This is a genomic window from Aneurinibacillus danicus, from assembly GCF_007991215.1.
GTDB lineage: Bacteria > Bacillota > Bacilli > Aneurinibacillales > Aneurinibacillaceae > Aneurinibacillus > Aneurinibacillus danicus.
Genome location: NZ_BJXX01000120.1, coordinates 1 through 45,428, shown reverse-complemented (window position 1 = coordinate 45,428; position 45,428 = coordinate 1). Strand labels below are relative to the sequence as shown.

Genomic DNA, 45,428 nt, shown 5'->3' with positions numbered 1-45,428 from the left:
CGGATAGTCGCGGCCCAGCTCCGCGGACACCTTCTCAAGCGCCTCGTTAATCGCTTTCATATTTTGTTCCTCGGCAAAGTTGGTAAACGGTTCTGGACGATATGGAATCACATTACATTCCTCCTTAAAGTTCATATCGTTGGTGTATCATTCTATAATAAAATGATGGATGTTCCGCACTGCTATTTTTACATTGCAAAGTGTGTGCCAATTTTGCATCCGCTTTCTTTTTGATTTTCTGAATAAGAAATCGTCAAATAACTGTAAATATATATACAAATTTGTAAAAACACCTTTTTAAATCTATACAAATATGTAAACACACCGATAGATTGATATGCAGGCTCTTCGTAAATTTCCCTATAGAGGTAACAACTTTCTTTCTTAATGGCAACCTGCTATACTAAAGTGTACATGTTTTAGTTCGGTTTGAAAGAAGGTCGCTTTCATGGCAAGAATACTGATCTCAGGGTACTACGGATTCGACAACGCCGGGGACGACACGGTGCTGTACGGAATCATCTCTTCACTTACCAAACATATACCGGACGCAGAGCTCGCCGTTTTATCGAATACGCCCGCCGAAACACAGGCCCTATTCGGCATTCCGGCATTTAACCGCTGGCGGATGAGTTCCATCGTCAATCAACTGCAAAAATCCGACCTTCTTGTCATGGGAGGCGGCAGCCTGCTTCAGGATGCGACAAGCCCGCGCAGCGTAATCTACTATCTTGGCATCGTCATGATGGCCAAAATGCTTGGTAAACCCGTAATTTTCTATGCTCAAGGCATTGGACCTATTAGCAAATCGATCAGCAAACAGCTTATCCGCATGATCGTTAACCGTGTCGACGTTATTACTGTACGTGACGAGCAATCAGGCGAGGATTTGAAATCATTAGGCGTTCATCAAGCGCCCATTTACGTAACGGCCGACCCGGCAGTGACGATTAATCCGAATCAGGTTGATATTTCATTCGGTCAGAGCATCATTCGCAAGTATAAACCGGGTTCAACCAAACCTGTCATGGCTATCTCGGTGCGTGCGTGGAAAAATGAACAAGATTACAAGGCTGTCATTGCCCAATTTGCGGATGAAGCGCTGCGTCAAGGATGGGAAATATTTTTCCTGCCTATGCAGAATCCGGCCGACCTCGCCCCTTCGCTCGATATCATCAAGCAAATGAAGGAACCGGGGGCCGTCGTCATCGAAGAGAAAATGAATTTTAAGCAAATATTCAGCTTTATCGGCGCGTCCCAATTTGTGCTGGGCATGCGGCTCCATTCCGTTATTCTGGCGGCAGTGATGAGCATTCCATTCGCCGGCATCTCCTATGATCCGAAGATGGATCGTTTTGTGCAGCGCCTCGGCATGAGATCCGCCGGACATATTAAAGATTTACGCTATGAATCGCTTCTGGCTAATGTGGAACCGGTGCTAAACGATTTGCCTGGCACCCGTGAAAAGATTCGGCGTAATATCGGCGCACTCGTACATGAAGCGGAGAAAAGCAGCCACCTGGCTGTCGAGTTGCTTGAACGCAGCAAGCGAAAAAAACGTTAAGTAAAACTTTGTCGAATAAAGACTCGAAATTGCACTTCTTTTGCCTATTTGCCACTAGTTTTGTAAGGCAGGAAGGAAGTTGTCCCGGAAATAAAGAATTCCCCCTTCACATGGATTTTTCTACCTGTGAAGGGGGAATTCTTTTGAAAAAGTATGACCAGGCTAATGTGCAGATCCTATTTGATTTGTTTTCGTGGAAAAAACGGGCCGGCGAAATTGTTCGTTTTGAAATTACGGAACGCGATCGTTACTGGGTTATTTCTTTCATCTCGTACAGTATGACGTCTTCATATGAACATACGTTTGCCAGCTTTACCGGCGATAGCCATGATGAACTGTATACCTGGGCCCTTACTCTTCTGACCGATTTCACTTTGAGACTTGATAAAAACGAAGCGTCTTTGTTAGCCCCTCTTGCAGCGAGTACCGAGGCTTCCACCCAAGCTTTTCTGTAGCGCTTGTATTATCAAGGTAGCTGTGCATGATATCGCCTTCGCGCGGCGCCTCATACTTGACAGCCAGTTTGCTGCCCAGCGCTTCTTCCATCAGCGCAATGAGCTGGTTTACGCTTGTTTTTTGGTTCGTACTGATATTAAGAATTTCATTGTCTCCCCCGGCCAGGGCCATAATATTGGCTCTGGCTACATCCTGTACATACACGAAGTCCCGCGTTTGCTCCCCGTCGCCGAAGACGGTTAATTCCTGTCCGGCCAGGGCCCGGTCAACAAAGATGGACACTACACCGCCTTCTCCCTTCGGATCCTGTCTCTCTCCATACACGTTTGCATAGCGGAATGCCGTATAGTTCAACCCGTATAAATGATGGTATGCATTCAGATAAAACTCAGGCACATATTTCGAGATGCCGTATGGTGATAACGGCTGCTTCGGATGCACTTCATCAATGCCCATATACTGCGGTTCTCCGTATACCGCCGCTGATGATGCGTACACCACTTTGCGCACGCCATGCCTGCGGGCTGCTTCCAGCAGATTCACCGTACCGATGATATTCGTCGTTGCATCTCCTATCGGATCTTTTAGTGATATCGGAACAGAACTCTGCGCTGCCTGGTGGATAATAAAATCAGGCATCTCCTGTCGAATTACACGTTCCACATCCGGCGATGCGATATTCATTTCGTAAAACGAAGCATACGGATTTACCTGCCCCTTCTTTCCCGTTGATAAATCGTCAATAACACTTACCTCATATCCGGCTTCGAGCGCCTGATCCACAATATGAGACCCAACAAAGCCGGCTCCGCCTGTTACTAAAACTTTCATTTCCTGCTATCCCCTTTTTCTTTTAACTATCTTCCCGGCAAAACGTTCGATAATACGCAGCGCGAGCGGTTCACGAAACAGTACCAACACAGCAAAGAAAAGGCCCGCGCCTGCTGCAATCAAGAAAAGAATATACATTTTTTGCATCCAAACTCCATGAAACGATACGAATGCTGTAGCCATATACAAAACCGCACCCATCACGGCTGCTCCTATTACAGTCTTCAGAGCGGTCACCCAGAACGTCCGCTGAATAAACGGTCCGATATGCTTGCGCAGGAAATAGCTCAACACCAGCATATTAACCAATGATCCGGTCGTCGTACCAAGCGCCACGCCTCCATGACTAAGATATGTCATAAACATAAGGCTGGATAAAATATTAGCCAGAATACCGACTACGGCGGCAATTACAGTCAACTTCGTATTCTCCATCGCATAAAATGCGCGGGTTAACAAATCGCGGGCCGCAAAGAAGAATAGTCCCAATCCCATATATAGAAGCGCAGTCGCCGTCAGATCAATGGACGTTAAATCAAACTCCCCGTCAGGGCCCGTATAGAAAAGAAGCGAAACAATTTCATCCGGGACGACAATCATTGCCACGATAACCGGTACCATCAGGATAAATAAATATTGCATCCCTTCGGTAATGGATTGCTTCATTCGGCCCATCTCACCTTTGGTAAAATATTCAACAAGATAAGGATAAATCGGAAGCGTAAACGCTGCAACAAAAATCGCCGTCGGAAGCTGATATACGATATTGGCATATCCAAGTGCCGCTACCCTTCCTTCCCCTAAACCGGAAGCGAGCACCGGATAAATAAACGTATATACCTGCGTAATCAAAGAGCCGAGCATAATCGGGATGAAACGCTCTCCGATTTTTTTCATCTCCGTGTCATTCCATCTGAAATCCGGTGCAAGCGAATACCGCTCTTTTTTCAACGCATATATCATAGACAATGCCGCAAACAAAAAGCCGAGCGTCGTGCCCATAGCCACACCATAAATTCCGTAAAATGGAACGAGCAGCGGATATGCCGTGCATACGATCAGCGAATTCACAACCGTGCTCAGCTGCGGGATAAAAAATTGCTGATGTGCATTAAGCGTAGCCTGAAACACACCGATGAGCGCGATGAAAACGGCGGACGGCCACATCCACTGCAGAAGCTTCGCTCCCATCTCCAGCTGTGCCGCCCGCTGTTCGGGAGTAATCGCTTCTGAACCGTTCTGCATAAAGGTCATCAACTGGATAATCTCACGTGAAAACAGCATACCGATGGCCATTATCACAAAATAAATCGATACCGTTACGGTCATCATTTTCCGGAACAGCACCTGTGCTTCTTCCCTGTTCCCGTTCACTAGCATGCTTTTAATAGAAGGAACGAAGATTGCGTTCAGCGCCCCCGGAACAAATAAAAATATCATGCTCGGAATCGCAAAGGCATACCGGTAGGCATCCACTTCGAAGCTTGTTCCGAAACTATCGGCCAAAAGCGTCTCGCGCAGCAGGCCGACCACCCGCCCCACAAGCGTTACAATCATAATCACAACGGCCGATCGAAGTACGGTTTGTGCCATATGTATATAATCTCCTTACTACCCAACGATAATCTATCTGAATAGTCCCTGTGTAAAAACACGGCTTCTTTCATACTATACCTGAAATAAGAAAAATCAACCCTCTTACATTGAACATACCGGTAAAGATGCGATATAATTGTTACGATTTCATCGTTTAGCATCATACGTTTTTTAGTTGCTCTAGGGTCAGGAAGTGAACAGAGGATGTCTAAAATGAAAATATTGCATGCAATCGGCGGAGGCGAGTTTGGCGGCGCAGAGCAACATATTCTCGAATTGCTTGAAATTCTGTCCAGACACGCGGTCGACCCTGTCGTTGTGTGTTTCTATAACTCCACTTTTGCCGAAGAATTACGAAAACGAAACATTCGCGTCATCGTGCTGGATACATACGGTCGTTTTGATTTCCGGCTTGTGAAGGGACTTACCCGCGTATTCCAGGAGGAGAAGCCTGAGCTTATTCATTCCCATGGCGTAAAAGCAAACTTTTTCTGTCGTCTCGCCGCACGCTCCCTTCCTCGTGTACCTATCGTGACGACGATACACAGCGTGCTGCGCTACGATTACCCGAATCCGCTGGCCTACTTCCTCGCCTCTCGTATGGAACTGTGGACACGCAAGTGGAACGATCACTATATCGCCATCTCGAATTCCATTAAACAATCTCTTGAATCAGACGGGGTGAAATCACAAGACATTACGCTTATTCACCACGGCATTCCTATCGAGGAATTTAAGACGGAGGATGCGCCTGAAGAGATTCGCCGTTCGCTCGGACTTCCCGCCGATGCGTTCGTCATCGGCACGGTCTCCCGCCTTGTCGCGGTCAAAGGGTTGACGGATTTGATGCAAGCGTTTATCCTGCTTGCAGAGGAACATCCCCGTGTTCACTGGTTGGTTATCGGAGACGGTCCGGAGAAAGGGCCGCTTGAGAATATGGCCAAGGAGGCCGGCATAAGCGATCGCGTACATTTTGCGGGATTCCGTCAGGATGTGCCGCGCTGCCTGCATGCGATGGATTTGTTCATCAGCCCTTCCTACTCGGAGGGTCTTGGCCTCTCCCTGCTCGAAGCAATGGCTGCCAAGAAGCCGGTTATCTCTACAATGGTCGGAGGCATTGCCGATTTTTTGGTCGATTATCTGAACGGACTGGTGATTCCAACGAAGAATCCCGAAGAGATTAAGCAGAATATCGTGATTCTAATGGAAGACGAAGACTTGCGCATGAAGCTTGCCGAGGCCGGGTACCGTACCGTGAAGGAAGAATACACGCTCACGCATATGGCGATGAAAACGAAAGAGCTCTATCGACAGCTCATTCGTGCAAATACGAAGTAAACCCGCTTGCGAAGCGGGTTTTTTCATTTGCCCGGGGTCTGTTGTACGAAAAATGCTTGTATGGTATTCTAGGAAAGGTTATGCTAGAAGGAATTTTTTTGCGAGATGAATATAGGAGGAACAGGATTCCATGAAAATGATTGATCAAAAAGGAAGAATTTTTGGCGTCATTAACATTCTCGATTTATTTCTGATTCTGCTCTTAATCGGTGCCCTGATTTTTGCCGGGATTAAGTTTACGCAGGGCGATGAAGTAGTTTCAGGACCAAGAACGCAGAAAGAAGTAACGTACGTGCTGTATAACAGCGCTGAGCATCCCTTTGTTGTCGATCAAATTAAAAAGGGCGATGTTTTGAGAAACAAAGATAATAATGCCAAAATCGGCGAGGTCGTGTCCATTAAGAAACAGCCGGGCAAGGTTGCTGTAACGACCGCGGACGGACGCATGGTTATGTCCGACGTACCTGAGAAGTATTCCGTCTACATTACCGTAAAAACAAAAGCCAGCGTCTCAGGCGAAACCGCGGTCGGTGAAGACGGCAGTGCGCTGCTTACAGGAAGCAAGGTATCCGTTAAAGGACCGAAATACCTGATTGAAACGCTCATATCCGAAGTTAATTTAGGTGATAAGTGATGAATCAGCGCTCTTTTTCTTTCACGTTAAAAGATGCGCTCATTACCCTGTTGCTTATCGGAGCGGCATTCATTATCGCGTTAAAAGCGTCCATGGCAGGCAAATTGGTAATGCCGCACAAAGAAATGACCGTAACGGTTGCCATCGAAGGCCAATTGCCTTCTTTCCACAAATCAATCCGACCGGGAGATAAAATCTTCCAAAAAGGAGCGCTTCAGCCATTCGGTGAAGTCACAGCGGTCAAAGCGGTACCTGCAAAAAAATATCTTCCGGATACAACGACAGGAAAATACAGGCTTGCATCGTTCAAAGGTGAAGAAGACGTGTATCTAACGATAAAATCTTCCGGGTTTATTTCATTACACGGAAGCCCGATTATCGATAATACGTTCTTCCATCCGAATCTGTACCTGCCCGCTAAAACGGATCGCGCGGTATTCGCATCCAGGGTAATCAGCGTGGAATAAGAAGGTGAAAATGAATGAAGAAACCGTCGTTTTACGATTGGCTTGCCTATAAAACAGTGGACGGGCTTGTGGCGCTGATGAAGCTATTCTCGGAGCGGGCCGGACAGCATTCCTTGTTGTCCCGCCTAAAAGACCGGTGGCAGAATGTTCAGTGGCAATATGTATTCTGGACATTCTTCATCATGGTTTTTCTGCATGTCTATATTTTATTGTTCATGCAAAAGCTCGTGCTCATTATTGCCCTTGATCTCGTCGCAGCGGGACTCGTGCTGTTCGTAGGCCCGGAACGTCTCTGGCTTGCGATTCGCACAAGCATTCCCGGCAGGCTGCTCGCACAACTGTTCGACGTAAATAAGTAGGGAATCGGGAGTTCGATACCATGACGAAAACACGTCCGTTGATGCTGCTGGTAGCCGCTGCGCTGCTGACCATCGGCATCATCCAATATAAAATAGGAATGGCCGGCGAGTTCGTGCTGATGGGAGCGTTTCTTGCGATTACGCTATACAGGATGGAGTACGGGCTGTATTTGCTCGCTCTGTCTCTTCCCATTCTCACGTACCGCCCGCTGCTGGCTTTAATTCTTCTGTTTGTGCTCGTGCTGTTTGTTACGGCACAGGACTACGATAAACTAAAAGCCAATTTAAAAAACCATCTAAATCTGGCCGTATTCTTATTCCTGGCCATTCTGTTCATAACAGCCCTGACCTCGGCTAATGTGACGGAAAGCTTGATTCAATTTACGCTCTATTACTTTATCAGCTTTCTGCTCTACCTGCTGCTGGTCATGAAGCTGGATTCACGCGAGACGCTGTACCGCTTCATCGTCTGCCTTATTTTATCGGCCAGCCTGGTGTCGATATATGGCGTGTACCAGTATTTCACGCTTCAATTTACGACGGCGGCATGGGTGGACATAAGTCAGAATCCTGAACTCAACAAGCGGATTTACGCCACATTCGAAAATCCGAATCTATTTGTTCAATATCTTATTATGGTTTTGCCGCTAAGTTTCGCTTTGATTTTCTATTCAAAATCGCTTGGTAATCGCGTTCTATTCGCCCTTCAGTTTGGCCTCATCTCACTTGCGGTAGTACTAACGTTCTCCCGCAGCGGATGGGTAGCTCTGTTCGTTGGGATGGCGCTACTAGCAACGATGATTAGCCGTCGTATTCTGATTATGGGGCTTATCATAGCAGCCGTTGGAGTCAACTTCCTGCCGGATACAATTATGGTACGTATTCAATCCATCGCCAATCCGCAATCCGACTCCTCAAGCTTATATCGTCTGCAGATGTGGCCATCGGCATTTGCGATGATTCGGGATTATTGGTTAACGGGGATCGGAGCAGATTTGACAACGTTTAAGAAGGTGTACACTGATTATATGATGCCCGGCATACGCATTAACCATTTCCATAATATTTACCTAATGAATTTTGTAACAGGTGGCATTTTGGCAATTCTGCTACTATTGTATATGTTTTACCAGAGCCTCCGTACAGCTATCGTGAGCTTGTTCATGAACGAAGGCAGGGACAAGTTGCTTTCTTACATTGCCAAGGGAGGCATCGCATCTCTAATTGCAATCGCAATTGCAGGGTTGTTTGAAGATGTGTGGCATCAGTACCGGGTAGATTTCATGTTCTGGATTCTGCTTGCCATTCTATCTGTCGTCTACAACCTCGCCCGCGCAAGGAAGGAGCACGTGCAAGAATGAGAAAAACAAAATCCGTAGCCGAAATCGGCGTATATCCCCCCCCCGCCGGGGGGATTTCTGTTCATGTGGAGCGCCTGTGCGACCGCCTGGAGCAGAAAGAGATTCCGTTCATCATTTATGACGGGAACGGGGAGAACGGCGAGAAAAACCGTGCCGTCGTGCCGATTCCGGAAATCGAAAAATGGTCCTGGAAATATTTTTTTCAAAAAAATGAAGATATTATTCATAATCATTTTTTGCGCTGGCAGATACGCTTTACGCTTTCGCTGCTCAAACTGAAAGGGAAAAAAGTTGTGCATACGGTTCACAGCTTGCGCAATGACGGTGGGCAATTGGGCTTCGTACAGCGAATGATGGTGTACCTGACCGGTATGCTTTCCGATCATTTCATAGCGGTGAGTGAAGAAGTGAAGGAAAAGCTCCTGGAGCTTCGGATTCCGGAGCGGAAAATCTCCGTCATTCCTGCGTTCATTCCCCCGACAACTGACCCGGAAGCCGACTTAAAACGAATTCCTGGTTATGTCCTGGAATTATTCGATCGATGCCCGCAGACCATCGTGGCAAACGGCGGCGTAGGCAACCTGTATAACGGGAACGAGCTGTATGGACTGGATTTGTGCATTGACATGTTCAGCAAGCTGGCGCGTGAAAACAAGCACCTCGGTTTCGTGTACTGCATTACCCACGTGATAGACAATGATTTGCTGGAACGGTATGAGGAACGTATTGCGGCACATGGATTGGAAGAGAGATTTTTGCTTGTGTACGAGAAAATTCCTTTCTACCCGCTCATCCAGAAAGCCTCCCTGTTTGTCCGTCCGACGGTCAGCGACGGGGACGCTATTTCTATTCGCGAGGCGCTGTATCTCGGTACGCCTACCGTGGCCAGCGACGCAATAAAGCGACCGAACGGGGTCGTAACATTCGTAAACCGGGACGCTGAAGACTTCATCAAAGCTTGCCGTGAAGTACTGCATGCACCGCCGCAAAATTTGCTTCAATACAAGGAAGAGCAGGAGCAGTATATCGAACAATTGTTGGAGGTTTTACTATATAGATAACGTTTGATGTTTCAACATTTGTATGGTGGTATGAGCTAAGAGAAAAAGAGGAGGAAAGAAGGAGCGATTCTGGTGAGGGAAAAAGCGATCGCTTTTTTCTACCGTTAGCTCGTTTTTCCCTCTTTTCTTCCTTCACTCTATGAACGAATGTTGGGATAGTAAGTATAGATTTATATAGTCTTAAGCTCTTTTACCAGAAGAGAAAGCCGATGAATGCCTTCCTCCAGTTCTTGAGGTGAAGCATACGCGTAGGAGAGGCGGATGTGATGGCGTTCTTCCGGATGGTAGATGGTGCCCGGGTTAAGAAGAATGCCCTGACGCAACGCTTTATCAAAGAGCCGGGGCATGGAAACATCGGGAATAAGACGCAGCCAGATATAAAACCCGCCGCCGGGTATGTCCCACTCCGCCAATCCTTTCATATGCCTGGAAAGCGCCCCGACGGCTTGTTCTCTGCGCATCCGCAGCTTATCCCGGACCTGCATAACATGTTCTTCATATAAACCGCTCGAAAGCCATTCGTATGCCACCGACTGTGATAACGAGCTGGAACCATAATCGGTCTGCATCTTAATATCGGCCAGCCTCCGGATGACCGGCTCCGGACCGATAAGCCAGCCGATTCGAAGACCTGGACTCAATGTCTTCGATAAGCTCCCCATATATAAAACAAGACCGTTCTTGTCCCCTGCCTTTAACGGAGCCGGGGGCTGCTCATCCAACCAAAGTTCTCCGTATACGTCATCTTCGATTACAGGCAAACGTTCTCGCTCACACGCTGTAAGAAGCTGTTTTCTTGTCTCCTCCTCCATTAACCGTCCTGTCGGATTATGAAAAGAAGGAATCGTATACAAAAGCAAAGCACCTGATTTTTTCTTATAGTGCGAAAGTGTGGTGTCTACGGGTCCGGGAGCATTCATTTCCGGCATGCCAAAAAGCTGTATTCCGGCGGATTGGAATACCCGTACGGAATACAGATAGGAAGGTTTCTCAAGCAGTACGGCCGCGCCTTGAGGAAGCAGGCCTACCGAAATTAAATGCAGCGCTTGAAGCGCTCCCGATACGATCAAAACGGAAGATGGGGATGTCTGGATACCGAGCGATGCAACATGACGGCATACCGCCTGGCGCAGCTCGTATAATCCCTGTGGTTCTTCATACCCGAACGATTTTATCCGTTTCGCCGTCCGGGCCAACACTTCCTTCATCATGGAAGAAGGAAACATATCCGGTGCTATTTCTCCCGTTCCCAGCCGAATGATACCTGGAACGAACTCCTCTTCATTAATACGCTGAATCATGGATAGATTCGGCCTATAAACACCGGACTGAACATACGCATGCCAATCCGGCGGTTTGGCGGAAGCCAGCAGCATCCATGTATTATTGATGACACGTGTACCGCTTCCCCGCTTTCCTTGAATCAACCCTTCCGCAGCCAGCTCGGCAAACGCGGCCGTAACGGTGCTGCGGTTTACACCCAGTTGTTCCGCGAGCGCCCGTTCCGTCGGAATTCGAAACCCGATCGGCCACTCTCCATGCGCAATCTTTTCCTTTATGTACGCAATGATTTGCTTATAGACGGGTGTATCGGCCTCGGGGTTCGGTCTCCATTCACTATTCCTCATCCTCTCTTCCCCCTCGTTCAATGAATCGGACAAATTGGCTGGTATCTCCCCTATTCAATTGGCCGGAGACATCCTTCCAGTAAGGCTCTATAATCAACGTATCATATTTTTTATGTAAATATCTTGATACGGAGGGATATATAATGTTGCAGGCCTTCTTGCACGGCATGGTCCTGGCATTCGGGCTCATTCTGCCGTTGGGAGCACAGAATGTATTCGTATTCTCACAGGGAGCGACGCAACCGTCACTAGTACGGGCACTTCCGGTCATTCTGACAGCCTCGCTGTGCGATACGATTCTGATTGCGCTGGCAGTGCTGGGCGTGTCACTGATTGTACTCACATTCACCTGGCTTAAAACGCTGCTGTTCGCCATCGGTGTCCTCTTTCTGCTTTATATGGGATGGACTACCTGGCACAGCGGTAGCCAAATAAAAAACGGCGAACAGAATAGCCTGCCGCCGAAAAAACAAGTCATGTTCGCCGCTTCGGTATCGTTGTTAAATCCTCATGCCATTCTCGACACCATCGGCGTCATCGGTACAAGTTCCCTGGCGTATACCGGAAGTGAAAAATGGGCGTTTGCCGTCTCCTGCATCCTCATCTCCTATCTCTGGTTCTTCGGTCTTGCCATCGCCGGCCGTACACTTGGTACACTGGACCGGACGGGACGCTGGATGAAAGCAATCAATCGTACCTCCGCCTTGCTCATCTGGGGTGTCGCCTGCGTTCTGGCCGCTCAACTGGTTACCGCTTTGCTGTAAGCAGTTCATCCATCAGCTCCCCGAGCATGCGTGCCTGCACCTGGCGGTTGTAGATTGACAGGTCCCCTTCCTCCGCCCGCCGCAGCATCTCCGCCGCACGGTCCTTCTGTTTGGGGTTCTTCTTCCACTGCTCGTACATAGTAAGGAATGCCCGCTTAATCTCTGCTTTATTAAGCGGGTCAACTACCTGTCCCAGCTCGAATTTACGAATAATCTTCGTCGACTCCCCTTCCACTGACAGGGCGAGAATCGGATGGCCGATTGCCATATATTCATACAGCTTGCCGGGAATATAGACGCCCGACCCCGGTGCAGTATCTCCGATGAGCATGAGGACATCAGCACTTTTCATCATGACAAGCGCTTCCTTGTGCGGCAGGTTCCCCATAATCTCCACCACATCTTCAAGGTTTAACCGGTGCACGCAATCGATATTATCGCTATAGCCCGGATAATCGAACACACCGGCAAAGCGCAATAGAATTTCGTCCCGCTTTATTTCTCCTTCTTCAATCAGCTCTGCCACCGCCTCCAATAGTAGACGAGGATTGCGCTCTTTATAAAAAATGCCCGGATAGGCAAGCGTAAACTTTCCATCCTCCGGCGACTCCGCAATGTCTTTGTAGTCTTCCGGATCGAATCCGTTATGGATAACTTCAATGCGCTGAATCTCTTTGCCGAATTTTTGTTTGAAATTCTCAGCGAACCCGTACGTAACCGTTGTTACCGCATCGGACTCCTTCATGACGCTGCGCTCCATCCGCTCCTCCCATGCTTCGCGCCAGGCCACGCCCGAACGGTGCATATTCTGCGTCCACGGATCACGGAAATCGGCAATCCAGGTAACCCCTGTTTTCCGCTTGATGCTGCGGGCCACGAGGTGGTTAGTGTATGGGCCGGATGTGGAAAACATAACCGGAATGCTATGCTTTTTGATAATCTCAGCTCCCATTTTGGCCGCAAACGGAAGCCAGCCAATCATGTCGTCCGGGATCATCACTGTATTTTTCACTTTTTTAAGCAGCGGCACGATCCGCTGCTTGATGGCCTGCTTTAATCCGCCACCTCCGGCAGGATTGACTGCTGCACTCTTTTGTCCGCCGCTTTGTTTAGGCGCCTCTTTCTGCGTCGGGCGGATCGCCTGGACAAGATTAACCTCTTTGGCCCGGTGTATGATAACATTGGATGGCAGCTGGCGCAGAAGGGATTCATCTTTTGTGGCATGATATGTATGATCTACGGTCAGTACGTGCACTTCCCAGCCGCCTTCAGCCAGGTACCTGGCCATCTTCAGCGCGCGCGGCACGCCGCCTCCGCCAATCGGTGGAAACAGATAGGCCACCAGCAGCATTTTTTTATTCGCCTTCATCCTCTGAAACATCCTTTCATAAGGAAAACGAGACGCCAGATGAGAGAATCTGCGCTGTCTCGTTTTCTCGCCTTCTTGCTATTATGGTTCCCCTTTTTAGATGCGAACAAGCACCGCTTTTTCAGTCACACTGCGCGGCACGCGATTTTTGCCGTCCAGAATGACCGGCTTTTCTTTCATTTGACCAATAATTTCGTTCCAGTCAATCTCAAGGAACTCTTCCTGCACGGTGACATAAACAAGCGCATCGGCGTCTTTAACGGCTTCCTGAAGGCTTGACACTTTATAGTCATACGCGCTCGGAACGGCCGGATCATAGGCGGCAACCGAAGCCCCTGCTTCCTGCAGCAGCTGTACAAGATAGTGCGGCGGACTGATGCGGTCGTCGTTCGAGAAATCTTTCATTGCAAGACCAAGAACGGCTACTTTGCTTCCGCCAAGCGTTTTCCCCTGCTTGTTCAGCTCGTCTTCGACCATCTGTACAAGCACCTCCGGCACACTGTCATTAATCTGACGTGCCGTCTCCAACAGGTGAAGGTTAACGCCGACTTCCTTCGCCTTCGGCAGCAGATAATACAGCGCATTCGGCAGACAGTAACCGCCTACGCCGGGACCCGGTGTAAGCAGGTTGACCCGTGTATGGGTATTGGCAACGCGGATAAGTTCAAATGTATCGATGCCGGCTTTCTCCGCGAAACGGGCGAACTGCTGTACCATCGCGATATTGACGTCACGTTGTACGTTTTCGATAACTTTAGACGTCTCCACAACTTTAATATCGGAGATGGTGACTTCCGCTTCCGTTACAAAAGTCAGCACTTCAAGGGCACGCTGTGCACTTGCCTCGTTAATGCCACCCAGTGCAAGCGGCATGTGAATGAATTCTTCGAATGCGCGGCCTTCCGCAATCCGCTCTGATGCGTACGCAAGATAGAAATCTTCGCCCGCAACAAGCCCGCTCTTCTCAAGCAGCGGTTTAACGAGTTCTTCCGTTGTGCCCGGAATTACTGTGCTGCGCAGAATGACTGTATCCCCTTTTTTCAGCACCTGTGCAAGCGCCTCGCACGCGCCCGTTAAATAATGCATTTCCGGGTCCCCGTCTTTTACCGGAATGCCGACCGTAATGATATAGTGATCGACTTTGGCAGCCGCTTCTTCGTAGCTCGTCGTGGCCATAAAGCGTCCGGCCGCAATCTGCTCCTGCAGAATCTGTGCGAGTGACTTGCCCTCGAAATATTCAAGATGGTGGGATTTTCCTTCATTAATCTCTTTTACAAGTGCTTCACTTACATCAATCCCAACCACGTTTGCCCCTTTGCGGGCATAGCTTAACGACAAAGGCAGGCCAATAAACCCCAGGCCAATGACAGCAATGTTCAACGATTTTTCCATGACTATCTCCTCCGACTTCTCGGTTCAAATCCACACATATAAACGTAACTATTTTAGCACAAACATAAGAAAAGAGCGATTGTTATCCCTCGCTCTTCTTCCTATAACGCTATCGAAATACGGCGAAATATAAAATGCCGGCAAGAATGAACAGCACAGCCAGCGTGGTCAGGATTTTCGCTAATCTGTCCAGCATCTCGACTCCCCCTTGACTCACATCCCGGGCGCTTCTGCCATTATACACTACCCGGTTTTACACGGCAACGAACCGATCTGATCTTCCGCTATTACCTAAGGATGCTTGCACCAATCACATAAGAGACTCCGATAGAGATGACCATCGACAGCAAGCCGACAGCACGATTGTCGGCGGCAATCTCTTCATCCACTTTAAACATCGGAGTTAAAAACTCAAATGTAAAATAGGCAACGAGCAGAAGCAGAAATCCATACGAACTCCAGAGAAGCGTATGACCAATCCCGTCATTGTGCTCGATCGCGTGCCGGATGATATTACAGATACCGAAAATTTTGCCGCCGGTCGCCATGGCGACCGATACGTTGCCGCGTTTAATCTCGTCCCAGTCCTTATAGGTCGTAACCATTTCGAATACGGCCAGGAAGATAATGACCGCAAGCAGTGCCGCCGCAAAATAAGCGGCCGTTAATACATACGGATTCGAAAAAATAACCAATCCGCTCCCTCCTCCACCATCAATAAGCCGCACTTGCCGCCGCTTTTCTACATATACGCCAAAGCACCCGATCGGGTTTCACTGCCGTATGGTTATTTCAACTCTACGACAGTAGCGCCCAATCCGCCTTCGCCCTGTCCGCCCCAACGAAATGACTTGACCAGACGGTGGTTGCGCAGGTATTTTTGAATCCCTAGCCCGAGCGCACCTGTTCCTTTGCCGTGAATAATCGAGACTTGATTCAGGCCGTCAAGAATGGCCTCATCGAGATATTTATCGATTTGAATAATCGCATCCTCTACCGTATTGCCCCGCACATCAAGCTCCATGCGCACCGGGTCGCGTGCCGAGCGAATTTTGGTAATCTGCTGTGTGACCTGCGGTTTGGCCGATCTCAGCTTTTCCAAATTGTCGGCTTTTACGTTCATTTTTACAATGCCGATTTGTACCTGAAATTCTTTATCGCTGACTTTGCCGACAATCTCGCCTTTCTGGTTGAAGGAAAGCACACGTACCTCGTCGCCCACTTCCAGCGGCTGCTGGTTAAGCGGCACGCCTGCTTTCTTCGGTTTTTTCTTTTTACGCAGTGTCGGTGAAGCTTCTTCCAAGCGTTTGCGCGCCTCAATTAACTTATGTTCTTTGATGCCGGCCCGCTCTTCCCTGGCAATTTGCCGCAGCTCGGCGATAATCGTCTCCGCTTCTTTGCGGGCTTTTTCCACAGCCGTGCGCGCTTCTTCTTCTGCCTGCTGATAGAGCCTGTCTTTTTTCTCGTCCAGGTTTGCCAGTTCGCGCTCCAATTCCCGGCGTTCCCGTTCCAGTTCAGCCCGCAGTTGCTCGACCTCCCGGCGCTCCGCCTCCGCTCTGCGCTGGTTTTCTTCAAGCGATGCAATCATCGTGTCGATTTCCGTTTCTTCTGTTTTCACAAAATTGCGCGCCTGGGCCAGAATGTTCTCCGGCAGACCGAGTCGCGACGCAATGGCGAATGCATTCGAGCGGCCCGGAATGCCGACCAACAGACGATAGGTCGGACGGAGCGTCACTTCGTCGAATTCGACGCTCGCATTGACAATCTGCGGGCGATCATAAGCATACGCCTTCAATTCGCTATAGTGTGTCGTTGCTACCAACCGTGCGCCGCGTTGATGAACATAATCGATAATCGCCATCGCAAGCGCCGCCCCTTCGGTCGGATCAGTGCCGGCGCCCAGCTCGTCGAACAGCACAAGGCTACGGTTGTTTACATGCTGCAGAATATGCGAAATGTTGGTCATATGGCTTGAGAATGTACTCAGGCTCTGCTCGATGCTCTGCTCATCCCCAATATCGGCATAAACACCTTCAAAAACCGCCATCTCTGAACCCTCATCCGCCGGAATCTGCAGGCCGGCCATTGCCATAAGCGAGAACAAACCGACCGTTTTCAGCGATACGGTTTTCCCCCCGGTGTTCGGACCGGTTACAACGATTGCCGTATAGTCCCTGCCAAGCTCTACGTCAATCGGCACGACTTGACTTGCCGGAATAAGCGGATGGCGTCCTTTTTTAATGCGCAGATAGCCGTTATCGTTAATAACCGGTTGTACAGCTTTAAGCGTATGTGCGTATGACGCCTTGGCGAAAATAAAATCGGCTTCCGCCAGGCATTCCACATTATGCAGCAGCACCTCTGATACTTCCGCTACTTTCGCCGAGAGCGAAAGCAGAATCTTCTCTACTTCGCGTTCTTCTTTCATCTTTAACTCACGAAGCTCGTTGCTGATATTGACGACCACCTGCGGCTCGACGAACAGCGTCGCGCCGGATGCGGACTGGTCGTGTACAATCCCGCCAAACACATGACGGTACTCCTGTTTAACCGGAATGACGAACCGGTCATTACGAATGGTGACAATCGGCTCCTGAAGCATTTTTTGTGTACTGCTGTTGCGAATCATCTGCTCCAGCCGCTCACGGATGCGCTTCTCCGCGCCGCGAATCTGCCCGCGCACCTGTGAAAGCGCCGGACTTGCCGAATCCATCACCATACCGTTCTCGTCGATGGCACGGTTAATCTCATTCTCTATTCCTTGCAGGCGTTCAACCCGGTTTAGCAATTCTTCGAGCAGGGGCAGCGGTTCCTGTTCAACAATCGATGCAATGAATGCTTTCAGACGGCCGCCGCCGTAAAGCGTAGAGGCAATATCCAGAAGCTCCGCCGCATTCAGCATTCCTCCCATAGCGGCCCGCTTACATGCCGGTCGGATATCGCGGATACCGCCCAGCGGAACACTGCCGCGCAGGCGCAGGACGGTACTCCCTTCATAGGTTGCCTGTTGACGGCGCTGCACTTCTTCATAGTTCGTAGAAGGAATAAGCGCTTCTACTTTTTCTCTTCCCAGTGAGGAAGAGGCATGGGTTGAGAGTTGTTCGATTATTTTATCGAATTCAAGCGTTGTAAACGTACGTGCTTCCAAAAGAAATCTCCTCTCAATATAAATCAATCTTGATGGAATGGCATTCTTTGTAGTTGATTGATCCTTACATTAGTATACGTGTCAAACCGTTAACGACATGTTTTAATGTCAAGCCGTAATTATTATACCATTTCATGCAAGGAAAGGAGAATTCCCGCCTGTCTTCAAGTTAGTATTCGGACTTTATCAGCACTTTCTCCGTTTCACTCATACCGGCATATCGCTGCATAAAAAAATAGACGCCGACAATCGCAATCGGATACAGGACGGACCAGCCTACAAACGGAAAAACTCCAAGCGTAAGAATGAAAGAAATCCAACTGATCCCTACTCCCAACCGGCTTCCCCGCAGCAGTCGAACGCCCGCCGCACAGCCGCCTAGATATGTCAAAATAAATGTCGCGTTTGGAAATTGAATCAATGTCGTCAGCGATACGGCGCCGGTTCCATACAGCGCAAGGATAAGCACAAAGCATCCTGCCAGAAAAGCCAGCCCTCCCGTCGGGGTCGCATAACGTCCGGACATTCTGCCCAATGCCTTTGGCGCTTTTCCCTCATTCGCCAGTGCAAAAGCAAGCCGGGACGCTGCACCCGTATAGGCAATAATTGTCGCCGTACAAATGAACATCCCTGTGATTCCGACGACAGCGGCCCCGCCTGTGCCAAGCAAATGCCCTACCACCAGCACCAGCGAAGCGGACGAATCAGACGCTCCGTAACTGTGCGTACCAACGGTGGCAAGCGCGGTGAGAAAGTATAGCAGCCCAACCAGCACCGCCGCGATGGTCACGCCTTTAATCGCTTCACGCTGCGGATCCACGAACTCTTCCGACAGATGCGACACGGCTTCCCAGCCGATAAAACACCAGAACAGAATCGCCGCCGCCTGGCCGACGCTTACCCAACCATGCGGCAGAAACGGAGTAAAGTGGACTGCCTCAATACTGGGCATAGAGCCTGCCACCGCAAACAGCAGCACAGCGATAATGGCGAGTACGACAGCCACCTGCATCTGCCCGGCTACCTTCATTCCGAAATAATTAAGCAAAAGCCCTGTTGCCAGCATCAGGGCGGCAATACCTATCTTCCATCCCTCTGCCAGTTCAAAGGCTGCCGTCATATAACCGGCTCCTGTGAGCGCGGCTACCGGAGCGCCTATTGGTACCGAGGCCAGAAAAAACCACCCGGTTAATGCTCCCGCCTTCGTACCGAATGCGCGTGACACAAAATACGCCACTCCGCCCGCATTCGGAAATCGGGCCGATAGAAGCCCCATCACCAACGCCATGGGCAGTACCAGTAGCGTCATTAACCCCCAGGCCAGAAGCGAAGCCGGACCGGCTATTTCCGCGGCAAGTCCCGGTACGAGCAGCACCCCGGAACCAAGCACCGCGCCTACATACAGCGCTACCGCCTGCGGCAGGCCGATTGTTTTTATCATTTTCCCCTTTGTTCCCATCTTTCCTGCTCTCCTTCTCTTTCATTTCTTCTTGCATTTGCCCCTATCGTAGCAGATAATAAATCCATCAGTAAAACAGATAGATAAGATAGAAATCATCTAAAAAACCGATGGGAGGCAAAAAAGAGATGGAACTGCGCCATCTGCATACATTTAAAACCGTGGCGGAAACCAAAGGATTTACAAAAGCGGCCGAAATGCTTTCCTATGCACAATCCAGCGTCACTGCCCAGATTCAAGCACTGGAAGAAGAGCTGGGGACGAAGCTTTTTGACAGGCTTGGTAAAAAGATCGTTCTCACTACCGCTGGCGAGAAGCTACTCTCGTACGCTTCGCAAATTCTCGAACTGCATGACAATGCCGTTCAGGAACTGACCGCAGGCAGCGTTCCGGCTGGAACGCTTACCATCGGTGCCCCCGAATCGCTGGCCGCCTTTCGTCTGCCGGCGATTATCCGCGAATACACCAGCCTATACCCTCAGGTAAAAATCATCCTGCGGCCCGGGGTATGCTGGGAGCTGCGCAGCCTCGCGCGCAGCGGAGAGCTTGACATCGTATTTCTTCTGGAACCGGAAGTTCAGGAGCATGATTTGCATATCGAAACGCTTGTCATCGAGAAAATGGCGATTGTCGCACCGCCGGATCATCCGCTCGCCCTGCGTTCCGTTATCGAAGCGGAAGATTTAAAAGAAGAGACGTTGCTGCACACCGAGCCGGGTTGCAGCTACCGTACGCTATTTGAGAAGCATCTGAACAGCTGTGGCGTATTCCCGGGTACCGACCTGGAATTCTGGAGCATCGAAGCGATCAAAAATTGCGTCATGTCAGGCCTGGGGCTGTCCTTTTTGCCTCTTATTACAGTAGAAAAAGAGATTGCCGAAGGCAAGCTGAAAGCGCTGCAGTGGAATGACGAGCCATGCCGGGTTGCCACCCAAATGGCCTACCACAAGAAGAAGTGGCTTTCCCCGGCCCTGCAGGAGTTTCTCAGGCTGGTGAAGCAGCATGCGCGATTCTGGAACGAAAGAGCATCCGCCTGCTCTTCCAGCCAGACGATTTGACAGTGAAGTAAGAAAGGCCACCACGAATGTGACGGCCTTTCTTGTGCGTACTACAATGAATTTGTATTTTCGCTTGTCGTTGATAACGGATTTTGTATCATTTCTTTTACCCATTGCGCCAGGTCGGAGGAGTACGTAGTAGCATACGAAGCGAACAGCGACGTATCCAGGGTCTGCTGCACAGTCGGAATCGGCAGCAGAGAAGCCACAGCCAAAATGATAAACAGAATCAGCCCGTTTTTCACTGCGCCGACGATTCCACCTGCAAGCCGGTTCACAATGGATAGACCCGGCAGCTTCGTAATTCTGTCCAAGAAGCCCCCGACCAGGCGTACGGCAAGACCCGTAGCAAATGCCAGCAATGCAAATGCAACGATATTATAGATCGCATGCTGCACAATCGGAAAACCAGCAACAGCCCCAAACGATCCACTCGCTTCTGCACTGGACAGAGGAACCCATTCCGCAAGCTTGGCCGCTACCGGACGATAGTACATAAAGGCGACCACAAACGAAGCGATAAAACTGGCGACGCGCACCAGCTGGCCGATCAGGCCTGTTCTGTACCCACGCCATACGCTCAACACCAGTAATACCAGTATGACGATATCGAGAATATTCATGCTGATCTACTCCTTGTCCGCTTCCCGCTCCTCTTCCTCTTCTTCGTGCTCCGCGTCTTCTTCCATTTCTTTTGATGCTTTCTCTAGCAGTTTAATCAACTCTTCATATTCCATACGCAGCCGGAAATACTCATCAGCCATATTAAGCGCCGCAAGTACCGCCAGTTTATTCGTATCCAGCCGGGGATTGCCTGCGGCGATTTGCCGCATTTTATCGTCCACATACCCTGCGATCATGCGCATGTGGGACGAGCTGCTGTCCCCTTTCATGGTGTAGTATTGTCCATATATTTCAACGACCACTCGTTCTTTATTCTGTCCTGACACACTACGTCCTCCTCACGTCCTTGTACATAACTATATTGTACACAATACCATAAATAAAGAAAGCGGTGGAAACGAAAAGGGGATGGTAAAACGAACGAGGAGAGAAGCCCGCGGACGTTTCTCCTCGTTCGCGGGTGGAAGGAAAAAAAGAGAAGAAAACAAGGAGAGGATTTCAATGTAGAAAAAGGCGGTCGCCTTTTTCTACCCTGGATCTTATCTCCTCTTTCTCTCCTTCTTTCTTCACGATTTTCACAGAAAAAGAAGGAGACATCTCCCGCCGTCTCCTCCTTCTTCCTAACGATTAGCCGCGCAATTCAGCTCCGCATTCGGCGGCCAGAGCCTCTACTACTCTACCGTGCGCCGCCTGTATTTCTTCGTCGGTCAATGTACGTTCCGGATCACGGTACGTGCAGGACAGCGCGACGCTTTTCTTATTCTCGCCAAGCCTGTCGTCTACGTACACGTCAAAAATGCGCACCGATTCCAGCCATTCGCCGGCGGACGCCTCGATAACTTTCTGAAGGTCTCCTGCGCTGACACTGCGGTCAACCACAACCGCAATATCACGGCTGATGGCGGGATACTTCGGCAGCGGTATCATCCCCTGGTGCATCGTCGAAAGCTCAAGCAGCAAATCAGCGTCCAGTTGAAATACGTATGTCTCATCTACGTCATATTTCTGCTGAGTAGCCGGATGAACCTGACCAAGATACCCGGCTGGCCGCCCCTGCAAAACAAGCTGCGCCGTTCTTCCGGGATGCATGCCTTTTAAGTCTTTTGCCGGGCGGTATTCAATCCCCGTAATGCCCAGGCGGTTCAACAGCACGTCCAGGATCCCTTTCACGAGGTAGAAATCCACCGGCTCCGCTTTCTGCTGCCAGTGCGGTCCTACCCAGTTGCCGGTCAGAAGGCCTGCCAGCGTCAAACGCTCTTCCGGCAGCTTGCTTACCGTCTCTTCATCGCTTAAGAATACTTTGCCCAATTCGAACAACGCCAGATCGCGCTGTTTGCGGTTGATATTGTAGGCAGCCGTGTCCAGCAGGTGAGGCAGCAGGTTGACGCGCAGTACGCTGCGTTCTTCACTCATCGGCATCGCCAGCGGAATCGGACGGGTGCTACGATATATCGTCGCAAAATCGTGCGCCATGTCCGGGTGCGTAAACGAATACGCACTTATTTCATTCAGGCCTGCTCCGTTTAATACCTGACGGATCGTGCGCCGCAGCATTTGTTCGCGTGTTAGAAGTCCCTGCGTATTATCGCCGTACGGCATCGTTGTCGGAATATGGTCATAGCCGTAAAGACGTGCAACCTCCTCAATTAAATCGACTTCGCGCGTAATATCTTGGCGGCGCGTCGGTACGATAACTGTAATTGCGTCGTCTCCCGTCTCATAAGCAAATGACAAACGATCAAAAATAGAAGCGGCATCCTCAAGTGAGAGCGATGTACCCAGCAATCCGTTCAAACGGGAGATGCGCAGGACAACTTTCTTCTCCTCCGGAAGCGCAATGACCCTGTCCGCTTTTCCTTGGGCTACCTGGCCGTCCGCCAATTCCGCCATCAGCGCAGCCGCACGATCAAGCGCACGCTCTACCGCCTGCGGATCGACTTCCTTCTCGAAACGCAGGCTCGCTTCAGAACGCAGCCCCAGTTTGCGCGCGGTCTTGCGGATGGATGAGCCTGCGAAATGCGCCGACTCAAGCAGAATCGTATCCGTCGTCTCTGTCACTTCAGAGTTGGCGCCACCCATGACGCCTGCGATACCAATCGCTTTGGATCCATCCGTAATCAGCAGCATTTCTTCGTCCAGTGTTCGTTCTGTATCGTCAAGTGTCGTCAGCGTTTCGCCCTGTTTGGCGAGACGAACGACAATGCGTCCATTTTCTACTTTGGCGTAATCGAATGCATGCAGCGGCTGGCCGGTTTCCAGCATGACATAGTTCGTGATGTCGACGATGTTGTTAATCGGGCGTACGCCTGCAGCCATCAGGCGGTTTTGCATCCAGAGCGGGGACGCGCCCAGCTTTACGCCCGAAATCATGCGTGCCATATAGCGATTACACTGCTCCGGCGCTTCGATATCTACGGTTACTTTTCCCTCGATGGACGGGCCGTTCTCTGGCACGTTCGTCTCCGGCAGCTTTACGTCGCGGCCAAGAATGGCCGCTACTTCATATGCCACGCCAATCATGCTTAAGCAGTCCGAACGGTTCGGCGTCAGACCAAGCTCAAGCACCGCGTCATCGAGTCCGAGCACCGATTGAATGGGCTGTCCGATTTCAAGCTCCTCCGGCAGTACAAGAATGCCTTCCTGGGTTTCTTTCGGCATCAGTTTGTCATTGAGGCCCAATTCCTTCGCGGAACAAATCATACCGTTGGACGTGACGCCGCGGAGCTTCGCTTTTTTAATCTTAAAATCGCCCGGCAGTTTGGCTCCGACAACCGCTACAGGCACCTTTTGTCCGGCCGCGACATTTTTGGCGCCGCAGACAATCTGCAGCAACTCGCCGCTGCCTACATCCACCTGGCATACGCTTAGCTTATCCGCATCCGGGTGTTTTTCTTTTTCCGCTACATAACCGACAACAACGTCGGTTACGCCTTTGTTCAAGTATTCCACCGCATCAACTTCCACGCCGCTGCGGGTTAGTTTCTCGGCAAGTTCTTCCGGCGTAATGCCGGATAGGTCCACATATTGCGCCAACCAGTTATATGAAACTTTCATTGTCTTCCATCCTCCTCTATACCCGGTTAAACTGCTTCAAGAAGCGTACATCGTTCATATAGAAATGACGGATATCATCAATGCCGTATTTCAGCATCGCAATACGGTCAATCCCCATACCGAATGCAAATCCCGTGTACTTTTCAGAATCGTAACCAGCCATCTCCAGTACCCGCGGATGCACCATACCGGAGCCGAGAATTTCAATCCAGCCTGTGTGTTTACAGGTCCGGCAGCCTTTGCCGCCGCACATGCTACAGGATACATCCACTTCTGCGCTCGGCTCAGTGAACGGGAAGAAGCTCGGCCGCAGACGGATTTGGGAGCCTTCCCCAAACATTTGACGTGCGAAGTTCAAAAGTACTCCTTTCAAATCACTCATACGCACATTTTCGCCGACCATTAATCCCTCTACCTGATTGAATACATGGGAATGGGTCGCATCGTCATTGTCCCTGCGATATACACGGCCCGGACAAATGACTTTTACCGGGACTTCCCCTTTCATTCTCTCCATTGTGCGTACCTGAACCGGAGAGGTATGGGTACGCAGCAGGATATCTTCAGTAATATAAAAAGAGTCCTGCATATCGCGTGCCGGATGGTCCTGCGGCAAATTCAGCGCTTCAAAGTTATAGTAATCAGCTTCGACTTCCGGTCCTTCCGCAACGATAAAGCCCATCCCTAAGAAAATGTCTTCGATTTGCTCGGTTACCAATGTAAGAGGATGACGATTCCCCATCTGTATCGTGCGGCCCGGCAGTGTTACATCAATCGACTCGCTGGCGAGCTTCGCCTTGATTTCAGCCTGCTCGGCCGCTTCTCTCTTCTCTTCAAGCTTGCTTTCGATAGCCGAGCGCACTTCGTTGCCTAACTGCCCGATTACCGGACGCTCTTCTGCGGACAGCTTGCCCATGCCCCGCAGAATTTCCGTCAACAACCCTTTCTTGCCAAGATATTTTACGCGCAGTTCCTGCACCTGCGCGGTCCGCTCGATTTTTTCCAATTCCTCAAGCGCTTCCGCTTTCAATGCTTCCAATCTTTCGCGCACTGTATAACCCTCCTTAATAAATTTTGGTAAAAAAGAAAGAGAAAGAAAAGAACGAGGGGATGAATTCAATGCGGAAAAAGGCGAACGTCTTTTTCTTCACCTGAACCTTTTTCCCTTCTGCCCCTCCTTCTTTCCTCATGATTTTCACAGCAAAAAACCTCTCGCCCGGTAAGGGGCGAGAGGTCGCGGTACCACCCTTGTTCGAAAGCAGGCAAACTCCTGCTTCCATCTTACAGCCTGATAACGGAAAAATTCCGTGTCCCCCTACTTTTGCGTTCAGGGGCCGGCTCAGGAGTGAATTCGGTGAACGAACTGTCTCGAAGATGCTTTCAGTCACGGCATCTCCTCCCTGGGAGCGTCCCTTTCACGTACTTGTCTCCGTCTGTGCCTTTGTCAATATAGCGCTATGTAAATCAGGTCATTTGATGATAGATTATATAGCATACAAAGAAAATGCGCAAGTGTGCAAAAATTACACTTGCGTATTTTTTCCTACCTTTGCAGTGAATTATGGCATATACTAACAATAGGACATTTTTACCTGTGTTATTAATACTGCTAAAGGAGAAACGCATGAGCCGATTAGACACCATTCTGTATGACAAGAAGTTCACCTGTACTCACTGCGGATACGAGTTCACCAGCAAAAAAACACGGCTGCGCCGCAGCCATCCGTATAAGCGTGACCCTGATTTCTGCGAGCATTACGAAGACCATGCCGAAAATCCGATTCTGTATCATGTCGTTGTGTGTCCGCAGTGCGGATATTCCTTCAATGACCAATTCCGCAAAGAAGTACCTCCACAGCTGGAGCAGCTTATCGAAGAGAAAATCACGGCAAACTGGACAAAAAAGGACTATACCGGCATCCGCAGCATCCCGGAAGCCATAGCCACTTATAAACTGGCAATCTTCGCGGCCAATATCAGACGGGAACCCCACTGCGTACTGGCCGGTCTGTGCCTGCGTCTCGCCTGGTTATACCGATACCAAAAGAAAAAAGAACACGAAAAACGCTTTTTGGAACTGGCACTCAAAGAATATGAGGCTTCCTATGAACAAGGAGATTATATGCGCGCTGGCATGTCGGAAATTAAGCTTACCTATCTTATCGGCGAGCTGCACCGCCAGCTCGGAGATTATAATAAAGCACTGCGCTTTTTCTCTAAAGTTATCGAGCATCCGCTTAAAGCCAATGAACCTCAGATGGTGCGTGCCGCTCGCGATCAATGGCAAAACATGCGCGAGGACATGAAACGGCAGCGGGAAGAAGCCGAAAAGAAAGATATCGAAAAAAAATAGGGCAGTGTACCTATCTCATACGCTGCCTTACTGCCTCATACATCATAATGGAACCCGCAATCGCTGCATTCAGAGATTCGGCGCGTCCGTGAATTGGAATAATAACATTCTGGTCGGTAAGCGCCAATACTTCATCGGAAATGCCGCTTCCTTCATTTCCGATAACCAATGCCGTCGCGCCTGTATAAGAAACATCCGTATATGGTCTGGATTCCTGCAGGCTTGTTCCGATAATACGCAACTGGGGCTGCTGCTGCTTCGACCGTCTGATGAATTCAGGTATATTTTCCTGCCAGATCGGCAGATGGAACAGCGAGCCCATTGTGGAGCGAAGGGTTTTACTATTGTATAAGTCCGCACTGCCATCTCCGATAACGACTCCGTCGAAGCCGGCCGCATCCGCCGTACGAATCAGCGTTCCGACATTGCCCGGGTCCTGCAGTCGATCAAGCACGAGCAGCAGGCAGTCCTCCGGCAATGCTTCAGGACGTCTCTCCCCCTTTTCCGCTACAGCCAGCATACCTTGAGGCGTTTTAGTTTCCGCTATCTTTTCCAGCACAGGCCGGCTCACCTGAATCAAGTCAGTGCTTCCGTGCGCCCGCAGGTATGTGTTCAACCATTCCGGCACGTTCGCTTCTTCTTCCAGCAACACCGCTTCCAGTATAATGCCTGCCCGGCATGCTTCCTCCACAATATGCGGACCTTCCAGCAGGAAACGTCCTGTCTTCTCCCGCTCTTTGCGGGTGTGCAGCTTTGCCCACCCTTTTACGCGCGGATTCTGCACCGAGATAATCGTTTCCATCCGTATACTCCTTACTCATCTATTCTGTCTGTCAAGATTCTTCCTCGAATTTCTTCAAATCGTCATTATGTCCGATTACGATAAGAATATCCCCTTCATGAATTGTATCCGAAGGATTCGGGGCAATATTGAATGAATTGCCGCTCTTAATCGCCATAACGTTAACGCCGAAGCGGGCCCGAACGTCCAGCTCCATAAGATTCTTGCCATCCATAGCCTCAGATGCCGCTACCTCGGCGATACTGTATTCTTCCGCCAGTTCAACGAAGTCAAGCACGTTTGGCGAGACCAGGTTATGGGCGACGCGCAGACCCATGTCGCGTTCCGGAAATACGACGCGGTCAGCACCCACCTTGTAGAGCACTTGTCCATGCCGTTCATTCTGCGCTTTGGCTACAATCATCTTTACGCCCATCTCTTTTAGAATAAGCGTTGTTAGAATACTGGCCTGAATATCCGCACCAATCGCCACGACTACAACATCGAAATTTCGGATACCCACTTCGCGGAGCGCCTGTTCATCCGTCGAGTCCGCCTGTACCGCATGCGTGGCAATATTGATATGATCCTGGATACGTTCCTCGTTTTCGTCAAGAACCATGACATCGTATCCCATATTATAAAGCGCCTGCGCCACACTGGCGCCGAAACGGCCCATACCGATGACCGCATAAGATTGACCTGCCATGCATTTCCACCCCTTTACAAATCCGCTTTTTATTATACCACTCTCTTTCTAGTCTTTTCGATAGGGATGAAAATAAATCATTCCGGTGAAACTATGGTACGAAGCCATTTGGTTATTAGGTGAAGGAGCGTGGAGCAAATGAACATTTCCAACCTTGATTTGCGTGCGGCGATCATGCAAAACATGCAGGGTTCATCTAAAGAAGATGTACGCCATACAATTGTGGACGCTATCACCAGCGGTGAGGAAAAAACGCTGCCCGGCCTGGGCGTTCTGTTCGAATTGCTGTGGCGGGAAGCTAACGATCAAGAGAAAAACAAAATGGTCGATTGTATCTACAATCAAGTTCAATGAGGTAGAAGCAGAGCGGAATAGTAAAAACTCCCGGATAAATGAACTCCGGGAGTTTTCATTTGTTTCTTTATTAATATTCGCCGCGCTTAATTTTGGCGACAGTGTCTTCGTCGAGCTTTTTAATCGTTTCAGTGATAAGTTTAACTGCATTGTCAATATCGTCACGATGCAGGATGGCAGCGTGGCTATGGATGTAGCGGGTGGCGATGCCGATAACGATGGACGGTACGCCTTTGCCGTTCAAATGCATACGCCCTGCATCGGTGCCGCCGCGCGCCATTACGTCATACTGGAACGGAATATTATGCTCTTCCGCCGTCTCCACCACCAGTTTGCGCAGGCCGGGATGGCCAATCATGGACGCATCATACAGCAGAATCTGCGGTCCCTCCCCGATTTTGGACATGGCATCCCCTTCCTTGACGCCCGGAGTATCGCCGGCAATTCCCACATCTACGGCGAACGCAATATCCGGATCGATCGCGAACACGGATGTTTGTGCACCGCGCAGGCCCACTTCCTCCTGTACCGTACCCACGCCGTAAACGGTATTCGGATGATCAACGCCTTTTAGTTCCTGCAGTGTCTGAATAGCCATGGCGATACCGACACGGTTATCCCAGGCCTTCGCCATCATGATTTTCGGATTGGTCATGATCGTGAACGGACAAATCGGCACAACCGTATCGCCCGGGCGTACTCCGTATTCTTCGGCCTGCTCCTTGCTGGAAGCTCCGATATCAATGAACATATCCTTTATATCAACCGGCTTCTTGCGTGCTTCAGGCGACAGGATATGCGGAGGTACGGAGCCGATAACCCCTTCGATGACTCCGTTTCGTGTCTGCACGGCGACGCGCTGCGCCAGCATCACCTGTTCCCACCAACCGCCAAGCGGCTGGAATTTCAGAAATCCTTTGTCCGTAATCATGGTTACCATAAAGCCCACTTCATCCAGGTGGCCGGCCACCATAATCTTCGGTCCCTTGTTCCCTTTGCGCGCCAGCAAGCTTCCCAGATTGTCGGTCGTCACCTCGTCGGCGTACGGCTCTATGTACTTGCGCATAACTTCGCGCACCTGGCGCTCATGACCCGGAACACCGGGGGTTTCGGTCAGCTCTTTGTACATCTGCAATGTCTTATCTTCCATAATGATTCCTCCCGTGTTGTTCTATACAGAATATAGAATGCCAAGCTTTACCTTTCCTATCCATATTATCGCATACTTTATACACATACTAAAACAAAAAGGAGGGCTTGAAGTGGCAAAACGTGTCATTCTTAACCTTTTATATAAAGCGGTTATGTTTCCAGGCGTTCTTTATTTACTGTCGATGCTCTTTCCCCGACAGCTTACATTCGGAAGTGTGAATCACTGGCTTGATGTAAGCCTGCTACTGATAATCATCGGCCTGCTTGCCGATGAAGCGGTACTCGGCATGTACGGGATTTACCTCGCCACGCTTCAGGGAGCGCTCGCTATTGTCGCTATCGTCTACATGTCCGGTTGGCTGTTCCCCGAAAGTCAGATTACGCTGCCCGGCGGCATCCTGGCGGGTACTGCTTTAGGAATGGTAGAATTTATCATGCATCGTTATATTCGTGCGAACCAGAAAAAACATAAACTGCATTCTCCTTAATAGGCTCACAAAACACATAATTGACAATTCCCTTTTCCTAGACAAGCTTTATAAAATATTTCTACAAAACATGAATAATTTACAAGTATTCGTGATAGTTATGAAATATACACAACGATTATCTCACATCTCCTGAGTAAGGACCGTCTCTGGCCAAACCAAAAGGAAAAGAGGGATTTGCATGAACACTCTGTTGCGAATTGCACTCGCTTTGGTGATTATTGGCGCGATTAACTGGGGACTTATAGGCTTCTTTCAATTTGACTTAATCGCCGCGATTTTCGGCGGTCAGAACGCATTGCTCTCCCGCATTGTCTATGCACTGATCGGTTTGAGCGGCCTGTATACCATTACATTGTTCTGTGCACCTAAAAAAGCGCGGACATAAGCGAATCTTAAGAAAAGAGAATAGTTTTGTAATGAGAAAAACTCGCGGGCGTTGCCGCTCGTCCTTTTTCCTCAAAGAAGCCAAACAGCCGCTTTTTGTCGCGTACGAATGGAAGGAAAATATATGTCGCTTTATCACTGTAAAGCAACATATACTTTCCTATACCATGAAAAAGGACCTGCGGCTCCTCCCGGAAAACCGGGAAGAGGAGCAGGTCTTATTTTATGCAGATACTTCCCTTAACATATGCATTGGAACAAAATACGTCTGCGGTCTATCGCTTTCCTCGGGATTATAGTAGACGAGCAGCAATGTATCTTCTCGCTTTATCTCGCCCAATGATAGGTAAATGGACAAGTTAACCGGTACAATCTCCAGCATCGTGTGTTTGTGCAACTGTTTCTCATCAAGCCCAAGCGCAGTGAACTCCGCTCCGGCAAGCTCCGGCTGTCGGGCCAACAGCTTCAGCAGACGGGATTGCTCCGCTTTCCGGATTTCATGCGTCCACCACACTTTCCGAGGCTTATATTTGTAGTTCATGAAGTAATCGTATTTCATTAATCCTTCGATTACCGGCAAGCACTCCGTGTCTCTTTCTCTCAAGAACATATGCAGACGTGTGAACAGGTCTTCCAATTGGTGACCAATGCGCGACCACCCCCGCTTTTCCCAGAAATCCCCGAACTCCTGGAAAAAGTCGAAAGCAGACGCGAATTCCCGCTCAATTAAATACAACAGTGTTATATCCATACGATGCGCGTTCCAGTACTTCTCCAGCACATCCTCCACCCGTTTAATCCGAACGATATCCGAAAACGGAAGAACACGGTTTTCTAAAATTTCATACGGCGCATGATCCATGTACTTATAGCCGTATTTCTCCGCGCTGATACGCATGCCTGTTCCGCGCAGCATTTTCAGGAAACCGAGCTGCAGTTCTTCGGGACGCAGTGCAAACACATCGTTGAACGTTTTGCGGAATGACATGTAGTCCTCTTCCGGTAGACCCGCAATTAAGTCAAGGTGCTGGTCAATTTTTCCGCTCTCTTTGACTTTGGTAACCGTACGGGCCAGCTTGGTGAAATTCTGGCGGCGTTTAACGATATCGTTCGTCGTGTCGTTGGTGGATTGCACACCGATTTCAAACCGGAAAATGCCTGGCGGCGCATGCTCGGCCAGATAATCAAGCACCTCAGGCCGCATAATGTCTGCAGTAATCTCAAACTGAAACACACATCCCCGGTGATTTTCAATTAAAAATTGAAAAATCTCCATTGCATACTCACGTTTAATATTAAATGTACGATCGACGAATTTAATGAGCTTGGCCCCGCTCTCGATCAAATGCAACAAATCCCGCTTCGTCCGTTCAATATCAAAATACCGTACCCCCACCTCAATACTGGAGAGGCAAAATTGACAGGAGAACGGGCAGCCGCGGCTTGTTTCAAAATACGTAACCCGGTTGCCGAGATGAGGTATATCTTCTTCGAAGTAAAACGGAGACGGAATACGATTCAAATCCAGCTTCGGACGGGGTGGATTGACGATCACTTCGTCTTCTTTTCGATAGGCAATTCCATAGACAAAATGATACTTTTGCTCGCCTTTCATTTCCGTCAGAAGATGGTGAAACGTTTCTTCTCCTTCGCCTACCACAATAAAGTCAACATCGGTCAGGCGGTTCATCCAGTACTCGACATCGTATGACACTTCGGGTCCGCCGAGTACAATCTTGACTCCGGGCATAACCTTTTTTAGCATGGAGATAATCTGAATGGTCTCTTCGATGTTCCAAATGTAGCAGGAGAAACCAATCACATCCGGTTTCCGTTGAAACAAATCGGATACCACATTCATTGCAGGGTCCTTAATTGTGTATTCCACAAGATCCACCTCGAAATCTTCCTGGCAGAATGCCTTCAAATAGCGCAGAGCCAGCGAGGTATGGATGTATTTTGCGTTCAGTGTCGTTATGAGCACATTCATGAAATGCAATCCCTCATTTTAAATGGATTTCTGTGTGATAGTATAGCATTTTTTTGCATCCTTTTTCTAATCAATCCGTATAAGAAAATAAATGGATACTTTTCGATGAAAAGAGGGAATCGCATGCTGCGTTTGCTGCTGCTTTTGACAATCATCGCCTTTATCGTATGGTGGTTTCAATATATTTTCAATCCGAAGCGAAAACTTATGTCTGCGATTGAGAAAAAACAGACGTTCGTCCTCGATGACGAAGACAATGTGCGCCGCAATCTGCTGTTAACATACAAGGGAGTTTTATTTGAAGGCGAGAAATATCTGGGGAGCATGGAAGACCGTTTTACCGTGACCAAGATTTCGCTCTGGCCGCGTCAGTCGAGCAGGCTAAAAGGACTGACCCGTGATGATTTCTTTGAGATTTCGGAGATTATCCGTGAAAGCTATCCGGATGCGGAAATCGAATGGGGAACACCGGTGAAAGAATTCTTGCAGCGAGAATAAGAAATCACGAACATAAAAATCTCCGCCGTTGCTCAATATGCACGGCGGAGATTTTTATTTGCTGTTTATTACGCTACGCTTGCACGTATGCCTCACGAATAGCGGCGATGATTTTGTCGGCCATCTCTTTTGTGCCTACGGCTTCATCTTTATTATCGGCGATGTCGCCAGTGCGTACACCGGAGTTCAGCACGGTATGAACCGCTTGCTCGATCGCGTTCGCCGCCTTCTCCAAGCCAAATGAATACTTAAGCATCATCGCGGCAGACAGAATCGTTGCAGTCGGGTTGGCAATTCCTTTGCCTGCAATGTCCGGTGCAGATCCGTGTACCGGCTCATACAAACCGAAGTTACCGTCCGCCAAAGACGCCGACGGCAGCATACCGATCGAGCCTGTCAGCATGGACGCTTCATCGCTTAAAATATCACCGAACATATTCTCCGTTACAATCGTGTCGAACTGCTTCGGCCAACGGATAAGTTCCATGGCGCAGGAATCAACCAGCTGATGGCGCAATTCTACATCCGGGTAATCCGGTGCGACTCGTTCTACGACTTTACGCCACAGACGGGAAGACTCCAGCACATTCGCCTTGTCCACGGAGGTCAGTTTCTTGCTGCGCAGACGTGCCACCTCGAACGCCCGACGTACGATTCGCTCAATCTCATACTCATGATAAATCAATTCGTCGGAAGCGACTTCGCCGTTTTCGGTTTCATAGCGTTTCTTCTCGCCGAAATAGAGGCCGCCTGTCAATTCGCGAATCACCATTAGATCCACGCCTTTGACGACTTCTTCTTTCAATGCGGACACGCCGACCATGCAGTCGAGCATAAACGCCGGACGAAGATTGGCGTACAGACCCAATTCCTTACGGATACCCAGAAGTCCTGTTTCCGGACGAAGGTGCGCCGGGTTGTTATCCCACTTCGGACCGCCCACTGCTCCGAGCAACACAGCATCAGAACGGCGTGCTTTATCCAGCGTATCCTGGGGCAGCGGTGTGCCATCTTCATCGATGGCGCACCCGCCCAAACGCGCATATTCAAGCGTAAAACTTACATCTTCGAGTTCTTCGATGACTCTTAGTACATTGACCGCCTGCTCGATAACTTCCGGCCCGATGCCGTCCCCGGGCAGTACGGTGATGGTAAACGTTTGACTCATGCCTCGCTTCCTTCCTCTCTACATCACGACTTCTACCGCGTCGCCTCTTCGTGCAACCAGTTTATTCAGCGCGCGCAGATAAGCTTTCGCGCTCGCTTCCAGCACATCTGTGCTAACCCCGCGTCCCTGCACTGTGTAATCGCCTTGGGACAGGCGGACATACACTTCACCAAGTGCATCCTTACCGTGGGTGACGGATACAATCTTATAATCCTCCAGCACCACTTCTTCGTTCGTAACCCGGTCGATCGCTTTATAGATGGAATCAACAGACCCGTTGCCGCATGCCGCCTCTTCCAGCACTTCGCCGTTTAAGGTACGCACGCGTACGCTCGCCGTCGGTATCGAGTTGTTTCCGTATGAAAGCTGAACATTCTCAAGCGTGTACGCTTCCGGCACATCAACCAGCTTGGCGTCGACAAGCGCCACGATATCTTCGTCGCTTACATCTTTCTTGCGGTCGCATAAGTCTTTAAAACGTGCAAACGCGTCGTCCAGCTCTTCCTGGCTCAACTGGTAACCCAGCTCTATCAATTTATCTTTGAAAGCATGACGTCCCGAAAGCTTGCCGAGCACAAGGCGGTTTGATTTGAAGCCCACGCGCTCCGGACGAATGATTTCGTATGTGGTTACTTCTTTCAATACGCCATCCTGGTGGATACCGGATTGATGGGCAAACGCATTAGCGCCCACAACTGCTTTGTTACCCGGCACAAACATTCCGGTCAAGCGGCTGACAAGCTTGCTTGTGCGGGCGATTTCTTCCAGCTTCAGATTGGTGGTCGCCTGATAGAAATCCTTGCGGGTATCGAGCGCCAATGCTACCTCTTCTAAAGCAGCATTACCAGCGCGCTCACCAATACCATTGATTGTGCCTTCTACCTGAGTCACACCCGCCTGGATGGCAGCCAAAGTATTGGCAACAGCCATTCCGAGGTCATCATGACAGTGGCAGCTCAGCTTTACATTTTCAATGCCCCGCACGTTGTTTAATAGCTGGGTGAAAATATTAGCGTATTCGGCCGGTGTGGTATATCCCACCGTATCCGGAATGTTGATGATACGGGCGCCCGCATCGACAACCGCCTGCACCACTTCAATCAGGAACGGAATCTCGGTACGCGAACCGTCTTCACAGGAGAATTCCACCATATCGAAATATTTCTTCCCATGCTTTACGGCAGCAACCGCGTTTTCGATAACCTGTTCCTTTGTCATATTCAGTTTATATTTCCGATGAATCGGCGACGTGGCAAGGAACGTATGAAGGCATGCCGATTCGGCGTCCCTCAGCGCTTCCCACGCTTTATCGATATCCAGCAAACGAGCACGGGACAAGCTGACGATCGTTGAGTTCTTGACCCGTTTTGCAATCTCACGAACGGATTGTAAATCTCCAGGGGAGGCAGCGGCAAACCCCGCTTCAATCCGGTTTACCCCCAGGCGCTCCAGTTGCAAAGCAATTTCTAATTTTTCCTTCGAACTTAAGTTGACTCCCGGGGACTGTTCACCGTCCCGCAGGGTGGTATCAAAAATTTCAATGGTACGCATTCCCTCGCCACCTCCACAGTTTTTGTCTTACTCCTTACTTCTTGATCCAGGCCATCATTTCACGCAATTGCTTACCTACCTGCTCGATTTGGTGTTCCTTCTCAATACGGCGGCGCGCTCCGAACGCGGCACGGCCGGACTGGTTCTCAATAATCCAGTTCTTCGCGAATTGGCCGGTTTGAATTTCTTTTAATACTTTCTTCATTTCTTTCTTCGTCTCTTCCGTTATGATACGCTGACCGACGCTGTAGTCACCGAATTCAGCCGTGTCGCTGATGGAATAGCGCATGTACTCAAGGCCGCCTTCGTACATCAAATCTACAATCAGCTTCAGCTCATGCAAACATTCGAAGTAGGCGATTTCCGGTGCATAACCCGCTTCTACCAGTGTCTCGAAGCCCGCTTTTACCAGTTCGGCTGTACCGCCGCACAGTACCGCTTGCTCCCCGAACAGGTCGGTTTCCGTTTCTTCACGGAACGTTGTCTCAATAACGCCCGCGCGCGTGCAGCCGATGCCGCTTGCATACGCCAGACCGATTTCTTTTGCTTTTCCTGTTCCGTCTTGGTAGATAGCGAGCAATCCCGGTACACCGAAGCCTTCCGTATATACGCGGCGAACCATGTGGCCCGGGCTCTTTGGTGCTACCATAACTACGTCTACGCCCTGAGGTGCAACAATCTGCTCGAAGTGGATATTGAAGCCATGTGAGAAGAAGAGCGCATCTCCGTCTTTCAGGTTCGGTTCGATTTGCTCTTTATACACTTTCGCCTGCATTTCATCAGGAAGCAGAATCATAATCACATCAGCACGCGCGGCAGCTTCGTCTACCGTCAGCACTTCAAATCCATCGTTTTCCGCCTGCTCCCAGGAACGGCCTTTGCGAAGACCAATGACCACTTTCATACCGCTATCGCGCAAGTTTTGTGCTTGTGCGTGTCCCTGGCTACCGTATCCAATGATGGCAATCGTCTTGCCTTTCAGAACTTCTTGGTTTGCGTCTTTTTCGTAGTACATTGTAATCATGGAATTTCCTCCCCTATTCTGTGTGCTGTTTTGTTTATATTAAATGTGTTGATAGCAATAGTTATCGATTATACTCTGGCAAGTGTCGCGGCACCACGGCTGATCGCAGTCACGCCCGTACGCGAAAGCTCTTTAATACCGTATGGCATTAAGAGTTCAATTAACGCATCGACTTTTTCGGAATCGCCGGTAACCTGAACAACCAGAGAAACCGGCCCTACGTCGACAATGCTCGCGCGGAAAGGCTCAATAATACCTTTAATTTCAGAGCGTGTTCCCGGAGTTGCCTCTACTTTAATAAGCGCGAGCTCTCTGGATACCATCTGACCGCTGCTCAAGTGCTGTACTTTCAGTACGTCGATGAGCTTATGGAACTGCTTCATAATTTGCTCGATGGTATTGTCGTCGCCGCGCGTGACAATAATCATGCGCGACAGCCCCGGCTCTTCAGACTGGCCAACCGTAATGCTGTCAATGTTGAAGCCGCGCTGACCCATCAGGCTGGCGACCCGGGTTAATACACCCGGCTGGTCATTGACTAGAACTGAAATGGTGTGCTTTTGTTCCATGTTATTTCTCATCTCCCAAAACCATTTGGTCAAGTGTGTTACCTGCAGCGACCATCGGATATACGTTCTCTTCCGGCTCAACTACGAATTCAACAAGAACCGGTCCATTTGTATTCATCGCTTCTTGCCATATCCGCTCCGCCTCTTCTTCTGTCGAAGCGCGCAGACCTTTGATGCCGTAAGCATCGGCAAGTTTGACGAAGTCAACGCTCACGCTTAAGTCGATTTGACTGTAGCGATGCTCGTAGAACAGTTCCTGCCACTGGCGAACCATACCGAGGCATTGATTATTGATAATAACAATCTTAATCGGCAGATTATGGTTGGCAACAACCGCCAATTCCTGCTGATTCATCTGGAAGCCACCGTCGCCGCTGACCGAGATAACGGTTTTATCGGGATGCGCCATCTGTGCTCCGATGGCAGCGGGGAAGCCGAAGCCCATCGTACCGAGACCGCCCGAGGAGATGAAAGAACGCTGGTTGCTGAATTTAAAATACTGGGCCACCCACATCTGATGCTGTCCTACGTCTGTCGTCACAATCGCATCTCCGCCGGTCGATTCGTACATGATTTCGATAGCGCGCTGCGGCTTTAATCGACCTTCCGGACTCGGTTTGTAGCTGTACGGATGCTCTGCGCTCCATGCCTGGATTTGTGCCACCCATGCATCGGAGTCAGCGCGCCCGACTTTCGGAAGAGCAGCAAGCAGCACGTTTTTCACATCACCAACAATCGGGATATAAGCGTTGATGTTTTTGCCGATTTCAGCCGGGTCGATATCGATATGGATAATTTTTGCGTTCGGTGCGAACTCTTTCGTCCGGCCCATCGTAATACGATCGTCAAAACGTGCGCCCATGTTAATCAGCAGGTCAGTATTCAACAGCGCCTGGTTGGCGGCGTATGAACCGTGCATCCCCGGCATGCCCGGACAGAGTCGGTGCCCTCCCGGGAACCCGGCAAGACCCATAAAGGTCGGAATAACCGGAATGTTCGTCTTTTCGGCAAATTCCAATAATTCTTTTTCCGCTCCTGCCGCTACGATTCCGCCACCGGAGAGAATGACCGGTTTCTTCGCTTCAGCAATGGCTTTGACCATCCGCTCGACTTGCAAGCTGTTCGGTTTTACGGTCGGATTATATGTGCGGAGCTTTACCGTTTCCGGATAGTAGAACGGTGCTTTCGCGTTGTTTACGTCTTTTGGAATATCAATGAGAACAGGTCCCGGACGTCCGGTTGTCGCAATATGGAACGCCTCTTTGACGATGCGCGGTAAGTCTTCCACATTGCGGACAAAATAATTATGTTTTGTAATCGGAAGCGTAATCCCTGTAATATTCGCCTCCTGGAATGCGTCTGTTCCGATTAAGTGCTGGGCTACGTTTCCTGTGATACAGACCAGCGGCACTGAATCCATATGGGCTGTAGCAATTCCTGTCACAAGATTGGTCGCTCCCGGTCCGGAAGTGGCGATGACGACGCCCGGCTTCCCCGTTGCGCGTGCATATCCGTCGGCCGCGTGAATCGCTCCCTGTTCATGGCGCGTCAAGATATGTTTCAGATGACTCGAATAAAGCGAGTCGTAAATCGGCAGGACAGCGCCTCCCGGATATCCGAAAACATACTCTACACCTTCTAATAGCAGGCAACGTAGCAGCATGTCGGAACCCGACATTACCTCTCCCATTTCGATAGGCGGCAAAGAAGCTTTTCGATTATCAACCATCGCCGTATCTGTGCTCATGATTCTTCCTCCTTCTAAAAATTATCTCCCCATTGTTAAAATAGTCTAAAAATTTATACTGAACAGAGAACGGGTTTATGACCGCTCTGTCCGAGAATCAGAAAATAAGATGGAAAATAAAGAAAACCCTTTCATCCCCTGACTTTTATTCAATCAGTCTGGGGCGAAAGAGTTTCGCGGTACCACCCAAATTTCATTGCTGCCTTACGGTCAACAACCTCAGCGGGTTGACAGTGGCCAACCCTGGCACATAACGCGTGCCATACGGCCTATCCCTACTAAAGTCATCTCTTTCGGAATAGCAACTCAGGGGTGAGATATATATAGCGTTCTTGCCCGGCTTCCACCATCCCGGACTCTCTGAGAAGAAGAGGCCATATACGCGTCCCCGTCGACGTTATTGCTCATTTATTCACTCAATTTTTAATTCATAAAACTGTGTAATCATTTGTTATATTACATGCAATTATAGACAGGGATAGAACAAGTGTCAATACGAAAAGTTAAGAAACTTTATAAAAAAGGCATTTTGTTACACAGCTGATTCAACCGAATGTTCGGCTTTGAGTGCTGCAATCGTATCTTCAATACTTTGGTTTTTAGTACCGTTCAGAATGATATTCAACAAAATCGCCGCAAAACTTCCTGTTACAATTCCGCTTTCCATAATCAAGCGCAGTCCTCCCGGAAGCCCGGAAAATACATCCGGTGCAATGGATACACCCAGCCCTAATCCTACGGATGTAGCGATAATTAACATATTTTCTACCCGGCGAAAATCTACGGTAGACAATTGACGGACGCCGGAAGCCATTACCATACCGAACATCGGAATCATGGCACCGCCGAGTACCGGATTCGGAATCACCGTTGTCAGCGCCGCTACTTTCGGCAGAAGCCCAAGTCCCATGATAATGAAACAGGCCGCAACGACAACACGTCTTGTTTTAACGCCTGTAAGAGCCACCAGTCCCACGTTCTGCGAATACGTAGTATAAGGGAATGCCTGAAAAATACCTCCGACAACCTGAGCCATACCTTCCGCCCGCAGCCCGCGCTTAATATCCTTTCCGTCAATTTTTTTCTCGCATACATCGGCCAGTGCGAAGAAAACGCCGGTAGATTCAATCATGCTTACAATTCCTACAAGAACCATACTAATAATCGCGGTCAGATGGAACGTCGGCATGCCGAAACGGAACGGTTCAACCATATGGAACCAGCCGGCTTTGCCTACAGAAGAAAAATCAACAAGTCCCATGAAATAAGCAATCGTTGTACCGATTACCAGAGAAATCAGCACAGAAATTGATTTCCAGAATCCTGTAAAAAAGCGGTTCATCAAGATAATAGATAGCAGCGTAACAGCCGCCAGGAACAAATTTGTTGCGCTGGCATACCCCGGCGTATCCGGTTGACCTACGATATTGCCCATGGCCGCACCGATAAGCGAAGCACCGATAATAACAACGACCGAACCCGTCACGACCGGCGGGAAAAACTTCAGAATTTTGTCCATGAACTGGGATAAAATCATAACGATAACCCCGGCAGCAATAATGGCACCGTATATAGCTGTAATTCCCTGGGCATTTCCGATGGCGATCATCGGACCCACCGCCTGGAACGCACATCCCATCAAAATGGGAAGTTTAACGCCAAAATACTTTCCTCCGACAACTTGCAATAGAGACGCTACTCCGCACGTAAATAAATCGATAGAAATTAAGTATGCAATCTGTTCCGGCGTCATTCCGATAGCCGGGCCAACAATCAAGGGAACGACTACCGCACCCGCATACATGGCCAGCACGTGCTGAAAGCCGAGCGTTCCTAATTTCCAAAACCCTACTTTGTTTTGCACAAAAATTTCCTCCTAAATAGTAACCATCTTTCTCGTTTCGCTGCTTTATGCCTTAACGGATTCTTCGACAAATTGGACTTCCCCGTCCGAAAACGCCGCGATCCGGGCAAGCGACTCTACCTTAAATCCCTTTTCTCGCAGGCGCCGACCACCATCCTGGAATGCTTTCTCGATGACGATACCAATCCCTACAACTTCGCTGCCGGCCTGCTCTACCAGGTAGGCCAGTCCGGCAGCCGCTTCCCCGTTTGCCAGAAAATCATCGATAATAAGGACCTTCTCACCGGCACCGAGAAACTTCTTCAACACCGTCACTTCGTTCGTTTCGTTTTTTGTAAAGGAATGAACCTTCGTTACGTATGCTTCTTCATTCATCAGCGCCGATTTCTTTTTGCGGGCAAATACCACTTTGACATTCAATTTCAGCGCGGTGGTCAGCGCCGCTGCAATACCGGAAGATTCGATCGTCAGGATTTTCGTTACTCCTGCCTCTGCAAAACGGCGTGCAAACTCGTCGCCAATCTCCATCATGAGAACGGGATCGATCTGGTGGTTCAAGAATGAATCCACTTTTAGCACTTTATCTCCCAGTACATGCCCTTCTTCGCGAATTCTCTGTTTTAGCAATTCCATCTGTATCCTCCTTATGTGATAAAACGAAAAAATCCGGAAGCCGTCTGCCCATGATTACGAGCGAAAACGGTCCTCCGGATTGCAAAACCCTCCTGATCATCTAAACAGGTTACAGGCATTCTTTCCGCGAAAGTCGTCATTTTCACTCGTAGTCAGATTGTTTACGGCAATCTGGTAGAAACTTGCGGGCCATATTCCCGCGATTATACGAGTTTTTGTATTCGTTTTTACTGATGGTGTCATTATACCTAATCCGCCGCCAAAAATAAAGTTCGGATTTTTAAAAATCCGAACTTTATTTGAGCAATTTCATTTTATCGTTCGTCTTCATTCAATATTATTCGTCTCTGCACGGCGCAGTGCAAGTACGGACAGTGTACGCACCATCGCTCCCGTACCGCCGGCAGGGGATAAATCATCCGCCTTATCAGCCCAAGCCGTCCCTGCAATATCCAGATGAACCCACGGCGTGCCTTCAGCGAACTCTCCGACAAACAAACCGGCCGTGATTGTACCCGCGTTACGGCCGCCGGTGTTCTTAAGATCCGCAATCTTGCTCTTGATTTGTTCCATATACGGTTTATAGCCAGGGAGACGCCACAGCAACTCGCCCGCTTCACCGGCCGCTTCCATAACCTCTTCCATCAGCGCTTCGTCATTGGTCAATGCAGCGGTTGTGCAGGTACCAAGCGCCACCAGTGCGGCGCCTGTCAGCGTCGCTAAATCGATAAGATAATTTGCCCCTATTTTGCGCGCATAACTCATACCATCAGCCAGAATGAGGCGGCCTTCCGCATCAGTGTTGAGAATCTCAACCGTTTTGCCGCTCATTGTCGTAATCACATCGCCCGGCTTGAGCGCAGAGCCGCTTGGCATATTTTCCGTCGTTGGAATGACGGCAGCGATATTGACGGCCGGCTTCAGCGTACCGATGGCTTCGAGTGCACCCAGCACGGCGGCTGCCCCGCCCATATCACCTTTCATCTCATCCATACCCGGACCCGGCTTAATCGAGATGCCGCCGGAGTCAAACGTAATGCCTTTGCCGACAAACCCGATAACATCCTCCCACTTTTCTGTGCCCTGATATTTAATCGCGATAAGCTTCGGCGGCTCCACCGATCCCTGGCTAACGCCCAGCAGACCGCCCATACAGTATAATTCCATGTCTACCTTGTCGAGAATTTCCACTTCCATACCATGACGTTCGGCGATTTCTTTCGCTTTTTCGGATAGCACTGTCGGGGTTAAATAGTTACCCGGCATGTTAACCAGATCACGCGCCAGATTTGTGCCGCGCGCCAGTGCTTCAGCTACGCGGGCGCCCTCTTTGACCTCTTCGAGCGCATCGCTCTTGCAAAGAATCGCGAGCGCTTCAAGTTCCGGCTTCTCTTCCTTTTCTTTATGATATCCAGGAAAGCGGTAATTAGCGAGCAACGCACCTTCAAGCAACGCATGGGCCGCATCGTAATCGCCAAGTACTTTTGCTTCTTCATCAAGCGCGAATACAATATCCGTCAGCTTGGCTTTCAGCGCTTCTTTTACGGCGCGTGCACCGGTTTCTCGCAAGTCCTCAAACGAAAGTTCTTCCTTTCTGCCAAGACCGATCGTCATAATCCGGCGCGCCGGTACTTTGCCGAACGTATGTATAAACTGGACGCTCTTCTTTTTGCCGCTAATTTCTCCGTCTGCGAACAGCGCGGACAGCGCTCCGCCCATTTTCTCATCCGTTTCTTTCAGCAGTGCCGGAAGTGCGTTCTCACCTTCCCAAATTCCGACAATCAAGCATTTCGTCGTGCAATCCTGCAGTTTTCCGCTTTTCACTTCGATTTTCATCGCATCTGCACCTCCACTAAAATTTTATCAGCAAATAGGGGAAAAGAAAATGTAGGAAACATGCCCGATAAAGATTTTTCCTCTAAGAAAATGATTTATTCGTCTATTCGTTATACAATAAAGAAAGAGACCTTCTAAGAAAGGAAGAAGTTAATGTCCGCTCTGTTTTCTAATTTTCCGCTCTGGTCCGCTCTGCTTGCTATCGGCATCGCCCAGGGAGTCAAAGTGCCTATTACGTTTTTTGCATTGCGCAAATGGGACTGGAAGCTTGCATTCAGCACCGGAGGAATGCCGAGCTCCCACTCGGCGGCCGTCACCGCGCTTACGACTGCGGTAGGATTGGTCGAAGGCTTTGATTCCACCTATTTTGCCATCTCCGTTGTTTTCTCCATCATCATTATGTTCGACGCGGCCGGCATACGGCGTCATGCAGGTACGCATGCGGCCGTTCTTAATCTCCTGGTGGAAGACTTTAATCAACTGATTGACGAGTTGAAAACAATGCGTGTTAAACCGCGCCGGGAACGCGCCGAGAAGCTCAAGGAATTGCTGGGCCATCAGCCGAGTGAAGTGCTGGTGGGGGGCTGGCTCGGTATTATCCAATCCATCCTTCTGTACTATTTGCTTAAGCTATAATGCGCAGCGTGCATAATGAGAGGACAGGCCGCCTGACCTGTCCTCTTTTTTATTGCTATTATTGTTTTTTCGCTTCATTTTGAATCAATTGATTTAAACGGGCAAACGTTTCTTCGTTCATCTTGCCGTCTCCACGCTCGATCACATATACGTCGAGTTGCTTCTTGCCCCACTGTTTATATACGTCCTCTTTCTTGTCAAAATACAAGTCGATTTTATTTCCCTTAATCGCTGAACCGATATCCGCCACGACTCCATAGCCGTAACCCGGAATATAGAGAATGGTGCCCAGCGGAAACAAATCCAGATCGGCGGCGATTGTAGAGAAAGCACCTGCGGCACGCTTTGCTTTTACTCCCGAATATGTAATCCCGTACGCAGGATGCCCGACATCCTTTCCGGTGGATTCGGGACCGGGTGAATAGCCGGTTGCCACGACATTCACCTTCGGATATCGCGCTAATGTGGCCAGCGCTTCTACCGTTTCTCCGCTGGATGCCAGTGGAAACCGCGCTACTTTCTCTGGTTTTTCCACTTGCTTATCCTTTGGTTTTTCTGCGTGTGACACTGTCGTTCCCTGCATTTTAGCCTGCTTCGTCTCTGGAAAAGCCGCGGTTTTCTGCTGTGGTTCCTCCAGTAGAATATAGATGCCAAGCACGGTGCAGATAAGCGCAATGAGCAGATAGGTAAGAGAGCCTTTCACACTCTTTACAATAATGTCCATGTAAAATACTAGCCTCCTCTTCTACTCATCATCTCCCGCCCTTCCCGGACTTATACGTAGGAAGTACAAGAAATGAAAATAGAGAGAAGAGAAAATAAGACAAACTTTCTTATAAATGGAAAAAAGCTCCCTCGCCGGGGAGCTTTCAACATTCATCCATCAATCTAAAACATGCGGTAGCCTTTCATACGCAGTATCTTAATCGTCCAGCCGCTGGCAATGGCGCCCAGCAAACCGGAAGTTAACATTACATAGTCGACTACATGCGGAGTACGATGATTTATTACTAAATATATCAGCACGCCTGCCACAATACTCAAATACAGAAACGTCGGCATCCACGTGGTCTTAATCAGCATATTTAAAATAAATCCGATTCCGAAAAGGAGGACGATAAACAGCGGAATTCCAATAATAAATTGCGCGATATTCAATCATATCACCCCCATCCATATTTCTACATTTCAGTGTACTGGATTCGGACAAGGGGGTCAATCGCCCTGCTTATTTCGTCATTTTTTATTCTATTTTGTCCCTGCCGTCACTTCCGGTTCATGCACTTCTACGCTTCCCTGGCCACTACAGGAAGGGCATGTTGTCGAACCTCCGGTAATAAGTTGAAAGTACCCGTTGCCCTCGCAATATACGCACGTCTCTTGTGTATTTCTTTCACTCATAGTTATCCCTCCTGGAGTATATTTATCAAATATCTATATTTTCAAAATATTATATAATAATTTCTTCCCTGCTGTAAAGTAATCAAACCACCATGCCTGGTTAGCCGCAACCCCGATATGAAAA

Annotated in this window: 42 protein-coding genes, 1 riboswitch and 2 other annotated features; of the genes, 15 read left to right on the top strand and 27 right to left on the bottom strand. The window is 49.5% G+C overall.

Features of this window, described 5'->3' with window-relative positions:
- Positions 1-448: 448 nt before the first annotated feature.
- On the top strand, positions 449-1,564 hold the full coding sequence (gene csaB / locus ADA01nite_RS13250) for a polysaccharide pyruvyl transferase CsaB (protein WP_146810625.1): 1,116 nt from the start codon (positions 449-451) through the stop codon (positions 1,562-1,564).
- 369 nt (positions 1,565-1,933) lie between these two features.
- Here the strand turns inward: csaB and ADA01nite_RS13245 are convergent, their stop codons facing one another.
- Together ADA01nite_RS13245 and murJ are read right to left on the bottom strand one after the other, a co-directional pair.
- The gene (locus ADA01nite_RS13245; protein ID WP_146810622.1) at positions 1,934-2,851 is read right to left on the bottom strand and encodes an SDR family oxidoreductase; all 918 of its coding nucleotides are present in this window, start codon (positions 2,849-2,851) and stop codon (positions 1,934-1,936) included.
- A 6-nt stretch (positions 2,852-2,857) separates the two neighbouring features.
- Positions 2,858-4,444: a murein biosynthesis integral membrane protein MurJ gene (murJ, locus tag ADA01nite_RS13240; RefSeq protein ID WP_146810620.1), complete on the bottom strand. Its 1,587-nt coding sequence runs from the start codon at positions 4,442-4,444 to the stop codon at positions 2,858-2,860.
- Positions 4,445-4,660: 216 nt separating this feature from the next.
- Between murJ and ADA01nite_RS13235 the strand changes: the two genes are divergently transcribed.
- From ADA01nite_RS13235 to ADA01nite_RS13210, 6 genes are all read left to right on the top strand, one after another.
- Positions 4,661-5,785, top strand: coding sequence for a glycosyltransferase (locus ADA01nite_RS13235; RefSeq protein ID WP_170230278.1), 1,125 nt, complete (start codon positions 4,661-4,663; stop codon positions 5,783-5,785).
- A 130-nt stretch (positions 5,786-5,915) separates the two neighbouring features.
- Positions 5,916-6,419, top strand: coding sequence for a DUF4330 domain-containing protein (locus ADA01nite_RS13230; protein ID WP_146810613.1), 504 nt, complete (start codon positions 5,916-5,918; stop codon positions 6,417-6,419).
- A complete protein-coding gene (locus ADA01nite_RS13225; RefSeq protein ID WP_146810611.1) occupies positions 6,419-6,886 on the top strand; it encodes a DUF4330 family protein in 468 nt (155 codons plus the stop codon). Before ADA01nite_RS13230 ends, ADA01nite_RS13225 begins: the two co-directional genes overlap by 1 nt.
- A 14-nt stretch (positions 6,887-6,900) precedes the next feature.
- Positions 6,901-7,245 (top strand): hypothetical protein, encoded by a 345-nt coding sequence (locus tag ADA01nite_RS13220; RefSeq protein WP_146810609.1) that lies wholly within the window; start codon positions 6,901-6,903, stop codon positions 7,243-7,245.
- A 20-nt stretch (positions 7,246-7,265) separates the two neighbouring features.
- Positions 7,266-8,606, top strand: coding sequence for an O-antigen ligase family protein (locus ADA01nite_RS13215; protein WP_146810607.1), 1,341 nt, complete (start codon positions 7,266-7,268; stop codon positions 8,604-8,606).
- A complete protein-coding gene (locus ADA01nite_RS13210; protein ID WP_146810605.1) occupies positions 8,603-9,667 on the top strand; it encodes a glycosyltransferase family 4 protein in 1,065 nt (354 codons plus the stop codon). The genes ADA01nite_RS13215 and ADA01nite_RS13210 overlap by 4 nt, the downstream gene beginning before the upstream one ends.
- Positions 9,668-9,837: 170 nt before the next feature.
- Here the strand turns inward: ADA01nite_RS13210 and ADA01nite_RS13205 are convergent, their stop codons facing one another.
- Positions 9,838-11,295: an aminotransferase-like domain-containing protein gene (locus ADA01nite_RS13205; protein ID WP_146810603.1), complete on the bottom strand. Its 1,458-nt coding sequence runs from the start codon at positions 11,293-11,295 to the stop codon at positions 9,838-9,840.
- Positions 11,296-11,438: 143 nt separating this feature from the next.
- Here ADA01nite_RS13205 and ADA01nite_RS13200 point away from each other — a divergent pair, with 143 nt between their 5' ends.
- Positions 11,439-12,059 (top strand): LysE/ArgO family amino acid transporter, encoded by a 621-nt coding sequence (locus ADA01nite_RS13200; protein ID WP_146810601.1) that lies wholly within the window; start codon positions 11,439-11,441, stop codon positions 12,057-12,059.
- On the opposite strand, the gene ADA01nite_RS13195 is transcribed toward ADA01nite_RS13200, so the two are convergent.
- The 5 genes from ADA01nite_RS13195 to ADA01nite_RS13175 form a co-directional block, all read right to left on the bottom strand.
- Positions 12,043-13,428 carry a glycosyltransferase family 4 protein gene (locus tag ADA01nite_RS13195; protein ID WP_146810599.1) on the bottom strand — a complete coding sequence of 462 codons (1,386 nt, stop codon included), beginning with the start codon at positions 13,426-13,428 and terminating at the stop codon, positions 12,043-12,045. The two genes, ADA01nite_RS13200 and ADA01nite_RS13195, sit on opposite strands and share 17 nt — an antisense overlap.
- Before the next feature lie 96 nt (positions 13,429-13,524).
- Positions 13,525-14,820 (bottom strand): nucleotide sugar dehydrogenase, encoded by a 1,296-nt coding sequence (locus ADA01nite_RS13190; protein WP_146810597.1) that lies wholly within the window; start codon positions 14,818-14,820, stop codon positions 13,525-13,527.
- Between the two features lie 287 nt (positions 14,821-15,107).
- A complete protein-coding gene (locus tag ADA01nite_RS13185) occupies positions 15,108-15,515 on the bottom strand; it encodes a DUF350 domain-containing protein (protein WP_246147333.1) in 408 nt (135 codons plus the stop codon).
- Positions 15,516-15,607: 92 nt separating this feature from the next.
- Positions 15,608-17,968 (bottom strand): endonuclease MutS2, encoded by a 2,361-nt coding sequence (locus ADA01nite_RS13180; RefSeq protein ID WP_146810595.1) that lies wholly within the window; start codon positions 17,966-17,968, stop codon positions 15,608-15,610.
- Positions 17,969-18,137: 169 nt separating this feature from the next.
- Positions 18,138-19,427, bottom strand: coding sequence for an amino acid permease (locus ADA01nite_RS13175; RefSeq protein WP_146810593.1), 1,290 nt, complete (start codon positions 19,425-19,427; stop codon positions 18,138-18,140).
- 128 nt (positions 19,428-19,555) lie between these two features.
- Here ADA01nite_RS13175 and ADA01nite_RS13170 point away from each other — a divergent pair, with 128 nt between their 5' ends.
- Positions 19,556-20,485, top strand: coding sequence for a LysR family transcriptional regulator (locus ADA01nite_RS13170; RefSeq protein WP_146810590.1), 930 nt, complete (start codon positions 19,556-19,558; stop codon positions 20,483-20,485).
- A 50-nt stretch (positions 20,486-20,535) separates the two neighbouring features.
- Here the strand turns inward: ADA01nite_RS13170 and ADA01nite_RS13165 are convergent, their stop codons facing one another.
- From ADA01nite_RS13165 to pheS, 4 genes are all read right to left on the bottom strand, one after another.
- Positions 20,536-21,108 (bottom strand): CvpA family protein, encoded by a 573-nt coding sequence (locus tag ADA01nite_RS13165; RefSeq protein ID WP_146810589.1) that lies wholly within the window; start codon positions 21,106-21,108, stop codon positions 20,536-20,538.
- A 6-nt stretch (positions 21,109-21,114) separates the two neighbouring features.
- Complete coding sequence (gene zapA / locus ADA01nite_RS13160; RefSeq protein ID WP_146810587.1) at positions 21,115-21,435, bottom strand: cell division protein ZapA; 321 nt, start codon at positions 21,433-21,435, stop codon at positions 21,115-21,117.
- Positions 21,436-21,736: 301 nt separating this feature from the next.
- A complete protein-coding gene (gene pheT, locus ADA01nite_RS13155) occupies positions 21,737-24,163 on the bottom strand; it encodes a phenylalanine--tRNA ligase subunit beta (RefSeq protein ID WP_146810585.1) in 2,427 nt (808 codons plus the stop codon).
- 16 nt (positions 24,164-24,179) lie between these two features.
- Positions 24,180-25,214: a phenylalanine--tRNA ligase subunit alpha gene (pheS, locus tag ADA01nite_RS13150; RefSeq protein ID WP_146810583.1), complete on the bottom strand. Its 1,035-nt coding sequence runs from the start codon at positions 25,212-25,214 to the stop codon at positions 24,180-24,182.
- A 168-nt stretch (positions 25,215-25,382) separates the two neighbouring features.
- Positions 25,383-25,608: a binding site (T-box leader), on the bottom strand.
- A gap of 179 nt (positions 25,609-25,787) precedes the next feature.
- On the opposite strand from pheS, the gene ADA01nite_RS13145 reads away from it, so the two are divergent.
- Positions 25,788-26,516, top strand: a complete 729-nt coding sequence (locus ADA01nite_RS13145) for a DUF2225 domain-containing protein (RefSeq protein ID WP_170230277.1) — start codon at positions 25,788-25,790, stop codon at positions 26,514-26,516.
- A 10-nt stretch (positions 26,517-26,526) separates the two neighbouring features.
- Here ADA01nite_RS13145 and ADA01nite_RS13140 read toward each other — a convergent pair whose 3' ends face one another.
- Together ADA01nite_RS13140 and ADA01nite_RS13135 are read right to left on the bottom strand one after the other, a co-directional pair.
- Positions 26,527-27,318, bottom strand: coding sequence for a TrmH family RNA methyltransferase (locus ADA01nite_RS13140; RefSeq protein WP_146810579.1), 792 nt, complete (start codon positions 27,316-27,318; stop codon positions 26,527-26,529).
- 31 nt (positions 27,319-27,349) lie between these two features.
- The gene (locus tag ADA01nite_RS13135; protein WP_146810577.1) at positions 27,350-28,006 is read right to left on the bottom strand and encodes a potassium channel family protein; all 657 of its coding nucleotides are present in this window, start codon (positions 28,004-28,006) and stop codon (positions 27,350-27,352) included.
- A 138-nt stretch (positions 28,007-28,144) separates the two neighbouring features.
- On the opposite strand from ADA01nite_RS13135, the gene sspI reads away from it, so the two are divergent.
- Positions 28,145-28,360: a small acid-soluble spore protein SspI gene (gene sspI / locus ADA01nite_RS13130; RefSeq protein ID WP_146810575.1), complete on the top strand. Its 216-nt coding sequence runs from the start codon at positions 28,145-28,147 to the stop codon at positions 28,358-28,360.
- 70 nt (positions 28,361-28,430) lie between these two features.
- Here sspI and ADA01nite_RS13125 read toward each other — a convergent pair whose 3' ends face one another.
- A complete protein-coding gene (locus ADA01nite_RS13125; RefSeq protein WP_371863560.1) occupies positions 28,431-29,510 on the bottom strand; it encodes a M42 family metallopeptidase in 1,080 nt (359 codons plus the stop codon).
- Between the two features lie 112 nt (positions 29,511-29,622).
- On the opposite strand from ADA01nite_RS13125, the gene ADA01nite_RS13120 reads away from it, so the two are divergent.
- Together ADA01nite_RS13120 and ADA01nite_RS13115 are read left to right on the top strand one after the other, a co-directional pair.
- The gene (locus ADA01nite_RS13120; RefSeq protein ID WP_170230276.1) at positions 29,623-30,000 is read left to right on the top strand and encodes a DUF2512 family protein; all 378 of its coding nucleotides are present in this window, start codon (positions 29,623-29,625) and stop codon (positions 29,998-30,000) included.
- 181 nt (positions 30,001-30,181) lie between these two features.
- Positions 30,182-30,388 (top strand): DUF378 domain-containing protein, encoded by a 207-nt coding sequence (locus ADA01nite_RS13115; protein WP_146810567.1) that lies wholly within the window; start codon positions 30,182-30,184, stop codon positions 30,386-30,388.
- A 222-nt stretch (positions 30,389-30,610) separates the two neighbouring features.
- On the opposite strand, the gene ADA01nite_RS13110 is transcribed toward ADA01nite_RS13115, so the two are convergent.
- On the bottom strand, positions 30,611-32,377 hold the full coding sequence (locus ADA01nite_RS13110) for a B12-binding domain-containing radical SAM protein (protein ID WP_146810565.1): 1,767 nt from the start codon (positions 32,375-32,377) through the stop codon (positions 30,611-30,613).
- A gap of 105 nt (positions 32,378-32,482) precedes the next feature.
- Here ADA01nite_RS13110 and ADA01nite_RS13105 point away from each other — a divergent pair, with 105 nt between their 5' ends.
- Complete coding sequence (locus tag ADA01nite_RS13105; protein WP_246147332.1) at positions 32,483-32,875, top strand: sigma-w pathway protein ysdB; 393 nt, start codon at positions 32,483-32,485, stop codon at positions 32,873-32,875.
- 73 nt (positions 32,876-32,948) lie between these two features.
- On the opposite strand, the gene leuB is transcribed toward ADA01nite_RS13105, so the two are convergent.
- From leuB to ADA01nite_RS13065, 8 genes are all read right to left on the bottom strand, one after another.
- Entirely contained in the window at positions 32,949-34,043 is a 1,095-nt protein-coding gene (leuB, locus tag ADA01nite_RS13100; protein ID WP_146810563.1) for a 3-isopropylmalate dehydrogenase, read from the bottom strand.
- Positions 34,044-34,061: 18 nt separating this feature from the next.
- Positions 34,062-35,594, bottom strand: coding sequence for a 2-isopropylmalate synthase (locus ADA01nite_RS13095; RefSeq protein ID WP_146810561.1), 1,533 nt, complete (start codon positions 35,592-35,594; stop codon positions 34,062-34,064).
- A gap of 34 nt (positions 35,595-35,628) precedes the next feature.
- Positions 35,629-36,618 carry a ketol-acid reductoisomerase gene (ilvC, locus tag ADA01nite_RS13090; protein ID WP_146810560.1) on the bottom strand — a complete coding sequence of 330 codons (990 nt, stop codon included), beginning with the start codon at positions 36,616-36,618 and terminating at the stop codon, positions 35,629-35,631.
- Positions 36,619-36,686: 68 nt separating this feature from the next.
- A complete protein-coding gene (gene ilvN / locus ADA01nite_RS13085) occupies positions 36,687-37,187 on the bottom strand; it encodes an acetolactate synthase small subunit (protein WP_146810558.1) in 501 nt (166 codons plus the stop codon).
- A gap of 1 nt (position 37,188) precedes the next feature.
- Positions 37,189-38,916 carry a biosynthetic-type acetolactate synthase large subunit gene (gene ilvB, locus ADA01nite_RS13080; protein ID WP_246147335.1) on the bottom strand — a complete coding sequence of 576 codons (1,728 nt, stop codon included), beginning with the start codon at positions 38,914-38,916 and terminating at the stop codon, positions 37,189-37,191.
- A gap of 174 nt (positions 38,917-39,090) precedes the next feature.
- Positions 39,091-39,338: a binding site (T-box leader), on the bottom strand.
- 128 nt (positions 39,339-39,466) lie between these two features.
- Positions 39,467-40,798 (bottom strand): nucleobase:cation symporter-2 family protein, encoded by a 1,332-nt coding sequence (locus tag ADA01nite_RS13075; RefSeq protein WP_146810554.1) that lies wholly within the window; start codon positions 40,796-40,798, stop codon positions 39,467-39,469.
- A 45-nt stretch (positions 40,799-40,843) separates the two neighbouring features.
- Positions 40,844-41,431, bottom strand: a complete 588-nt coding sequence (locus ADA01nite_RS13070) for a xanthine phosphoribosyltransferase (protein WP_146810552.1) — start codon at positions 41,429-41,431, stop codon at positions 40,844-40,846.
- 129 nt (positions 41,432-41,560) lie between these two features.
- Positions 41,561-41,662: riboswitch (purine riboswitch) on the bottom strand.
- A gap of 96 nt (positions 41,663-41,758) precedes the next feature.
- Positions 41,759-43,267: a leucyl aminopeptidase gene (locus tag ADA01nite_RS13065; protein WP_146810550.1), complete on the bottom strand. Its 1,509-nt coding sequence runs from the start codon at positions 43,265-43,267 to the stop codon at positions 41,759-41,761.
- 153 nt (positions 43,268-43,420) lie between these two features.
- Here ADA01nite_RS13065 and ADA01nite_RS13060 point away from each other — a divergent pair, with 153 nt between their 5' ends.
- A complete protein-coding gene (locus ADA01nite_RS13060) occupies positions 43,421-43,903 on the top strand; it encodes a divergent PAP2 family protein (RefSeq protein ID WP_146810548.1) in 483 nt (160 codons plus the stop codon).
- A 58-nt stretch (positions 43,904-43,961) separates the two neighbouring features.
- On the opposite strand, the gene ADA01nite_RS13055 is transcribed toward ADA01nite_RS13060, so the two are convergent.
- From ADA01nite_RS13055 to ADA01nite_RS22100, 3 genes are all read right to left on the bottom strand, one after another.
- A complete protein-coding gene (locus ADA01nite_RS13055; protein WP_146810545.1) occupies positions 43,962-44,627 on the bottom strand; it encodes a 3D domain-containing protein in 666 nt (221 codons plus the stop codon).
- 164 nt (positions 44,628-44,791) lie between these two features.
- A complete protein-coding gene (locus ADA01nite_RS13050) occupies positions 44,792-45,061 on the bottom strand; it encodes a YuiB family protein (RefSeq protein WP_146810543.1) in 270 nt (89 codons plus the stop codon).
- Positions 45,062-45,151: 90 nt separating this feature from the next.
- Positions 45,152-45,304: a YuiA family protein gene (locus ADA01nite_RS22100; protein ID WP_170230275.1), complete on the bottom strand. Its 153-nt coding sequence runs from the start codon at positions 45,302-45,304 to the stop codon at positions 45,152-45,154.
- Positions 45,305-45,428 lie beyond the last annotated feature (124 nt).

Bases quoted from the DNA above. Each gene is read 5' to 3' on its own strand.
- ADA01nite_RS13135 (WP_146810577.1), bottom strand. From the start codon at position 28,006: ATGGCAGGTCAATCTTATGCGGTCATCGGTATGGGCCGTTTCGGCGCC.
- ADA01nite_RS13235 (WP_170230278.1), top strand. From the start codon at position 4,661: ATGAAAATATTGCATGCAATCGGCGGAGGCGAGTTTGGCGGCGCAGAG.
- ADA01nite_RS13245 (WP_146810622.1), bottom strand. From the start codon at position 2,851: ATGAAAGTTTTAGTAACAGGCGGAGCCGGCTTTGTTGGGTCTCATATT.
- ADA01nite_RS13195 (WP_146810599.1), bottom strand. From the start codon at position 13,428: ATGAAGGCGAATAAAAAAATGCTGCTGGTGGCCTATCTGTTTCCACCG.
- murJ (WP_146810620.1), bottom strand. From the start codon at position 4,444: ATGGCACAAACCGTACTTCGATCGGCCGTTGTGATTATGATTGTAACG.
- ADA01nite_RS13220 (WP_146810609.1), top strand. From the start codon at position 6,901: ATGAAGAAACCGTCGTTTTACGATTGGCTTGCCTATAAAACAGTGGAC.
- ilvB (WP_246147335.1), bottom strand. From the start codon at position 38,916: ATGGTTGATAATCGAAAAGCTTCTTTGCCGCCTATCGAAATGGGAGAG.
- ADA01nite_RS13145 (WP_170230277.1), top strand. From the start codon at position 25,788: ATGAGCCGATTAGACACCATTCTGTATGACAAGAAGTTCACCTGTACT.
- csaB (WP_146810625.1), top strand. From the start codon at position 449: ATGGCAAGAATACTGATCTCAGGGTACTACGGATTCGACAACGCCGGG.
- ADA01nite_RS13170 (WP_146810590.1), top strand. From the start codon at position 19,556: ATGGAACTGCGCCATCTGCATACATTTAAAACCGTGGCGGAAACCAAA.
- ADA01nite_RS13175 (WP_146810593.1), bottom strand. From the start codon at position 19,427: ATGGGAACAAAGGGGAAAATGATAAAAACAATCGGCCTGCCGCAGGCG.
- ADA01nite_RS13125 (WP_371863560.1), bottom strand. From the start codon at position 29,510: ATGGAAGATAAGACATTGCAGATGTACAAAGAGCTGACCGAAACCCCC.
- ADA01nite_RS13225 (WP_146810611.1), top strand. From the start codon at position 6,419: ATGAATCAGCGCTCTTTTTCTTTCACGTTAAAAGATGCGCTCATTACC.
- ADA01nite_RS13055 (WP_146810545.1), bottom strand. From the start codon at position 44,627: ATGGACATTATTGTAAAGAGTGTGAAAGGCTCTCTTACCTATCTGCTC.
- ADA01nite_RS13210 (WP_146810605.1), top strand. From the start codon at position 8,603: ATGAGAAAAACAAAATCCGTAGCCGAAATCGGCGTATATCCCCCCCCC.
- ADA01nite_RS13200 (WP_146810601.1), top strand. From the start codon at position 11,439: ATGTTGCAGGCCTTCTTGCACGGCATGGTCCTGGCATTCGGGCTCATT.
- ADA01nite_RS13060 (WP_146810548.1), top strand. From the start codon at position 43,421: ATGTCCGCTCTGTTTTCTAATTTTCCGCTCTGGTCCGCTCTGCTTGCT.
- ADA01nite_RS13095 (WP_146810561.1), bottom strand. From the start codon at position 35,594: ATGCGTACCATTGAAATTTTTGATACCACCCTGCGGGACGGTGAACAG.
- ADA01nite_RS22100 (WP_170230275.1), bottom strand. From the start codon at position 45,304: ATGAGTGAAAGAAATACACAAGAGACGTGCGTATATTGCGAGGGCAAC.
- sspI (WP_146810575.1), top strand. From the start codon at position 28,145: ATGAACATTTCCAACCTTGATTTGCGTGCGGCGATCATGCAAAACATG.
- ADA01nite_RS13190 (WP_146810597.1), bottom strand. From the start codon at position 14,820: ATGGAAAAATCGTTGAACATTGCTGTCATTGGCCTGGGGTTTATTGGC.
- ADA01nite_RS13065 (WP_146810550.1), bottom strand. From the start codon at position 43,267: ATGAAAATCGAAGTGAAAAGCGGAAAACTGCAGGATTGCACGACGAAA.
- ADA01nite_RS13140 (WP_146810579.1), bottom strand. From the start codon at position 27,318: ATGGAAACGATTATCTCGGTGCAGAATCCGCGCGTAAAAGGGTGGGCA.
- ilvC (WP_146810560.1), bottom strand. From the start codon at position 36,618: ATGATTACAATGTACTACGAAAAAGACGCAAACCAAGAAGTTCTGAAA.
- ADA01nite_RS13165 (WP_146810589.1), bottom strand. From the start codon at position 21,108: ATGAATATTCTCGATATCGTCATACTGGTATTACTGGTGTTGAGCGTA.
- ADA01nite_RS13205 (WP_146810603.1), bottom strand. From the start codon at position 11,295: ATGAGGAATAGTGAATGGAGACCGAACCCCGAGGCCGATACACCCGTC.
- ilvN (WP_146810558.1), bottom strand. From the start codon at position 37,187: ATGGAACAAAAGCACACCATTTCAGTTCTAGTCAATGACCAGCCGGGT.
- leuB (WP_146810563.1), bottom strand. From the start codon at position 34,043: ATGAGTCAAACGTTTACCATCACCGTACTGCCCGGGGACGGCATCGGG.
- ADA01nite_RS13115 (WP_146810567.1), top strand. From the start codon at position 30,182: ATGAACACTCTGTTGCGAATTGCACTCGCTTTGGTGATTATTGGCGCG.
- ADA01nite_RS13215 (WP_146810607.1), top strand. From the start codon at position 7,266: ATGACGAAAACACGTCCGTTGATGCTGCTGGTAGCCGCTGCGCTGCTG.
- ADA01nite_RS13070 (WP_146810552.1), bottom strand. From the start codon at position 41,431: ATGGAATTGCTAAAACAGAGAATTCGCGAAGAAGGGCATGTACTGGGA.
- ADA01nite_RS13105 (WP_246147332.1), top strand. From the start codon at position 32,483: ATGAAAAGAGGGAATCGCATGCTGCGTTTGCTGCTGCTTTTGACAATC.
- pheT (WP_146810585.1), bottom strand. From the start codon at position 24,163: ATGAAAGTTTCATATAACTGGTTGGCGCAATATGTGGACCTATCCGGC.
- ADA01nite_RS13110 (WP_146810565.1), bottom strand. From the start codon at position 32,377: ATGAATGTGCTCATAACGACACTGAACGCAAAATACATCCATACCTCG.
- ADA01nite_RS13230 (WP_146810613.1), top strand. From the start codon at position 5,916: ATGAAAATGATTGATCAAAAAGGAAGAATTTTTGGCGTCATTAACATT.